The sequence below is a fragment of the Novosphingobium sp. GW835-FHT14H07 genome, assembly GCF_058793515.1.
Map to the genome: position 1 here is coordinate 1 of NZ_JBXAFX010000029.1, position 50,135 is coordinate 50,135.

Sequence of the window (50,135 nt, forward strand, 5' to 3'; positions counted from 1 at the left end):
TCACAATGAGATGAAGGGGGTCAATTTTAGACGCCGATCACCCCGCTAAGGGGGTCAATTTTGCACGCCGCTCCACAATGATGTTTGCATATATCACCGCGGGCCGGAATTTTTCGGTACGATGCGGAGCCCACGAGGCGAATTCATTATACTGCTTCGCGAGATACTTCGTGTACCGCAGCATATCGCGATCAGCACCGATGGTTCCCGCAAGAGGTGCCATCGTGACACGGGATCGCGGCTGACGGATGCTGACATTGGAGCCAGCGCTGGCAATGACCACGGTGCCCTTGTTGTCGGGGATTGTGATGCGGTCCATCGCATCAAGAAGGCGCTTTGCTGAAAACCTGTCCGCTGTGTTCTCTGCACGGCCAGCCAACTGCTCGTGCTCCTGCTTCATCGCGAGGAGCTTCACCACGGAAAATTCAATCGTGTCGGAGTCGATCAGCTTGTGATGCCGACGACATAGCAGGATGAGATTCTCGTAACCGTGGCGTTCAGCGTCGCTTTGTTCGGGATCATAGCGTTCACCGCCTGGCTTGCTGGCGCGTATATGGCAGATTTCGCCCATGTTGATGCCCGCCATCCCTGGGCTGTCTTCGATGATGGGCGCAGTACAGCCGGAAAACGCACAGCGATTGCCTGACATGGCGTAGAGGCGTTGAATGGCCCGGATCGAAGGCTTCGGCATTGGCCTTGCTCGCTATTCAAATCTCGATGGGGACCTCGACCAGTACGGGGACCAATGCGGAAATTGGCGTGTGAAGGTCGACTTCAACGCCCGGCGTCTCAAGGCTGATCACCAACGCGTAGCGCGCCTCTTGGCCATATCTTCCGAGCGATTTGCGCTCGCGCCACCATCCCGAGATCGGATGGACATATAGAGCATTGCGGGCGGCAAGTTCGACGGCAGGCCCCTCCCAGATGTCGACATGCAGCGAACCCGACGATATCTGCTTTTCGCCAAATAGCCAGCCGTCGTTCGTTTCATTGACCGCGCGCGGAGCGTCTTTGTCGTATCCTTCGGCATTGTTGCGGCGATTGAAGTTCCCAATCGTCTCACGTGAGCGCTTGAGATCGAAACGCAGGCCGAACGACTGATAGCGTGCCGGGTCCAGATTGGTGGCAAAGCTGGGGTTGGGTTCCACGAAATAGGAGAGGGCAACTTTCAATCTCACCCGAGTGTTGTCGAGCGCCTCAAGCACGTCCTGGGGCCAGGGAAGCTGATAGATATGCGACTCGTTGAATCGCACGCTCCCGCCTTCCATCCGGAACGGACGTATCGTGTTTTGTGCAACCAGGGCGAGATCATCGATGGCCGACGCCATCGCACGGCCCAGATCGGGGATACCGTAACCGAACCGCCTGAGGCAGTGGGCCTTTTCTCGCTTTGTCGCGCACTGCGCGACGAGTTGATCCATGTGCCCGGTCCAACGGGCACTATGCACCATCAGCGCGCGGATCGTTTCCGGCCAGTAATGCGGGTAGGCAGCAGTCAGCTGAGCCGCCATCCGGGCCGCCTGAGCGGTTGCGGCACTTGTCGCCCAGAATGCGTCCAGCGGCTTCTGGGCGACGAGGCGGGAGGCCGTAAGGAGGGAAAGGGAATCGAGTCCCGCTACCGCTTCTGCACCGCACGGGCTGAGCGCCCTGTTCCCAGCCTCGAAGACGAGTTCGGGTTTGAACGGAGATTGGCTGGTGTCCCAGAGGAAGGATGTCCGGCTGTAAGGACTGGCGGCACCAACCGGTGCCACCGTGGTCCAACCGTCGTAGCCTGCCTCGCCGATCCCGGTCTTGTCCGTATATCCGCCGATCGTGAGGGCATTCCACGCCTGGGAAGGGTCTTCTGCCGGGAAAGCATCAGCATCTGCGATTTCGGCGGCAATGGAATTGTCGGGAATATTGCCAGCAGAGAGCAGTATCAGCCGCCGAGGCGACGGATTTTCAGCATCGTCCGATTCCGCTCCGGCCGCCGCCTGGTCGATGGCCGCGCTCCACGCCGTCGCATCTGATCCGCTGCGCCCCTCGTTGGTTACCGCCATGCAGAAAACACGGTCACGATCCGGATTGTTGATCTCCGCGAGCAGAATGGCGCTCTGGGTGATCGGTCCGTAGGAATGGGGATCATTGTCCGGCACGCCGGGAGGGGGCAGAATCTTGACCGATTCCAGGCGGTGGATGAGCTCAATTGGCAGATTGCTCGCGAGCGGACCGACAAGATCCCCATGCAAGGCAAGACCGGCCATGCCGGTCCCATGGCCAGCGCCGTGTTCGTGATCGTCCCCGCCCCAGGCCGTGTCGATCGCCATCAGATCTTCTGGCGACAGAGCGGGTTCTATCAGGGGATGCGCCCGATTGACCCCAGTGTCGAGCAGGCAGACCGCCGGCGCGTCATTGCCGGGCCAGGTTACACGCTCTGCGAGATCATCGATAAAAGCCGGAACGTCGTCCTTCAGGTCCCGGGTAAACACCAACGGGCTGTCGCTCGCGCGACGCAGCTCCGAAATGCCTGCGGTTGCGAACAGCAACATCTCGATTGATGCGCGCCGTCCGTATGCCGGGATCACCGTCGTCTCCGGAAAACGCAGAAAGGTGTCGGGGTTGCCGACATGCAGCCCCAACACCGCGGCGCTGCCCAGAACTCTGTCGATGCGATCGTTGAAGCACCAGAGCGCCCACCACATCTGCGCCTGGGGATCTTCCGGCAATGCCTCGGGAGCATCGCGCCAGAAACTTTGCAGGCGAGCCGCGCGAATGTGCTCGATCGGTTCGACCCGGGTCTTCTTGGGCGGCGATCCCTTTTCGCTCAGTTCCCCGTTTGTGTAGTCCTCAAAGACTTGGGAAAAGGCATCGCGCATGTCATCCGGGACAAACAGGGCAATGCGGCGTACGCCGTTTTCGTCGACGATTTCGGCCGCTTGCCGTGTGCCCTCCCTTTGCCGTTCAAGGTTGGTGGCGCCTGCGCTCCGATTGAGTTCGACCTCAATGAAGACGCCGCCAGCAGGCTCGAGGTCTGCAGGCTGTTCAGGCAGACCGCGCTGTCCGGCCTCAGCCTCTGCAAAGGCATTGCCAATTTCCGCGATGAGGCGGAGACCGTGATCCCCGCGAACCCTGTTCAGCGCGCGCTGGCGCGCGTTACTGCCTGGCGATTTGAAAGTACGTCGCTGGGCAAGCGCGGTGATATCGATGTGCGGTCGGTCGTGTTCGCTCACAGGGCTCAGCGCTTCACCGCAAACGCCGTTCGCATAGCCTGGCGCTCAGTGAGCTTGGCGACGACCTCCTGGGTTGTCGTCTGCTTCCTCTGCTCGAGGATCGCGGTCTTGACGACTTCATCCGCAGCGCGGGCGACTTCGGCCTGGCTCAGCCCGTGCGCCGCCTGCTCGATCGCAGCCCATCCAGCGCGCTGGAACTTGAGGGGTTTGAGGTTGGCCTTGATCACCGCGCGAATCTGCGCGGCGGTCGGCATCTCAAATTCTAGCACGTCATCGAACCGGCGTAGAAGCGCTCGGTCCAGAAGCTCCGGATGGTTGGTGGCAGCGATGATTGGGCTGTCCGTCGAGGTCTTTTCCTCCATGAACTGGAGGAAACTGTTGAGCACCCGGCGCATTTCAGCGACGTCGTTGGTCGCGGTGCGATGACCGCCGACAGCGTCGAATTCATCGAATAGGTAGACCCCGCGCCGACGACGGGTTTCATCGAAAACCAGACGCAGCTTTGCGGCGGTCTCGCCCATATAGCGGGTGATCAGTGTTTCGAGCCGAATGATGAAGAGCGGAAGCTTCAGCTCACCGGCGATCGCCTCGGCCGTCATGGTTTTGCCCGATCCCGGAGGGCCAACGAACAGCAGGCTGCGTGAAGGAACCTTGCCATGTTCGCGCAGCCAATCACGCTTGCGTTGCTGCAGCAGCATGCCATTGAGCCGTTCGCACACGGACGCACTCAGGATCACGTCCTGAAGATCAACCACAGGATCGCGGTAGTCGAGCAGTCCTTCGAGATCGCCGCGCGGGGCAGCAAAAGATACGGGAATAGATGCCTTGACCCCGCCCGCGCCGCGGGCGGCATCGACTGCGGAACGGAGTTCATTCGCAGTGTCACGGTGCCCTTGACGGGCTTCCGAAGCGGCAACTTGCAAGGCAATAGAATAGAACTGGGCGTCGTCGCCTTCGGCGCGACTGCGTAACATCGCCAGTATTTGCTTGGCGTTTGACATCTATTCTACTTTCCATCCCCTCGCGTCGGAGACCTGTTGCGCCGCCAGCGATACGTCATGCTTCCTGAAATTTGAAGCGCCATTGTTACCCCAAGGGCATACGATCATCCGGGCTGGCTCAGACCGCAGCTGCGACATTGCGATCGCCCGTCGAAGCCGCCCCATTTTACCGGGCTGCGTGAGGCAACCACCAGCGGTTTTGCGCGAGGCGAGCCTGCACAGGTTGGAGCGCTACCGGCGCAGCTCCCAGAGAGCAAATTAGGATAAAACTTTCGCCGAGCATTCTCCGGGAATTCAATCGGATTTCTACCTGCGGGCAGCGCCCGCAGCTTCGGCCTGACGGCCGGGAGGGAAGGGGGGGGGAAGAGGGTGATCGAACAAGGGGTTCGGTCGCAATCGATCCTACCAGGAGAACGTCCATGAACATCGGTGAAATCCGCAAGAACGCCAACGGCCAGCTGATCGGCTCTGTCGAAACGCTCACCATCACCCGCACCATCGGCCTGCGGCCGGTGACCTCCAGCAACCCCCGCGCGCCCCGCTACGAGATCGTCGCGCTCAACGACCAGCGCCGCTGGGTGATCGTCGGCGCGCTCTTCGAACTCTCCTCGAACTCGACCGGCGAGAGCTTCTACCAGGGCAAGATCGACGACCCGTCGATGGCGCAGCCGCTCTACATCGCCGCTTTCCCGCGCGAGGATGGCACCATGGCGATCGCCTGGCAGCGTCCGCGCCGCCGTGACAACCGCCTCGGCACCGCCGAATACGGCGAGAGCGACATGTTCCCGGCCGACGATGCCGGCGGCGACCGTCGCGAAGAACAGGCTGGCGACGGCCTGGGCGACAGCACCGCGACCCCGCCCGCCAAGCGCGGCCGGGCGGGTGCCAAGGACGGCGCCGAACACGATGGCGCGCTGCCGCCGCTCGTCGACGCCTGATCGGCTTGTCCCAACTCCAACCGGCGGGGACCCCAAGCGGGTCCCCGTCCTCGTGCAAAGGCCGCAGATGAGCCCCCCGCGCGGCCTGAGGCGGAACGCCGGCACTGCCCCCCGCCCGGCATTCCGCCTCTTCATTTGCATGGGGATATTCGGAGAACCACAATGCTGACCGACAGCGAACGCTTCGCATTCACCACCCGGCGCCACCACGCCTTTGCCAGCACCGGCAATGCCTATGACGCGGTCCAGTGCGACGAGGCCATCCGCACCGGCGACACGCTGGTTGTGCTCACCGAAGAGGTGGTCGGCGTCGCCATGACCTGGCCGTTTGCGGTGACGCTCGCGCACGGAAATCTACATGCGCTGTCCGCGCCGCGCGAGGCCGAGACGCTCGCGGATCTCGCCCGCTCGCTCCACGTCAGCGCGGCCGACTTCGAACACGCCGCCGAGATCGCCCGGCGTTTCGGATTTCCGCTCGACCCGCAGATCGACGCATTGCTGGCCCGCCCGGTGGGCTGAGCAGGCGCACTTCAGAGCGGCAGGGTCGACTGCTCAGGTGACGGCACACTCGCCGGCGCGTCGACCGCATCAGCGATAACGCGCGCGAGTTCGAGCGCGGCATCCTCGCGCAGGCAGGAGCTCGGGGCCGTGATCCCGACCCGCGCCCAGCCCGGGGCGTCCAGGATCGCATGGGCGACAGCAGACGTATCGATTCGTTCCATGCCATCAAAAGAACATAGAGAGAACATATTTGCAAGGTGGTTGGTGCCGCCGCGCGTCCCGATTGATAGGGCAAGGCGGTCCGCCGAGCATCAGCCCATGTGCAACTTGTACCGCATGACCAAGGCCCCTGCGGAAATCGCCCGTCTGTTCGGCGCGCGCAACAGCGCAGGCGCGAACTTCGCCGCCGAGGTTTACCCGGGCTACCCCGGCCTCGTCGTCGCCGAGGACGAGGCGCGGGTGATGACCTGGGGCTTCCCGCTCGCTTTGAAAGGGAAGCACGGTCAGCCGCTGAAGCCCAAGCCCGTCAACAACGCGCGCGAGGACAAGCTCGGCACTGCATTCTGGCGCCCAAGCTTCGAGCGACGGCGCTGCCTGATCCCCGTCACCGCCTGGGCCGAGGCCGAGGGCCTCAAGGGCCAGATGACCCGGACCTGGTACTCGCTGGCGGGCGAAGACGTCTTTGCAGTCGCCGGGCTGTGGCGCCCGACCGAGGAGTGGGGCGCGGCCTATTCGATGGTGATGGTAGATGGCTGCCCGCAGATGGCCGACGTACACGACCGCATGCCCGTCGTCCTCGCACGAGAAAGCTGGGAGCAGTGGCTCGCGGGCACGCCCGCCGAAGCCTTCGCGCTATGCCAGACCTGTCCCGATGAACTCGCCATCGACCGTACAGCCGCGCGCTGGGGGGCAGGGAGGTCCGCGGCGACGTCAGGCTGAGGGGAGGGGGGCTTCGCCGGTCGGATCAGACCCAAGCGAAAGGACCCGGCCATGGGCGACCGAGCCCCCGTTCACATCACCATCGGCGGCGCACTGCCGCGCGAACATCTCGAAACCTTTGCCGCGCACGCGGCTGACTACGACCTGCGCACAGAGTGGGACGGCGAACCCTTCGATCCCGCGGCGCTTCCGACAAGCGAACCACTCGAGCTCTACGGCACCGAACTCAACGGCGGGCAAATCCCCGAGATCGATGCCTTCTGCGCCGAGCACGGCCTGCCGTTTCGCCGCTGGTCGGGCGGCTGCCTCGGTGCCTATCTCCCCGAAATCGTCCTGTTCGACGGGCAAGGCCCGATGCGCGACTACACGGCGAGCGAAGACGAATACGTCCTCTTCCCCCCGTCGTGGATCAACAGCTTCACGCGGCTGCGCGATCTCAAGCGCGAGATGGCCCGCGCCAAACTGACTATTCCGGCCTTCGGGGTGACCGGAGGGGCGAGCGATGACCGCAGCTGACGCAGCCCTGCTGGCCGCCTCGCGCGAGGCAGTGCTCTCCCGCTTCCCGCTGTCGCGGGTGAGCGAGGCCTTCTTCGACGAGATGCTTGGCGTCCTGCCGCCGGCACACATCGCCGGCGTGCCGGGCTTCTTCGTCTCCGAGGCGGTGTGTGACGACGTCCACGCCCAGTTCGCCCACGCGGGCGGCCGCTTTTACGGCGGCTATGTCGGGCTCAGGGATCGCGAGGGCCTCATCACCCATGCGCGCATCGCGGCCTTCGATGCCGCCCATCCGGACGCGGTGGAACTCGCCTGGTATCCCGACGCCTGCGAGGAGGCCGCGCGATGAGCCGGCACCGGATCCTCGAACTCGGCGCTGGTCCCGCCGATGAGCCCTGCGCGCAGCTCGGGCAATGCGCGGACTTCGCCGCGGCCAACACCCTCGAACTGCTCGCCTACAAGGCCGCGATCATTGCCCTTAACGGCGAGCCGCCGCTGCCGCTCGGCTTTGCGCTGGTCGCCAATGCCCATGATTTCGGGACATACCGGACGCTCTGGCTGGTCTCATCGGAACAGACGTTGCCCGAAGACGGGCAGGCTTGGCTCGACGACCTTGTCGAACCGGCCACCTGGATAGCGGCGGGATTTCCGCAGCCGGTAACTTACGACGGCTCGCGCGCCGTCATGCGCCCATTCCGCGAGGTTATCGCCGCCGCGCTCCAGATCACCCGGGCCAACGCCGACGGCAGCTTCTTCCCCGCTGAGAACGCGGTGCTCCACCGCAACCTGCTCGCCGCCTACGGTCCTGCCACGGTCGCTGCCGCGGACACCGGGTAAGGGGAGGGGGCGGGAACTGGGCGTTCCTTTGAGGGAGTCCCAGCCCATGCCTCGCTTCTATGCCGGGATCGGTGCGCGCACGACGCCGCCCGAAATTCTCAGTCTGATGACCCGGGCTGCCTTCGCGCTAACCAAGCGCGGCTATGTCCTGCGCTCGGGCCACGCGATCGGCGCCGACAGCGCGTTCGAACGCGGGGCTGGCCGCGATGCGCAGATCTTTCTGCCGGCGGCGGCCTGGCGCGGTTCGGTCAGCGAGTTCCATCCCGAGACGCTCGGTGCCGAGCTCTGGGGCATGGCACGCGTGATCGCTGCCGCGCACCATCCGGCCTTTGCCGGGCTTTCGGGCTTCGTCCAGGCGCTCCACACGCGCAACGTGTTCCAGGTGCTAGGGGCGACCCTCGAAAGCCCTGCGGAATTCGTGCTGTGCTGGACCGCCGACGGTGAGGCCTCGGGCGGCACCGGCCAGGCGCTGCGCATCGCGGCCAGTCACGGCGTCCCCGTCTTCAACCTCCAGCGCGAGCGAGAGCGCACCCACGTCGAGCGCCACCTCGTCCTCTGATCCGTTCAATTCCGTGTCTTCCGACCGTTCTATCCTGTGCCTTGGCAGCGGGACGCGTCGGCGCGCGGCAACACGAAAGCCATAGCCCATGTCCTCGATCACGCTCACGCTCGAACTTGCCTGCACCCGTGAAGAAGCCGCGCACTTCGCCGCAGTCGAACTGTTCCTCGCCGAGGTGGTCGAAGACGCCGAGGCCGAGCCCCCGGCCGAACTCGACGCGATCTTCGGCGCCCGGCCACGCGAGACGATCCTCGGCCTTGCCGGGCACCCGCAGTCGCTCGGGATCACCTGCCGTTACGATCGGGACAATGGCGTGATGACGCTCGCCGCGATCGACGGCAAACCGAACCTCGCCGCGCTGCCGGTCCTCCTGCTCTGGCTCTATCCCGACAAGCTGCCCATCGCTTACTCGGTCCACGTGACCGAGCGGCCTGACCTTTCGGTCTGGACCATCGTGGGCCTCAATCGCATCGAGATCACCCAGCACGAGGGCGAAGTCGCGGCGCGGCTCGAAGCCTTGCGGGCAATTGGCGACACGCCCCGGCGTCTCGACCTGCTGCCGACCAAACCGCTGCTCCGATCGGACCACTGAGCCCGCTCAGGCGGCCTGCTGAGCGTCCCAGCTGCGCCGCGGCGGCCGACTGACGCGGGCCGGGAGCGGCTCGCCTTCCTTCCACAGCAGGTGCGCGACGCCTTGCCCGGCGAGCAGCGCTTCCAGGGGTTCCGCCACCTCGTTGTCGCGGTCGTGGATGTGGATGGCGCTGGCTTCCTCGCCGGTGTCCTTGAGCACGAGGCTGGCGATCGGCGTGTCGGTATCGAGATTGACGCGCAGGCCTTTCACGAACCGCCGCTTCTCCGCGACCGCCTTGCCGACGAGATAGCGCTCGTCGCTGGTCTCATAGGGCAGCCACTCGGGCGTCACCGGCATAAGCGCCACCTCGATGAGGTCGAAGGTGCCCTCACGCCGCCGTGCGAACGAGCCGGCGAGAACCAGGTGACCGCACTTGCCGTTCGGTCCATCCTGCGCCTGCCACAGTGCGAGTTCGCCGGCGAACCGCTTGTGAAAGCGCCGGGCCATGTCCTGGTCCATCACGAAGGGCATGTCGCCGACATGGCGCAGGACGATTCTTTCTGCGCCGTGCGCGGGAACGATCTCCTTGATCTCGCCCACGACCACCATCATCTCGTCCCGCGAGGCATAGACCCGGGCAAGCGCCGCGCGGCGGCGGGCCCGGATTTCCTCCTTTTCTTCGACCTTGAAGCTCTCGGGCACGAACAGCACGTGGGGCAGGGCTTCCTGCTTGGCTCGGCAACTTGCCGCCGCCTCGAGCAGTGCGCGGCGCACCACGAACCACGTCCGCTTGCCCGCCATTTTCGGATGCCAGTGGGTGAGCTCCGCCCGGTCCCACAGCACATGGAGCAGCCCGCGCATCGACAGCTTCTGACCCGACGACTTCACCGTCGGCTTGTCATTGGTAAGCGCTGCGGGCGCGAGCCGGGCCGCCCCGCGCGACAGCGGGAAGCCGAGCTTCAGGCTGGTCTCGCCGCTCGCCTCATCGTCGAGCACGGCTGACCCACGCACCTGGCCCATGCCGGTGAGGTAATCAGGGGCGTCGTAGTGATCGCAGGCGGTCGCATGGCGCGCGCCTGAGCCCGGCCAGCGTGCAAGCACGTAGCCATTCTGCCGGTGCGAGATGTAGAGGGGGAGCTGGGTTCCCTTGCGGCATTCGCAAAGGACCGGACTTTTGCGCTCGTAGGCCTCGCGCAGCACGTGCTGAAGTTCATCGCCTTCGGCCACGCTGCGGCCGAGCACACGGTATCGCTGGATCATTGGGGTCTGCTCCAATTTCTCGCGATCGACGCTGCCCGTTCGACCTCTCGCGCATCTCCTTCGTCTGACGCGGCCCCGGATGGGCACGCCGGGCCAGTCTATGCCGGCCTTGCGGGTGCGGCAAGGTTTGCTGTGCCCGCGGGTGGTGTGTGGAAAACCCCGCTTCGGCTTGGCTTGCAGGTGCCGCGCTGGCATCACGGCGCGATGACGGCTTCCGAACAGCAATTTTCCTTGTTCGATCTGGATCTCGACCCGGTGGTCGAGGACCGCAAGAGCGCGACCACGCCCACGGGGCGCTTCAGCAACTTCATCGTCTACGTCGATGAGAGCGGGGATCACGGCATGCAGACCGTCGATCCCAATTACCCGCTGTTCGTCCTCGCATTCTGCGTCTTCTACAAGAAGCACTACAGCGAGAAGGTCGTCCCGGCGCTCGAGAAGTTCAAGTTCAACCATTTCGGCGACGACATTGTGATCTTGCACGAGCGAGAAATTCGCAAGGAAACCGGCCCCTTCAAGTTCGCTAACGAAGCCGAGAAGCTGGGTTTCATCGATGGCCTCAGCGGTATCATCGACAAGTCGAACTTCATCCTGATCAGCTGCGTGATCGACAAGCACCGGCTCGGCGCGCGTGATGTCGAACGCGACAACCCCTATCATCTCGCCCTCGGGTTCTGCCTTGGGACGCTCTACGAGTTCCTCATCGAGAAGAACCAGAACGCCAAGAAGACCCACGTGGTCTTCGAGTGCCGCGGCAAGAAGGAGGACAAGGACCTCGAACTGGAGTTCCGCAGGATCTGCGACGGCGAGAACAAGCTGGGGGCGCCCCTGCCATTCGAGATTGTCTTTGCCGACAAGAAGGCGAACTCGTCCGGGCTCCAGCTCGCAGACCTGGTGGCGAGGCCAATCGGCATGAGTGTGTTGCGGCCGAGCCAGGACAATCGCGCCTTCGAGGTCCTGACCCGCAAGTTCTATTGCGACGGCGGGCGCGAGAATGTCGGCAGCGGCTATGAAAACTGGGGGCTCAAGGTTTTCCCGCCCCAAATAAGCGAAAAGCCCCGATGAAACTCACCGAGGCTATGACGCCGACCGGGAACCCCCAGTCCACTTGTGCTCCCTATATACGCACTCCCGGCCAACTGACAACGGGAACATTGTGCCAACCCGCCCGAGCTGGCGCGTGGCGACCGGGCGCGTGATGGATGACCTCTTCGCTTCGCAGCCCATCGCCGGCGCAACGCTAGCGCGCAGCGACATCGAGCGTCTGATCGGCAGCGCCCCGCGCACACTCGTCGACTGCGACCTCGAGGAGGCCGACCTCTCCGGGCTCGACCTTACCCGCTGGCGCTTCGAACGCTGCAACCTGCGGCGCAGCGATCTGACGGGAGCAAAGCTTGAAGGTACGGTCTGGCAGGGCTGCCGGGGACCGTTCGCCAATTTCTCGGGCGCCAACCTTAGCGAAGCCGAGTTCGTCGGCGGCGACTGGAACAATTGTTCGATGCGCCGCGCGAGCCTGACTTCGAGCCGGTTCACCGGCTCCAAGCTTACCGGCGCCGACTTCACCGAGGCGCGCGCCATGCACATCCACTTCGAGGAAGTGCTGCTGGTCTCTGCCAAGCTGCCCGGCTTCTCGTTCCGCAAGGAGAGCCTGCGCCGGGTCGATCTGTCCGGTGCCGATCTGCGCAAGGGCGACTTCCGCATGACGGTGTTCGAGGATTGTTCGCTGCGCGAGGCGATGGTGGCGGGATCGCGCTTCGACGGCTCTGATCTGCGCGGCGCTGACCTTGGCGGGCTGCGCCTCGTCGATGCCGGGCTGTTTCGCGGGGCGACCATCTCGCGCGAGCAGGCCGGGCAATTGCTGGGCGAATTGGGGCTCAATGTCCGGTAGGTCGCAGGGCCGGGCGGCTCACCGGTCCTGAAGTGCGTCCTGTCCCAGGCTTTCGGTCACGCCTTCGGCAAGACCGAGGCAAAGCGCGGCTTCCTCGCGGGAGAGCGTGACCTCTTCAGCCGCTAAGACACTCAGCTTCGCGCGCAGCACCTCAGTCATCGCGCGCGCCACCTGCAGGGCGCTTGGCATCATCTGAGGATCAGCCATGGTCCGGGATCCTTTCCCTTAGATGGCTCTGCCTGCGGCAGCGGGGCCAGTGCGGCCGGGTTGAAGTGCGTTCATACCGGTTTTGCGGGAGTCTGGCGAGGCGGGGAGGGAAGGGGGCACCCCGGGGCCCGCGTCCCACGCGGGCGCCGCGGCGACCCGCTCTACTCGCTAGGGCGGAGCGTCGGCGCTTTCGCACCGCCGCCCACCCAAGCTCGCCGGCATGGATGCCGGCCCTTCGGGTGACGATCGGGGCCAGTGGAGGAAGCGGCGAGGCTGGTTGGTGCGGGCGGGCGAGGGCGCTAGGCTCTACCCATGCCGATCGCTCTTGCTGCCGCCGCCCTTTGCATGTCGCCTTCTGTTCACGACGGCGACACGATCCGCTGCGGCCGCGAGCGTGTCCGCATCGCCAATATCGATGCACCCGAACTGCCCGATAGTCCCAAGTGCCAGGACCGGAGACGGTCCTACGCCTGGTGTGACTTTGCCGCAGGCGAAGCCTCGCGGGTTGCCCTGACGCGGCTGCTGTCGCGCGGACAGGTGACGATCACGCGACTTGGCACCGCCCCCTATGGACGGACGCTCGCCTCGGTCTCGGTGAACGGCGTGGATGCCGGCGACTATCTGGTCGCGCAAGGCCTCGCGAGGCCTTGGCGCTGAGCGTCCCCATCGAGGGCAGGCGATCCATGCTCGCCTGCGGCCGCCTTCTTGCGCATCTGACGAATAGCCTTGCCGTAGCGCATGGCACTGGACGGGAGGGGCTGGGCCCGGCCCCGTGTGACCGTGCGTCACTGACCAGTATGGAGCGGGGGCCGAGGAAGGCAATGCCCGCTGCGCGGGCGCTGGCGGGTGGGAGCAGGTCCTGCCGAAATGGCCGAGGCTGACGGATCTGATCTTTGCGGGGATCCGCTGAGCCTGACTTGACGAAACCGCCCTTCGTTTGCCGATGAACCCTGCAGGGCCAGTCCCTGGCTGCAACCCAAAAGCAGCGGACCGTGAAGCCCTTCGGGCTTGCCGCACCACTCCTCGCTTTTGGGTTTCCCTCACATGCGTTCGGTGCGGGCCCGGGCCTTTGGCCCTGCCTGTGATGTTCATCGGCGGGCGGTTCCGCCGAGTTCAAGCCACGGAGAATACCCCATGAAGAACCTCGTTATCCTGATCGGCCGCATCGCCGCCGCTCCCGAAACCCGCCACGCCGGCGAGACCGCGATCACTTCGTTCACCCTCGTCACCGATCGCCCCAAGCTGGTCGATGGCAAGACGGTCAAGAACGAGGCCGGCTACACCGAAACCCTCGCCGAATTCCACCGCGTCACCGCTTTCAACGGCCTCGGCACCTCGGTCGCCAAGCACAAGAAGAAGGGCGACCTGGTCGAGGTGCAGGGCCGCCTCCACTACTCCAAGTGGACCGACCGGGAGGGCGTCGAACGCTACGCGGTCGAGATTGTCGCCGAGGAAGTCCTCTTCCTCTAAACCCGAGCCCGGGAGGCGGCGCTGCCGCCTCCCATTGGGCCAAGGCCAGCCCCCCATCGTTCATGTAGTCGCTGCGACGGGCGAAACACCGATTGCGAAAAAGGCAATGCGCGGCGTCTATTTCGCACTTGCAGCATGGAGGGCGCGAACCCATATGAGGGATGCCTTTCAGGCATCCTCTCCCAAAACTTCCCAAGGGGCCGGCGCAAGCTGGCCCTATTTTTTTGCCTGCCGGGTCTGCGCTTGTGCCCCTCCGGGCATGCCATTTGTGACACTTTGCCCTTAGGCGGAGTGTCATGTTGCGCTGCGCCCGTGACATGCGCGGAGGGCGGGTCATCGAGCATGGCTGCACGATCACTAACGTGGTCGCGGGGGAAGGCAGCACGCTCGGCCGCGCAAGTCAGATGGCGCCTCCGGGCGAAGTGTCACGGGCGACAAACGACAGGGCAAGGCACAAAGGGGATTCACAGGATTCACCTTTTGTGCTCAATACTGTTCGATGGAACGAGCCCAAGAAATCACTGGTGTCGGTGGGATCTACGCGGTCCTGGTCGAAGCCTCGAACCGCCCCCGCTACGCGTTTCTTGTCCTCCAGCTGGTCGCCGAGATTGCCGACGGGCGAGGGCAAGCCGGACCCTTCGTGGCGCTAGGCGGTGTGCCGGTGCTTCTGCGCGAATGGCTCTGCTCCCAGCTCTTGCCGATGAGCGAACAGCCCGCACGGCGGGCGGCGCTGCGCGCGCGCGTGGCCGCTGCGCTGAAGCACGAACTGACCGGTGACGCTGTTCGTGATGCGGTGCGCATCGAGGCCGCGGTCGAGGAGCAGGTCCAGGCGGTTGGCCGCGCCAATGTCAGCCGCGCGATTTCCGATCTGGTCCGCGCCGGGCTGATGAGCCGGCACTATGCGGGCTACGCCACCAACCACAAGAACCGCGGCGGCGGACGCCATGCGGTCTATGTGATCAAGCCGGCTGTGCTTGCGCTGCTGCGCAAGCCCGCGCCGCTGCGGCGTCAGGGCCCGGGCGCTGCCAATCCCCAGGGCGAACTCTTCGCGGCCTGAACCTTCGCACTTCGAGCATCAGGTCAGGCCTGGCGCACCCCGGCGATGCTCCTATGGCGTGGTGGCGAACTATCGCCTAGGAACCCACGATCCGTGGATTGGAAAGGTCTCGCCCGCATGGAAAACGAAGCACTGCTGGATCATGTCGCCGATATCGTGTCTGCCCATGTCAGCAACAATTCGATCGCGGCCGCGGACCTGCCGGGCCTGATCCAGGCGGTCTACGCTTCGCTTGCCGCGCTTGGACGGGCGCCGGAACCGGCTCAAGAGGAGCTGAAACCCGCCGTCTCGGTGCGTGCCTCGGTCAAGCCCGACGCAGTCACCTGCCTCGAATGCGGTGAGAAGATGAAGATGCTCAAGCGCCATCTTGGGACCGAGCATGGCCTGACGCCCGCCGAGTACCGGGCGCGCTGGAGCCTGCCTGCCGATTACCCGATGGTCGCGCCCGACTATGCCGCCAAACGCAAGGAGCTTGCGGTCAGGATCGGCCTTGGCCGCAGGCCCGGCCAGAGCCCGAAGGCTGTGGCCAAAGTTGCACCGGAAGCTGCGGCCGAGGCAGCACCCAAGGCGAAGCCCACGGCCGCAGCGGCCCCGGCAAAGCGCAAGAAGCTCGGCGTCGCCTTCGGCTAGCGCCTTGCCGCGACCCGGGGGCCGACCTTGACATTTACCGCTTTATGCCGCATATTATGCCCCATAATTCGGCAAATGGTGAGGCAAATGGCAAGCGCGGCATTCCTGAGCGAAGTCACCGGCGAGAAGGGCGTCTCGCCTGACCGGCTGTCGGCGGCCTTGCACATCACCAAGTCGGAACTGGCTCTCGCGGCCGGACTGTCGCGCGATGCGGTCTCCAAGGCTGCCCGCAGCCAGAGCGTGGTAACGCAGGCGCGGCTGCGCGAGGTGAGCGAAATCATCAACCGCGTCATCCCATGGGCGGGCAGTGAGCTCGCTGCCTATGCGTGGTATCGCTCGCAGCCGCTGCCTTCGTTCGGCGACGCCACGGCTGAAGAGCTCGTCCGCCAGGGTCTCGGCGAGAAGGTCCGCGCCTATCTCGGCCGGATCGCCGCTGGCGGCTTTGCCTGATCGTCAGACACCCTCAAGGTGGCACTTGCCTTCAGCAGGTTCGACGGTCTCGTCTACCGCGCGCATCATCCGGCCTGGGCCTACGATCCCGAATCCGGCGAAGGCGCGAAACTCCATGGCGGACGGTTCAACCGCATCGGCACGGCCTGCTTCTACGCGGCGCTGAGCCTCGAGACGGCCTGGCTCGAAGCCCAGCAGGGTTTCGCCTTCAAGGCGCAGCCGCTGACCATCTGCAGCTACCGCGCCGAGATTGCCGATGTGCTCGACCTCACCGATCCCACGGTGCGCGATCACGCCGACGTCACCCTCACGCAGCTGGGCTGCGCGTGGGAGCGGCTTGCCGGTGACCGCAAGTCTGTTCCGACCTGGGAGCTTGCCGACCGGCTGATCGCGGCAGGTTGCGCGGGCGTCATCGTTCCGAGCTTTGCCTCGCGTGCGACGCCTGACGATCGCAATCTCGTGCTGTGGTCGTGGAGCCGCGAAGCGCCGCATCGCCTGGTCGTGATCGATGACGAGCAGCGCTTGCCGCGTGATCAATCATCGTGGCAGGATCACCCAAAGTCGACCTAAGCCATTGATAACATTTAACATAAGCTATATTATCAAACTAAGCAATCGTGCCAAGAGGCGCTATTCGTGACACGTTTGCGATTTTGTGGCATATGTTCTCTAAATTGGCTCACACGCAAGCTTCGCGACGCGTTCGCCACATCAGGAGCAGTGCCATGACGGTGCAAGTGACGATCACGCCAAACGGTCGGATGAGCCTGCCGGCCGAGATCCGCAAGCGGCTCGGCCTAGCCGGCGGCGGCGCGTTGCTAGTCGAAGAAACCGAGGACGGCGTGATCCTGCGCACCGTGGCGCAGTCGATCGCGCACGCGCAGGCGCTTGCCAAGAAGTACACCGGCGACAAGGCAGAGGCTTCGGTCGATGCCTTTCTTGGCCGCCGCCGCGCGGAATCGGGCGAATGAGCGAAGTCGTACTCGACGCCTCCGCGCTGCTTGCCCTGCTCCGGGACGAGCCCGGCGCGGGCAAGGTCGCCGATGCGATCGGTGCCTCGCGCATGTCGAGCGTGAACTACGCCGAGGTCGTCAGCCATTTCATCCATGCGGGCATGCCCGCCGAACAAGTCGGCGCCATGCTGCGGCCCCTGCCGATGGCGATCGTCGAGGCCGACCAGGCGCTCGCCACCATCGCCGGGCGCCTGCGCGCCGCGACCGCCGATGCCGGCCTGTCGCTCGGCGACCGCTTCTGCCTGGCGCTCGCGCGCCGGGACGGTCTTCCGGCGCTGACCGCCGACAAGCAGTGGCGCACCGTCGCGGACGCAGCCGGTGTCGCCGTCACCGTGATCCGCTGATCGCCATGACTATTGCCCGTGACTGGTCAGCCCGCCGCGAGGGCTGGACCCCGCAGAGCGAGGACGCGCGGGACGATGGCGACATCGACTATGCGCGCGTGATCCACTCGGCCTCGTTCCGGCGGCTGCAGGGCAAGACCCAGATCCTCAACCTCGGTGACAGCGATTTCTATCGCACCCGCCTCACCCATTCGCTCGAGGTTGCGCAGATCGCTGGCGGCATCGCCCGCCAGCTCGAGAAGTCCTTCCCCCATCATCCGGCGACCCCGCTGCTGCCCGATCGCGGCACGATCCACTCGATCGGGTGCACCCACGATTTCGGGCACCCGCCCTTCGGGCATGGCGGCGAAATCGCGCTCAACTACTGCATGCGCGGTGCTGGCGGGTTCGAGGGCAATGGCCAGACCTTGCGCATCCTCGCGCGCCTCGAGAATTTCTCCGCAGGCGCTGGCGCGAACCTGTCGCGCCGGACGATGCTCGGGGTCCTCAAGTACCCGGTCGCCTTCAGCCGGATTGCAAACCCTGGTTTCGCCCCCGCACTGCTAGCTGGTCCCTCGACGATCAAGATCATCGACGGCCGCGCGAGCAAACCGCCGAAATGCTATCTCGATAGCGAACAGGACGTCGTCGACTGGATCCTCCAGCCCCTGTCGCATCCGGACCGCGAGGCCTTCCAGGCCTTCGCGGCGCAGGAGGGCAAGCACGGTAAGCCCCGCCACAAGGCACTCGACTGCTCGATCATGGATGCGGCCGATGACATTGCCTACGGCGTTCATGATCTGGAGGACGCGATCGCACTTGATCTCGTCACGCGCGAGCGCTTCGCGGCCGTGCTCCAGGACAAGTGCCCCTCATTCCTCGACGCGCTCAAGGCCAAGTACCCGGGCGAAAGCGACAACGACGTCTTTGCACAGATGGTCGATGGCCTGTTCGGCGGCCCCGCTTCGCGCAAGCGCTTCATCGGGCGCCTCGTCCACCACTTCCTGACCGCGGTCGAGTTCGTCGAGCGCCCCGAGTTCGCCGAGCCATTCCTGCGTTGGAGTGTGCGGGTCGCCTCCCCCCAGCGCGAGTTCCTCGACGTCTTGCAGGGCTTTGTCGTCGACGAGGTCATTACCTCGCCTGCCGTCCAGCATCTCGAGTTCAAGGGCCAGGGAATGGTGGTCGCCGTTTTCGAGGCAATGCAGGCCGATCCGTCCCGCCTGCTCCCCCGCGAAGAGCTCGTGAAGTACGAAGCTGGGGGCGGCGACCTTCGGGTCATCTGCGACTTCGTCGCCGCGATGACCGACACGCATCTCCTCAAGACCTACGAGCGCCTGTTTTCACCGCGCATGGGATCGGTGTTCGACAGGCTCTGAGTGGAAAAGGGCTAAGTGTGTTTTGCGGTTAACCCCGAACGCCCAAATGGGGTTCGGGGGCAAAACCGTAATCTCTCTCTCATCTCGGTGGCTGAGCGAAATCAGCATCGCCATAGTATGACGCCTGGGAGATTGGCGGCCGTCAAGGATCGCGGGTGCCCCCCGATTTTGGCCTGCTGCGGCTAGCGCCTTGCGATCAAAAATCGGCTCCCCCCACGCCCGCTATTCGCGGCGGCAGCGCGTGCGCGCCGCCGTCCCTGACTGCCTGACTCCGGCGTCCTTCAAGGCACATCTTTCATCAGCGTGATGAGAGAAAATTCCTTTTGGAGGTTATCATGACGGACCGTTTCTCGAACTTTGCTGACCTTGCCGAACACTATGCGCGCGAAATCGCGACGCCTGACTACGCCCGGGCATTCATGGAGCAGACCGAACTGGCGAAGCTCTCGATCGAACATGAGCCGAGCGCTGCCGAAATGCCCGAACCGGAAGTTGCGCAGGCGGCGATCGAGATGATGCTGGCAACGGTCTTCGACCTGTTCCGCGACACCCGGATGGAGGACTTCGCCGGCGAAGTCGCCTGGGGCGTGGCCAACAGCTTCCATGTCGTCGCCAAGCGCCTCGACGACCGCGAGGACGCAATGGCGAACCGCCTCCAGGAAAAGCTGCGCGAATACGATCCGAGCGAAGTCTATGCGACCGATCTCGAGGACCTGACCATGCAGGCCCGCAGCCTTGCCGAATGCCGCGATGCGATGGAGTGCATGCGCGACCATGCCGCGCGGATCTACCTTGTCGAGACCGGCCGCCCATTCTCGCCGGTGCGGGGCTCGCGGGTCTCGTCCAAGACCAATGCCTCGATGATCGAAGCGCGCGACTATCTCGCGGCACAGAAAGCGCAGCGGCGCGAGCAGTTTGCCCCATCGGGTCCGGTCGTGGTGTTCTCGGGCGGACAGCAGTTCACCGACATTGCGCTGGTTGAAGACTATCTCGACGCGATCCATGCCCGGGTCCCGTCGATGGCGCTGGCAACGACCGCCCAGAACAAGGGCGCGGACGTGATCGCGGCAGCCTGGGCATCGCGCCACAATGTGCCGGTGATCCTGTGCAAGCCCGATACTTCGCGGGGACCTTCCGCACCCTATCAGCGCAACGCCCGCATGCTCGCCTTCAAGCCTGTCGAGGCCGTGGTGTGCAGCGGCGGCGGCATCCAGGCGAACCTTGCTGACCGCCTCCGCGAAGCACGCATTCCCCTCCACATTGTGCGCGACGTTTCGGTTCAGAACGAGGCCCCGGCGGCGCGGACCAAAGCCGCAGCGCAAGCTGAGCGGCCTGCGATGAAGCGCACGGCATGTGGCACCGTCAATGGCGATGACCTCCCGCCATTCTGAGCGGCACCAGCTGCGATTGCATCAACCAGAAGGGTGTCCGGCCTCACCGCCGGATGCCCTTCTTTTTTGTCGACCCGGACGCACACTGTCATGGCCCGGCTCGCTCGCATCTTGCCCCCGCCAGTAATGGCCTGACGGCCTGCTGGAAGGGGCGCGAAGGCTTCGCATCGGCCGGGCAAGCGGTACCCGCGCGTGGACCACCGGGGTGCTCCCCAACAGGGTTAAACACTCTCGCAGACTTCCAAGCATGATGGCCGCCATTGGCCCGCGTCAAGAAGGGCGGTTCCCCCAATTTTTACGCCTGAAGAAGGCAAAAAAATCGGCTCCCCCTCCCCCGCTTCGCGGCGGGCCGCGGGCGGCCCGTTCCTGACCCGGTCCAAGCTCGGCCATCCCGAAGGTGACCTCTTCAATTGCTTTGACAGGAGGCTCACATGAACGCTCTTACCAAGACCCTCGACATCCCGGCTTTCGACCCCATCAGCTATGACGCAGCATTGCGCGCCGCAACGATCCGGGCCCAGCACAGCTTTTTCGACCAGCACGTTATCGAGGACGAATTCGGCTGCTTTCTCGCCATCGACGAGGGCGACTACAACGCCCTGCCCCAGGACCTGATCGACCGGATCGTCCATTCCGTCCCGGGCATGATGGCTGACGACTTCGACGAAGCGAACATCGCCCGCGCCGCAAGCTTCATGAGCGTGGTGATGGATCCCGAATGGGACGCGGATTGCCCGTTCTGACATGATCATCGACCGCAGCGCCGGAGGGCACCGACAAGGTGCTCTCCGGCCCCCTTTTTTGCGTGCCAGATAAAGCACAGCCGGGGCATCGAGCCCCGGCTGTGCTGGCCTCTGTCGAGGCCGGTTTCAGCTTGCCCGCAGGCGCTTTTCCGCTTCGTCCAGACCGAGCTTTCCGAGAGCGGCGAAGAATGCTTCGACCCTCTCGAACGGCGCCTTGCCGAGAACCGATTTGTGCATCAACTCGACACTCGCCGCCCGCTCGCTTTCGCGCAGTCTCGTCTCGCGCGCTTCCAGCGCCTGACGTTCCTTTGCGATTGCCTGTCGTTCCGCTTCAAGGCTTCCTTTCCTGGCCATGATGATACCTCGTGGGTTGGTGCTGAAACCTCCCGTGCCGAAGATTCCAAGCAGAGCCTGCAGTGGCAAGCCTTTTGCCACCAGACCTGAAAATAAATCGTGCCTACCGCCCTGAAATCAGCGGTACTCATTGGCTTAAAGACAGGTGGTCAAAGCCCGAATCCATGCGCCAGAAAGACCAGCAATCACCCACCAGACACAAGGCAGCGGATTAAGGGGAAGAGTTGCACACCCTACACGGCAGGGCCGTAGGGAAAATGGCGGAAATGCGTGTGTGTACAGAGTGGGCCTTTGGTAATACATCGTATTACAGCATCGCGACCCGCCGCCAACATGCCGGAATTGCGCGATTTCAGAGGTATTACAATGTAATACGCCAGTTGCTCCCCAACCGCTTTCTTGCCAAGGGCCCCCCGATGCCTTAAAACGTTTCTCGCGCAATCTCCACCAGGCCCTTTCGAAGGGCGTGGTGATGACTGAAACAGTTCTGATTACCCTCCGGCTTCCACAGCCGCTGGCCGATGCGGCGCAGGCCGCCGCAACCGCGCAAAACGTCTCCCGATCGAACCTCCTGCGAATCGCGCTCGAGCAATTCCTGGGCGTCATGTCGGGCACCAGCGAGGCGGATCGCCGCCGGCAGTTCTCGGCCGAGTATCTGTTCCTGGTCGCCGACCTCATCGTGCAGCGCCAGTACCCCGATGCCCATACCGCGCTGATCACCGAAGCCGAACGCCGGATGGAGGCGCTCTGTGCCGCGTCCTGACACCTGGTCGGACCGCGCGCGGCCGGGCAAGCTGCAGCACCATTCCGCGCGCGGGAACATGCCGCGCAATGCCGGCGATTTCACCCGCGGCTCGCAGCTCATCACCCACGAATTCATGATGTGGTTCGCCTCCGCAAAGATGCCGCTGCTGGTGTGGTTCTTCACCTTCTGCATCGCGCTTTCGATCGTCCTTGCGCTGCTGCTGCATGAACACGAAGTGCAGATGATCCTGATGCGGGTCTACGCCGCTGGATGGACCTTCATGGAATTCTCGCACGCCAAGATTCTCAACCTCACCCTCCCCTCCGGCGAAGTCGTCCGGGCTCCTGTTGGCATGGTCGCCTCGCACCCCGATGTGGTCGTCGCCTGGAACAAGCTGATGCGGGCAATCTGGGGCTCGCTGTTTATCTCGCTCTTCGTCGCCGTGCCGATCGCGGTGTGGTTCGTCGACTTCTCCAAGCGGCGCGGAAAGTCGATCCTCGAGGAGCGGCACCAGCGCGGCGCCATGCTGGTCGATGCCGCCGAACTTGCCGATGTCATCAACGCCCATAACCGCGACATGCTCGGCGCAGAGATCGCCGAGCGCCTGCCTGGCAAGAGCTTCGACGAGGTCATGAAAATGGGCCTCGAGACGCGCAAGGTGGCGGGCATCCATCACGTCTATTCGATCGCGGGCGTGCCCTTCCCCTGGCGGACCGAGCAGGCCCATACGATCATGATCGGCTCGACCGGCACGGGCAAGACAACGCAGATGCGGGCACTCATCGCGCAGATGCGCGCGCGGCGCGACCGGGCCGTCGTGTTCGATCTCACCGGGGCCTATGTCGAGGCGTTCTACAACCCCCAAACCGACACCATCCTCAACCCGATGGACGAGCGCTGTCCATCCTGGTCGGTGTTCGCCGAGGCGACGAACCACGCCGATTTCACCGGCATCGCCGCTGCTCTGCTGCCTGCCGATGGCGGAGGCGCCGAGCCGTTCTGGATGCTGGCTGCACGCACGCTGTTCGTCGAGACTTGCATCAAGCTGATCAAGCTTGGCGAGGCGACCAACGAGGCGCTCGCGAGCCGCCTGATGATGGCCGACCTAAAGGAGGTTCACAAACTTCTCGAGCACACCGTCGCCGACCCGCTGACCGCGCCCGAAGCCGCCAAGATGGCAGAATCCATTCGCGCCGTCTTCAACACCAACGCACAGGCACTGCGCTTCCTTCCCGAGGGCAAGGAGCGCTTCTCGATCTCCGACTGGATCCGCGCGGAGAACAAGCCCGGTTCGATCCTGTTCATCACCTCCTCGCACAACGAACTGGTGCTCAACCGGGCGCTGCTGTCGCTCTGGATGAACCTTGCGGTCCACACCCTGATGCGTCTGCCGCGCACCCGCGATCTTCGCACCTGGTTCTTCTTCGACGAGGTCCACGCGCTCCACCGCCTGCCGGCGATCGAGGACGGGCTGCAGACCGCGCGCGGCTTTGGCGGTGCCTTCGTGCTCGGCATCCATTCGTTCGCCAAGCTGGCCGAGACCTACGGCAAGGAAGGCGCGCAGAACCTTGCCTCGCTCGCGCGGACCAAGCTCGTTCTCGCCGCAGCCGACCGCGACACCGCCGAGCACTGCTCGGACTACATCGGGCACCGTGAAGTCAGGATGATGGATGAGGCCTACAGCTACGGCTATTCCAACATCCGCGACGCCGCGACGATCACCCCGCGATCCGAAGTGCAGCCTTTGGTGCTCCCCGATGACATCATGAAGCTGCCCTCGCTGCGCGGCTTCCTGGTGTTCCCCGAAGGCTTCGATGCCGCGCGGATCAAGCTTACCTACAAGGACTATCCCAAGGTTGCCGAAGGCTATGTCCTGCGCGCGCATGTCGAGCCGATCGAGTTTGCGCGCGATGCCGACGATGACGCGGAAGGCGAAGCCGGCGGACGCGAAAACAAAGATGAAATTGAACTCTTCCCTGCACCCGCGATCGACGACGAACCGGCAAAGCCCTGTCCCGCTCCCCGACAGGAAGAGCTGAACTTTGCCGCCGCGCAGGCCGAGCCCACGGCAGCGCCGCAATCCAGCCTCGGGCGCTCGATGATCGCCAGCGCCGAGATCGTGAAGAGCGCGTCAACTGCGCGCGCCAACGAGCCCGAAACCGCATCCAAAGCCCCCCGCAGTGCGGCCCTTAAGCTCCCCGCCCAGCGGGCCACGCAGGCTGCGCGCGAGCTTGCCGAAGCGATCGACCGCGAGGCCGCGGACGGACGGGGGAAGGAACCGTCGCGAGAGCCTGAGCTCGATACCCCCTCCCCTGACGGCGGCATGGAGATGTAGGCCATGCACTCCATCGCATCCGTCAGGTCGTCAAGCGGCGCAGCCGACTATTTCGCGAACGACAACTACTACACGGCCGATGAACACGCGGAAGCCGGGGTCTGGGGCGGCGAGGGTGCGCGCGCGCTCGGACTTGAGGGCCAGGTCGAGCGCGATCAGTTCGCGGCGATTTTGAATGGGCGGCTGCCCGACGGCGAGATGGTGGGTCAGGTCGAGGGGCGTCGTCTGGGTCTCGACCTTACCTTCTCGATGCCCAAGTCCGCTTCGATCCTCGCACTGGTGAGCGGCGACAAGCGCATCCTCGATGCGCACCTCGCCGCCGTAAAATCGACGATGTCTCAGCTCGTCGAAAAGCAGTTTGCCGAGAGCCGCAATTACGACCGCTCGCGCAGCGGCGAACCCCAAAAGACCGGCAATCTCGTCTATGCGCTGTTCGCCCACGATACGAGCCGCGCCCTCGATCCGCAGGGCCATATCCATGCCGTCGTCGCCAACCTGACTCGCGATCCGAAGGGCACCTGGAAGGCGCTGTGGAACGGCGAGATCTGGAAGAACAACACCACGATCGGCCAGTTCTACCATGCCGCCTTCCGCGCCCAGTTGCAGAAGCTTGGCTACGAAACCGAGGCGGCGGGCAAGCATGGCTCGTTCGAGATCAAGGGCGTGCCACGCGAGGTCATCAAGGAGTTCAGCCAACGCCGCGAAGACATCCTGACCAAAGTCGAGGAACTGGGCATCGCCTCCCCGCAGGGACAGGACCGGGTGACGGTCAACACCCGCGACCCCAAGCTCGCCGTTGAGGATCGGCAGGCACTCGTCCAGACTTGGCACGATCGCTCGGCGGCATTGGGATTCGACGGCAAGGCGCTCATCGGCGAGGCAAGGGCCCGCGCCGAGGTGCAGGCACGTCCAACGTTCCGCGAAACCGCGAGCGCAGCGCTTGGCGAAGTATCAACCCGGATCGGCGCTGCGCTGCGCACGCCGAGCCCGCTGGCGGTGAGCGGCGCATCGGCCCTGTTCCTGCCCGCCAGCACGATCAAGGCACAGCACGCGACGGCGTCGGCCATCCGCCACCTGTCGGAACGCGAAGCGGCGTTCTCGCCGCAGGCGATCCTCAGCGCCGCGCTGGGCTTCCAGATCAAGAGTCTCGAAGGAGGCGCCGTCGTCGAACGGATCGGCGAACTCATTCGCGATGGTCACCTGATCCCGGGCAGGTCGGAGCGGCTCGACGGCCACTTCGACCTGGTGACGACGCCGGCCGCGCTCGCGATGGAGCAACAGATTCTGGACCGCATCGATGCCGGGGCCGGAAAGGGCCGCGCGTTCATGCCGCCCGAGCAGGCCATGGCGCGGCTGCAGGAGGCGGCGCGCGAGCTTGGGCAGGCCCGCGCCGGGGTCGATACCTGGCAGCTCAACGAGGGACAGCTCGCAGCCGGCGTCGCGATCCTCTCCGGCACCGATCGCTTTCTCAATGTCCAGGGCGTGGCGGGCGCGGGCAAGTCGACGTTGCTGGGCGCGCTTGACAAGGTCCTGAGTGATGATGGCGTCAGGCTCGTTGGGCTCGCCTTCCAGAACAAGATGGTCGCGGACCTGCGCGGTGGGGGCGGCCAGGGCATGTCGGCCGAGCAGATGCGCGAGGCGGGGATCGAGGCCTACACGATCGCGAAGTTCCTCAGCACCTACGGCAGGGCTGCGGCCGCGGGATCGGGTGAGCGCTTCGAAGCCGCCAAGGCGGCGCTCGCCAACACGGTCATCATCACCGACGAAAGCTCGATGGTCTCCTCGCGCGACATGCTGCGACTGACCGCGCTCGCCGAGCAACTCGATCTCGCCAAGGCACCCTTCATGGGCGACCGCCAGCAATTGTCGGCCATCGAACAGGGCAAGATGTTCGCCGTCAGCCAGGCCGCGGGGCAAGCAACCGTGCGGATGGACGAGAACATCCGCCAGAAGAACTCGCCCCTGCTGCTGGCGGTCGCCGGGCTCTCGAACGAAGGCCATGCCAGCCTGGCGCTCGACCTTCTTGCCGCTCACGGCCGGGTGATCGAAGCAGGGCCCGACCATGTGGCTCGTGCAGCCGACATATGGCTGTCGCTCAGCCCCGATAAGCGCGAGGCGACCGCGATCTTCACCGCCGGGCGCGATGACCGCGCCGAGATCAATGCGCGGGTCCAGGTGGGGCTGCTCAAGGAGGGCGCCCTTACCGGGCCGGGTGTCACGCTCACTACTCTGCAGAGCGCCAACACCACGCGCGAGGAACTGCGCTTTGCCTCAACTTATCGGGTGGGCCAGGTGTTCGACGCGCGGATGGACGTGCGCGAACTGGGGCTGAAGCGCGGGGAGTACGAGGTCTGCGAGATCCGCAAGGACGGCAAGGTCGTGCTCGAGGCCGGGGGACGGCGCAAGGCCATCGATCCTGACCGGCTAGACCCCGATCATCGCTTCGACCGGATCGGGCTCTACGAGCAGAGAGAGCTCAAGATTCATGACGGCGAGACCGTGTTCTGGCGCGACCAGGATGGGGCCCGCGACATCGCCAAGTCGACCTATGCGACCGTCCTCGAGGCCCGGCCTAAAGGTGTGCGGGTCGAGCTTGCCGACAAGAGGCAACTGGTGCTCGCACCGGGCGATCCGATGCTACGCCGGCTCGACCTTGGCTATGCGCTCAATGCCCACATGGCACAGGGCATGACCAAGCCTGAGGCGATAGAGGTCATTTCCTCGTCGCAGCGTAATCTGGCGACCCAGCGCACGCAGAACGTGCTCAATACCCGTGCAACCGAGGACATGATGGTCGTCACCAACAACCTCGAAAGCCTCAAGCAGCAGCTCGACCGGACGCCTGGGAACAAGACCTCCGCGCTCGAGGTGGCCGGCAAAGTCGAGGTCGAACCCCGCCACGACAATCCGGTCGATGCCCGGGAGTTGCCCGAGCTCAGGATGAGCGCAGAGCTCAAGGCGAAGCTGGATGCTTTGCTGGGGCCCGCAAGCGAACCGCAAGTGCGGCAGCTGCCAGTGCCCGAAAAGTCCTTGGGACTCGATCTGTGAAGTTGTCCCAGTGCATGGGCAGCCTTTCGCACTTCGGCGTTCAGACGAGCTTTGTCGAGGCGTTGAATGACAATGCCGGTTGCCCTTGCATTGCTCATGGATCGTCGCTTCCGAGCCATGATCTGCGGGGACAGCGCGCGCTTTCGCTTCCTGCCCGTAAGGGCAAGACGGCGCGGTCCGGGTTGCCTCCCACCGGGCCGCGCCAATCCTTCACCCAGACACTACTGGGAAGAAAGCGGCTCGGCAGGCTAAGGACGAGCATGTCGTCCGGTCTGCGGGCGGCTGCCTTCCGACCAGATTGCGCCATCCATGACCTACGACGCCATCCCGCCCCCGTGTCTCCAGGTACCACGACGGCACTACCGCACCGGGAGCGCGTGGGCCGATATTGCCGGACGAAGACAGGCTGTGCTGGCGGCTTGGGTTTGTCGACGAATGAGCGGTGGAGGTCAGCGGGCGGGGCCGGGTGTGAGGACGTATTGTCGATGTCGACCGGATCGAGGTCGAATATGTCGAGATGCAGTTGGGTCTGAGTAGCCCGGGTCAGCTTTCGGTAAGTGTCTCACTTGCCTTCAGCAGGGCATTCCAATCCTCGGGCGGGTTGCCCTTGTCGAGCATAGCCCTGAAGACGGCATAGGCGTCGTTCTTCGCGCCATAGGTGCGAAGCGTGTCACTATCGTTGACCCATGCGAAGATGATGATCTTTGCGGATGTCGAATAGCGGAAAAACAGGCGGAATCGCCCATTTCCGAACTTCGCCCGGAACCAGTGCTTGCGGGACGGGCCCAGCGTCCCGCCCTGTCGGAATTCGGGGCGGGCTGGATCGACGGGGATTACCTCAAACATCAACTTGCGAAGCGCCGTGAGGAGCTTCGCGTTGGCAGTCGATGCGTATCCGCTGGGATCCTTCGCACGGGCGCGTTCGACAGCAAGCGTCAGCTTCTCCAGTTGGTCGAGGAAAAGCGGATGGGTGTAGAGTGCCCATCCATTTAAGGTCATTCCTTCAAGCATTGGGTGCTTGCTCAAAGGTCAACGTCGCCATCAATTGCCTCATCGAGATCGACCGGAACATGGGCAGTCAGCGAAGTGATGCGTGCAGCCAATTCCGGGCCAAGGGCCTTCACCGCTTCGGGATGGCGTTTAAGATCGGCTGCCAGAAAGCTCAGGAAACTGTCGATTGCCGGATCCTCGTCGATATCGGCACGGCACACGGTCACCCCCGCATCGCTCACCCGAAAGGCAATGCGGCCGCCATAATCGACACCCAGCGCCTGACGCACAGCCTTGGGTATCGTGGTTTGTCCTTTAGCGGTAATGGTGCTGATTTCCTCGAGTGAGATCGCCATGATGCTCTCCATTCTTGAGGGAAAGGTAAGGAAAAATTCTTACCCCGTCAAGGTTCATACCAAGATCCACCCGCCTCTCCGTTGTCCATTAGCCGCATTTTATCAGAGAATATCCGCCATAATCTCTGCATCATTGTCCATAACGGCCTTATGCGAAATGATTGACGCTTCACGCTAACCAGCGTGAAGGTTCAGAAAGGGCGCAGAGCTTTCCTTTTTCCTGGCAAATCATTGAAAATCCTGCGAGAATCCGATATGATCTTGCCAGTGCAAGGAGCGCCACCATGGACCACAATCGTTATGGCCTTGATGGCCAACCCTTGTATCCCCGCCCGGGTCACTTCGATCACGTAACTGGCCAACCGATCCCGACTTTTCGGGGAGGGGGTAGTTCGGGGAACTACCCCTCGCCTCTTCCCTTGGCGGTGATCATGGCCATGCTGGGAGCTTTCCTCGCTTATATGTCGAATTTGTTCGGCTGAAGCTATCCACGCCGCTTGGCAACGTGCAGGTGATCGCGAGCAGGGCTATCCGGAAACCTTTCGAAGTCGACGGCATAATTGGGACCCAGGCGCTCGCGCACGCGCTCCGCCCACTGTTCTCCCTGTTGATCTGAAATGTTGTTTCCGCGGAAGTCGAGCGCGCGATTGTCATAGTGCGCCGAGCCGGAGGCATGCTGGGTGCTGTCATTCCCCGAGGTTACCACCGGGCGCGGCAAGCCGAGCGCCCTTGCCTCGTCCGCCACCACGCCCATCGCAGGGGCGAGGTCGCTATCCATTTGGCCGAGCCGCGCGCCGGCCTTGACGCCCATACCGAGTTCCCTGGCCAGCCTGGCACCATCAACTAGGCCGTCGAGAGCCGCAAGCAGCGTTCCTCCTTGGACGGGTGAAGTCACGAGGGGCGGAGTGCAATCGACAGGCGGAAGCGATGCTGCTTGCGGCATGCCGAGATCGGCATGGCTGCCGAGCTCGCCCTGCCCGGCGACCGCCGCGACGTCACCCAGTTCGTCGATCCGACGGTCCCTGAGGTCGCTCATCAGGTCATCCATAACGTAGCTGATCGCCTGGTCGCGCCGTGCCATGTCGCGGTAACCGAGCCGGGGATTGGCAATGTCTGGAAGGTGCCACTCGGGGTGCTCACGCTGCAGCGCCTCGTATCGATCCTGGATCAGGTTCGACAGGTCGCTCGAGACCTGGAACCCGTGGCTTTCCGCATAGCTTGCTTCGTTCATCATACGGCTGCCGATCTCGCGGTAGCGCGCGGCGGCGGCACGGCGTTCCTGGGCTTCGGAGACCCACCAGTCGGAGCCCTCACTGTTGGTCCGGCTCTGGCTGGCATCGGTGTAGTCGGAGCTTTGGCTGAACGTGCCTAAAGACTGGACGTCGCCGCTGTTGCCGCTGACGACGACGCGGCTGCTGACATCCTCGGACTTGTCGGTGCCGCGGGTGACCTGGTTCGTTGCTGACTGCTCGGTGTTTACGCTCGCGCTGTCGCCGGTCTCCTTGCGGCCGGATAAGGCAGCAGAGGCTGAAGCGGAGACGCCGCTCCCGTTGGCGCCGTCCAGCGGGGTCCCGATTGTCCCGGTGCCCGTAACAGATGCGCTAGTACCAAAGGTCCTGGTCGAGAAATTTCCGCTCGAACGGCTATTACCCTGTCGCAGGATCAGATCGTCGTTGGTTACTTCGCGGGTCGACTTGCCGGCCGAGCCTTCGACCATGACACTGCCGCCGACATTGTGGGTGTCGGATGCGCGCGATCCGCGTTCGCTGCGGCTTCCGGTCACTTGGCTGCTGGCGGCAACCGCACTGCCAAAGGTCCCGTGCGTGCTGCTCCACGTCGCCGAGGTGCCGTTCTCGATCCGGTCGGCCTCATTGAGGTACCACTGGCCCTGATTGCGCAAATCGCTGGCATAGCCCCGCGTCATCGAGGCCTTGAACGGCAACTGCGAGATTGCTCCGCTGGTGTCGATCACCCGCGCGCCGCTGCCATAGGCATGAACCATCGCGCCGTCGTCGCTTCTGACGCCCATGTGGCTAGCACCCGCAGCCAGATTGGGGGCCTGGTTCCACTGCGCCGTCTGGCGGTTGTTGGCGTTGAAGTTGCCATGGCTGACATCGCCGAACGCATAGTTGCCGGTGGTCCGTTCGGCGGCGGCTGCATCCGCTGCTCCCTGAGCAGGTGTCAGCATCGAACCCATGCTGTGCGCGACCGACAAAGTCCCGCGCATGACCATCAAGGCAAGGACCGGTACCGACATCATCAGGAACCCGGCCATAGTTGCAATGTCCTGGTTCACCCCGGCAATGCCGGACCAGTTGCCAAGCGTCACGCCGCTTCCGGCAAGCGCGCGTGACTGTGCAGCAAGGCGGTCCATGACGAAGCTGTGGAGCAGGACATAAACAGGTCCCCATGCAGCGAGGTAAAAGAACCCCGCGAAGTAGCCCTTGAGTGTCGCAATGCCCGTGCGAGGAAACAGCAGCAGGGGGAAGACCACCGGAAACAGGGCGTAGAACACGACCGTCAACACGACATTGAGGACCGGGATCCAGATGAGACCCTGCTCTGCAGCCGTGGTCATTGCATTGCGGGCTTGAATATCGGCGCGCTGCAGCGCGAAAGCATCGGAATCGACGTTCCCAAAATCCAGCTGCGCGGCCTCGAACGCATCGACCATGCTCTTCTGGCGCAGGATCTGATTTCGTGAAGCCGAGGTGCCGGTCAGCAGCTGCGAGATTACCGGCAAGTCCGCTGCGAGTTTGCTACTGGCTGCGGCCGATGCGAGCTTGGGATACAGCGTGCGCGCAAACGGGATGGCCGCCGCGTCGATCTGTCCGTTCCACTGTGCGTTGAGGGTTTGCCAGGCCTGTGCGCAGGTCTTGCCCTCAATGTCGGTTGCGCCCCCGGTATCGGTCAGGAACTTCATGCCGCGATTGGTCGCGGCATTCACGCCGAACTCGGCCCAGAGGTCGCTGGACTCACTGAGGACCTTGAGACTGCGAGTGCCCAGGAGGATGTCGTAGTAGGCGCACTGCTTGAGAAAGCCGTCGAGATTGGCGCGGAAGACCGGATCCCGGATCTCGAACGCACGTGTCCTGTCCCACAGCCGGGCGCCATAGACAAAGCCGCTGGTCGAGTAGTTGAGCGCCGAAGGCATCACGAAGACCGTTTCGGCCGTGCGGGTGAAGTAGTCGCTAATCTGGCTGGTGAACGAGGCCATCATGCCGAGACCGATCGGCACGTTGGCAACGTTGGCAGGACCAAGGCTGGGATTGATGCGATCGGTGACCTTGACCGTCACGGTTGGCACCATCAGCACGAGGTAGATCATCGTCGACTGGATGAACCAGCGCAGCCACACCCGCCAATCGAGGTCCATCGCGGTGATCAAAAGGGCATAGGTCAGCCCCATGACCATGCAGACACTGAGCAGCGAACGAAAACCGCCCGATCCCGTCCAAGCCGCTACCGCGTTGAAGGTGTTGACGAGAAACTCCCCGCCACCGACCGTGAAGACTTCGAGCATGTGCCACGCTCCCCGTGCTGTGACCTTTCCCGCTGCTACTGGACCTGGGTCCCGAGCGACCGCGAGAAGCGCAAGGCTGCGGCCATTTGCGGCGAGAGCTGACTGCGCAGGGTCTTCTCGAGCATCTGCGTGCGCTGGATCAGGGCGAAGGTCTGGTCGAAGCGCTGCGAGGTGCGCGCCGCGATGCCGAGGAAGTTGCGGCGGGTTTCGTAAAGGCCCTCACGCCATTCGCGCAAACTGTCCGCATCGGCGCCATTGAAGTCCGAGCGGGCGTTCACGGCCATGTCAATGAAGCGCATGGTCATGGTGGTGACAAGGTCGACCGCCACGATCTCGGAAAGGTCGTTCAATTCCTGAGCCGAAATGCCGAACTCGGCTGCGGCACTCACCGTGATGATCTTGTAGACGGGCACGCTCGCCATGCCGAGCAGCTGGATCTCGGCAGGTGTGAGCGCAGCGCCCGGGTCGCGGACCTTGCGGGCCATGCTTTCTATGAGGGTGCGCACGCGCGCCTTGATCGCCGCATTGGGGCCGATTACCATTTGGACCTCGGACGGGTGCATGCATGCAGCACTGTCGCTGCCGCAGGTGAGGACCTTATGCGGGCTCGATGCTGTGCCATCGAGCATCGCGCTGATCAGGGCAGCATCGGCAGGACCAATGAACTGGACCCGCGGCTTGCCCTCGTTTCCTGCGGGATCGTAGATGACCGTGCCGACCAGCGTCATCAGGAACTCGCGAAACTGCGTGTCGAAGCCGCCGTATTTGCGGGAGAGCGCCTTCCAGGTGTAGTTGTTGGGCATGCCGGCGAGCTCGCCCATTGCGGGATCGGAGTTTGCGGCCTTGAGGCTCTCGCGCTGTCCGCCGTTGTTGCATTGCTGGCGCGCACGTGCCCAGTCGGCGACCGCGCCCTGGCTGTTGGCGATCGCTTCGCAGACCACCGAGGACGCGGTGTCGCTGGCCGGCCACAGGCCGCCAACGAGCGCCTGCGCGGTCTCGCAGCTGGCAATGTTCATCTGGTTCATTTGCTGAACCTTTTGCGCAAGCTCATCCATGACCTTGCCGATTTCAGGCGAGATCGTGTCGATCGCGAGCTTGAAGGCAAAGCCCAGAGCATTGTTGGCGGTGGCTTTCATCATGGCGACGAGCTCTGCGGTGTTGATGAAGGAGAAGGAGCCCGAGAACAGGTCGATGCCGCCACAGCCGGCGCGGGCATGAGGCAACTGGAGATTGAAGGGCTGAATGCTCTTTTGCGGAAAGCGCGACCACACCGAACCCATCGAGTAGTAGCCTGCGGACTGTCCGCGATAGGCGCTGGGGCCAGTGACATTGGCGGCAGCGCCCATCTCGCTCATGAAGCTCGACATCTCGCCTTCGACCCCGGCGCTCGCGGGCATTGGCGTTCCGAGAAGGAGGGCACTGCCTGCAATGATGCCGGTCAGGCACCTGCCCCGGGCCCGATGCTGGGAGAACCGGTCATTCATCAGAAATCGCTCCCGCTCTTGACCGTGGTCAGCTGGAACACGCGGTCGAGAATCTCGTCCTGGCTTAAGATGCCGTAGCCGATCGGCATGGGGCGCCGGGTCACACTGTCAAACAGGACCAGGGCGGGCACTTGCCGGTCGCTGCCGAGGCCGAGCCGCTCGTACTGCCCGCTGTCGACGATGTAGTCATGGAATGTGGCCGAGGGGCCACCGTCCATCGAGACTGCCAGCACAGGCAAGGCATAGCGATCGCTTACAGCCTTGAGGATCGGGGCGAAGATGTCGCAGGCCCCGCAACTCGAAGCAAAGAAGTAGAAAACGCCGTAGCGGCGACCAAGTTCGGCCATGACATGATCGCGATCGGTCTTGCGCTGGTCGATCCAGGCACGCTTGCCGAGCGTCGAGACCGGCCGCTGCAAGGTGTAGTCGAGCCCGGGGTCCTGCCACAGCGCACGCTGCCAGACATCGGCAAAGATCGAAGAGCGATCAAGCTGCGCGCGCTGGAAGCGGATGTAGGAGGTGACGTTCTCGGGGCTAGGATCAAGGATCGCCCTCGCCTTGAGCTCCTCGAGCTCGGCACCGATGGCGGCAAGCGTTGCCTTGGGCGTGGTCCTGGTTGGTGCAGGTGCAGGCTTGCCCTCCGGCGGATCGCAGTAGAACCAGGTGCCGAGCTGCCGCTCGGTGCAATAGAGCGCATCCGGGGCGCGGTGGATCTCGATTTCGCTGCTCTCGCTGGGCGCTGCATGAACTTGGGAGGCGAGTCCGAGAGCCATCGCCAGGCCGGCCGCACCAAGAGGCCGAAGGGTTGTTGTCGACGTCGGCATGGCGTGCTCCTTTCGTGTCACTCGCTAACGGGTTATGGCTGGGCCTGGCCGTAGCACTGGCCAATGCGGTTCTGGACTTCGACCAGCATCGCGGCCTCCTCGGGGAGGCGCGCGGCTTCGGTGAAGTCGGCGTAGATCTCGGAAAAGTTCATGACTGACAGGTCGAGCTGCTGGAACTCGAAGACAGTGAAGCCTTCGCAGCTTTCACTCTTCGGCCGCCCCCAAGGCTTGCGGAGTTGCACCCGGCCCTGCTCCTGCAGGATCCGGGTCAGCTTCGAGGCAAAGCAGCAGTAGGCGTCGCGCTTGGTCACGCAGACGCCAAGCACCTTGGAGGAACAATAGGTCCCGACCTTGTGGCACAGGCCGGCATCGTCCTTCTTGTCGAGTTGCTGTTCGGCGGCGCTGCACAGCCACGGCGTCAAGATCGGGGCGCCCTTGCCAGTGCAGCAGTTGGAAATGCCGAAGATCTTCTTGGCACAAGTCTCGCGGCTGCCCTTGAACAGCGACAGGTCATTCTCGCTGAATTCGGCATTGGCCTGCCCCAGGGCATGGAGCCCGACCAGTGCATCCTTGAACTCGTCCGATGCCTCGCGCTCGACCGTCTCGCATTCGCCATCAAGGCAATAGATGTCGCCCGAGCAGAGGTATTGCTGAGGTTCGATGACTGAACCCGGAACCGGGCAGGAATAGCTGCGCTCGGTGACCTTGCAGGAACCACCCGGATCGGGCGGATCGTCGAGACAAGTCTCGCCGGTCTGTCGGCACCCGGGCGTGGCTTCGATCGCGCCGCAGTCGTTGTTGCCACCAGTGGCCTGGCTGCACACAGAGGTGCGTGTCTTTTCCCAGCAGGCTTGCCGCACCGGAATGCCGGCGATGACCCGGGTTTCGTCGGGCACGCTGCAGATCTCGTTGGTTAACGTGCAGTTTTCCGGATCAGCAGTGCAGGGACTGGTGGTCCATTGCGCGGTGAACCACCGCGTGTCGCTGCGCTCGGGCTGGAGGCCAGGCACCAGGGCGGTGCAAGCGTAGACCTCCTCCTTGGGCGCCGTCTCCATACAGCGCAACTTGCCACCGTTGATCGGATCACCTGCAAAGTCCCAGGATAGGCAGAGGTCGCGCTCGACGAGACCAGCGGATAGGGGATTTGTGCGCGTGCACGAGGATGTGCCGAGATCTGGCGTACATTGCCGCAAGCCCGTAACGTATCCGAGTGGTGCCCCGGTCGCTGGATCGACACTCAGAGCCTGGGCAAGCCCTGCGCGATTGCAGCGATAGACGTGACCACTCGCTTCAAAGGCGCCGGCAGGTGGTGGCGCGGTCGTTGTGCCCACAAGGAAAGCGTCCGGATCGGAAACGGCCGCGTCGCAAGTATAGGAGGTGACGGTGAGGCCGTACTCGGGGACTGGCGTGGTGCCAGTGTTGCGACACTGTCCCGCACCCACCAGTGCTCCGCAGCCGTCGTACGTGGGCGAGGAGACGCAGACATACTGATAGTCGACGGGTTCCCAAGGCTTGACCTCGAGCGTGGTCTTGCAGCTCTGTTCTTGCTCGACGATGCTTTCGCCGATGTTGCAGGTCATCTCGACGCTGCCGGGCGCACTCGATCCCGCCGGCAGAGGTGTACAGGCCCCGGCGCTCCCGCCGGTCTCCATGCCCTCAACAAAGCGGGTCGGGTCCTTGGCAATGGCGGCGGCGCGTGCCAGCTCCTCGCGCTTGACCTCGATACGCGGGCGCGACGTGGAATTGGCCGTGCGCCAGGCTTCGCTTTGGCTGGCCGCGACGGCACCGTCCGTGGCCAAGGCATCGGCATGGTCGTAGTAGCGGGTCGCTTGCGGATAGTTCGGGGCGTAGCCTGGGATCTGTGCCGCTGCGCCCGGAGCCGCAATCAGGCCCTGATAGCTCTGCCGCAATGCGCTGCCCAATTGTCGCGCCTCTGCCTTTGCCTGGTCAGCGGAGATCGGCCCTGGCGCTGATGCCGGGGGTGGACCCGCCTCCGGCATCGCGGGCGTGGACGCGCTTGGCAGCGCCGGCAGAGCTTCGATCACATCGTCAGGTGGCGGGATATGGACCTGCGCAGCAGCGTTCGCCGCGACAGCGACATGGCCTAGCGCGGCCAGACCGGCGAACAGAGCCGGGCCCTTCATTGCCCGCGCCCTTTCTCCAACTTGTCCAGCGCAATCCGCGCGACTGCCGCCCCAGGTTCATCGGCGGCAGCAAAGCTCTCGAGCGCATAAGCGAGACTGACATTGCCGGTCATACGTGCATGGGCCGGCACCGCGATGGTACAATCGAGACCGTCACAGAGCTCATAACCGCCTTCTGCCACGACGAAGGTGGGCGCGGCATCTATGCGGAAGGCGCGGAACAGCCGCGGATCGATCGCGATGTGCGCCTCTTCCTGCTCGCTTGTGACAACGCGCATCAAGCCTTGGGCAAAAGCCTTGACGCTGTTGTTCGGAAAGCCCCTGAAGACAACGATACCCCCTGCCTGCGTGGTATCGCGCACCAGGTGCTGGAGCGAGGCTTGCGGCATCGACAGGCTGGCAAAGACGAGCAGCAAGGGCCCCTCGCCCATCGGTACTCTCGCGTTTGCGGCAGCACCATCAAGGATCGCGTCGAAATCAACCGCGCCAGCTGGAGCGCGGGCGCTAAGCGCCTCCTGCCCGCGTGCGGAGTTCTGTTGCGTGTCAGCGCGGACCTGCTCTGCCGCACCACTCTGCGCCTCGGCTTTTTTCAGCGCCATCGCGACAAGCGCTTCAAGCTCGTCAGTGCTGGCGCTGTTCCTTGCGCGAATGGCTCCGAGATCAAGCCCGTCAATGCTCTGCGCTGTCACTCCCGATACGGCAGCAAGCATCGCAAGTCCGAAAAGACGCGGTGCAAGGCGAGCCGTGAGCGGCAGCGTGCTGCGTTCGAGAGGGACGCGCTGCGATTTCATAAAGCGCAACAGTTGCGTTTGCGCCAGACGAGGTAGCCGAAATCCTCGCCTTTGACCGGATAGCTCTTGCCGGTCTGCGGGTTGATCGTGGTGGCACCGAGCGGTGCGCAGGCGTAGCGGCCTTTCACCGTTGCCGTGGGATTGGTCATCTGCAGGCGGTACTGCTGCTTGCGCATGACCGGCATCAGGTACTTCGAACACAGGGCCCTGGACCCCATCGTACCCCAGGCAAGACCGCTGCGGTGCATCTTGTAGAGCATCCGCGTGGCAACGAGGCGCGAGGCCTGAACCGGGGTGACATGTGCAGCGACATGACCGTTCAAGGGATACATGCTCCCGTTGCATCCGGCGCACCAGAACAACTGGTCGATCGGCAGCTTCGCGGTCGATGCGACGCAGTCCGCAGCGCAAGACGCCGTGGCAACAGGATTGGCAAAGAGAGCGACCTCGGGATTGAGGATCGAGGTCAGTGCGGAATCCTGCCAGAGCGGATCGAGCTCTGTGACATAGGCGATGTCGAAGGTCGTCTGCTCGAAACACAGGAAGTCGGTCAAGATCTCCATCCAGTAGAGCAGCGGGTAGACGTAGTAGTGCGCCTGCCACTGCGAACTGTTCTGCGCCTTCCCGCCGACCTGGCTTGCGCCCTGGACATGGCCGCCGCCGATGTCGAAACCGGGGTCGAGGCGGATGCCGCCCAGGTTCGGGAAGCACCACGGCTTGTTGGTGACATCGACCAGCCTCGCCGGCTCCCAGAAGCCGATCGAAATCCCGATGCGCGGGATCGGGCTGCCACAGGCGCAAAGCGGAAACGAAGGATTCCTCGGGTCGGGCCGTGAGCCTTTCCAGATGGCCAGACCGCCGACCGAGAGTGGAAACAGGCAGGACCAGCAGACATCGGTGATCGGATTGACGAAGCTGCCATGGCACGGGGCGCCCGCCGCCTTGGCCGGGCTCGTAATCCCCAGGTGGAACGCCAACGAGAGCAGGACGGTGCGAAGACCACGGTTCATGACACCGGGCTCTGCCGGGTTGTCGTGTCGGGAATTGGTATCTCGGCCACCTGAAGCTGCCCGCTGGCTGCAGTGACGACCGCAGGCGTGTGGCGGATGCCGAAGCGGGCAACCAGGGCACCGCGCTGGTCGAACCAGAAGCGGCGCTGGAAGGGCTTCATCGCATCGAAGGGCGAACCGGCAACGAAAATGACCTTGGCTTCGTTCGGCTTCCAGTGACGCGTGGCCCAGTCGAGCTCCGCCGTTCGGCGGCCATCGACGAAGACCAGCTTCGTTGGCAGCGGGACAAGATCCAGCGGATTGACCCGCGTGCCCTTAGCGGCAATGCGTTCGCCATTGGCGCCGATCACGTCCTGCTGGAGCACGAAGGAGGGATCGAACAGCCATTCGCGGCGCTCCTGCGCGGGGCTCAGGCCCGCCACGAGCGCCGGTCGGCGCACGCTCGCGATCGCTGTGTCTCGCATGCGGGCCTGCAGCTGCGCGAAGCCGCCCATTGCCTCGAGCGACTGCAACCGCGCGGCAATGACGGTCAGCATGTCGGATTCGATGATCGGAAAGGTCTCGCCCATCCTGCCATGATCTATTGCGGCAGCGGGCACAGATCCCGCGACAAAGCCTCCGACCACAATGCCCGCCATGCCTGCAATGCCCGCAACAAGACGGGCCGCACCGGGAATGCCCCTCGTGCGTCGGTCCCACGGCGTGCTCGTCCGGCGCGTCATAAGGCCGCGTCGCCCGAGCCGATGATCTGGCGCTCGCAGACAAAGCCGATCTCGGCATAGCGGCTGTCAAAGCCGTCCTTGTGCGCAGTGCCCGCATAGAAGCAGCCTGGAGGCACAATGCCGGTTGGGCCCGGCGTCAGCGCTTCGCCACGCGTCGTCCGCGCCTTGAGCCGGGCAACTGGCCTGCCGTTGACGAGGACGGTCTCGCCCCGCCGGGTGACAACGTCACCTGGCATGCCCAGCGCGCGCTTGGCAAACGGAGCCGACTCTCGCCCGAAATGGGCGCGGATCAAGGGAATGTCGGGCGGCGCAAAGACGATCAGGTCACCGCGCTGTGGCATCCTTCCCTTGTCGATAAAGAAGGCCCACTCCGGCATCGAACGGGTGGTGTTGATCAGGATCGCATGATCGTCGCGCCAGTCCGCAAGCGCCGATCCTGTCATGAGCGTCAGGCCCAAGGCGCCAATGGCGAGCCAGCGCCGACTTGCGCGCGAGCATTCAGTGGGCTTCGGCATCACCAGCCTCCCTGACGGCAGCGCTGCCGCGGACTGCGCTTGCGGGATTGGGCGCCATGACCTGGCGCATTGCGTCGATGACGGGGCTGTTGGTGGCGGTCCTGGAGACCGGCGACGGCACCGTGGCGTAGACTTCCCGGCGTACTGCCATCGTCACATCGGGAACGTTGCCGGCCAGAACGGCCTCGCCGACCAGCACGACCTGCCCGCGCGCACCTCGCGCTTCGAGATTCCGCTGCACGGCACCCATGAAGGCCTTCGTTTCGGCGGTCACCACATCGGGCGGCGACGGCGATCTCGCTTGGGCTGCGACATATTCGCCGATGATCGAGGACAATTGCACACGCACCAGCGTCGGCGCTGTCGGGGTGCTGAGCAGTTCACGCGTGACCCAGGCGCCCCACAGTCCGGCTACGACTATAGACCCGATCAGTCCGACCAGCTTCCAGTCGACCGAGCGGCGTCGCGCGTTGGCGGCGATTGTCGTCGAAGGCGCTGGTGGAGTGTCTGTTTCGAACAGAGGTCCGGGGCTGACCTCCCCGGTAGAGCGGTGGTCAACCATGGAACCTCTCCTTGGAAGGTGTTTGCGCGCGCTCTGAATGCCAACGCGGCAGCGATCCGGCGCGCAGCACCGCGAGCCCCAGGAACAGGACCGCGCTCGCAATCCAGAACTGGTCGCGCAAATGCGCCTGGCGGGTGGCCTCGGCCGCAAGATAGCGGCTCGCGAAATTGTCGAGGTGCAGCAACGTGCCGGTCAGGGTGAAATCGCCAAGCACGATGAACAGCCCAAGCCAGATAGCGCCGATGCAGCAGATGTTGATGAGCAGCCACCCGGCGAGGCAAAGGCCCATGTGGCAGGTGTCCTGGACCTGCACGGAAGATGGCACCAAGCGCGCCAAGGCAGGATAGCGGATCATGCCCCGCACTCCGCCGAGATTGCGGGTTCCGCGCGATCCGGGAAGGCCACGTGTTCGATTGCATCGGCGAGCGGCATGCCTTGCCCAACGAGCCTCTCGATCGCCGAGAAGACCTTGGGGCTCGAAGAGTAAAGCGTTGCTGAATAGGGATCGAGCACCAGACGGCCGACCGCCAGGGTCTCGGGTCCCTTGATCAGGACGTCGGAGTATTCCGTGCCATTGCGTTTCAGGGAGCGGATCAGCGCCTCGGTGTGCCGGTCCATCTCGAAGCGCTGGTGCCGGGCAAGATCGTTGACCGTCTCTTCCTTCTGCTGGAGCACCACCGACCAGTCGCTGTTCTCGAGCGCGGCCAGCGAGCCTTCCGACTTGTAGAAGTCGTTGAGGGATTGCGTTGCGGTGACCAGCGCTCCGCCGTACTTGCGGCAGGTGCGCGCATACGTCTCGATCGCCTGGCCCATCTGTCCGCCACCGAGCAATTGCCAGGCTTCGTCGATCATCGTCAGCTTGGGGATCGAGCGGTCGAGATCGCGCATGACGCGCAAGGTCAGGAACATCAGCGCGGTCAGCGCGACCGAGCGCAGCTCGGGTTTGGATGACAGGTCCGACAACTCGAAAACGGTGAGATCTGCCGTCAGGTCAATCGAGCAGGATCCGGCAAAGAACCGTCCGTAAGTACCGCCCGACAGGAACGGCGACATGGCATCTGCGAGATCACTGGCAAATGGCGAGGGGCTGGCGCGCAGGGCAGCGGCGATCGCATCGATCGTGCCTGCGCGCTTGTGCTCGCTCCACACCCGGCTGACAGCAGAATCGATCAAACCGCGCTCGGTATCGGACAGGCGGTCCTGCTGGCGCGCCATCTGCCCGACGATGGACTTCAGCATGGCAAGGCACTCGACTTCGTAGTCCTCGCCATCGGCATCGCTCTCGAGCGCCCGCGCATCGATCATGTCGAAGGGATTGAGCGAGAAGCCCGACGACAGCCGAAACTCGACGAATGCGCCGCCGAAGGCCTTGGCCATGTGCTCGAACGAGCGCCCATCGTCGATCACAATGACCTTGGCACCGGCTCCGGCAAGTGCAGCGCAAATGTCCTGGAGGAAGACCGACTTGCCCGAGCCTGACTTCCCGAACACCGCGACATTGTGATTGCCGGCTGCATTCTGGAACGGCGACCAGAAGAAGGGTTGGCCGCGCCGTCCCACCAGAAGCATATGCGGGATCGGACCGCCGGTATGCTCGCCCTGGAGCGGCGCGATCGCTGCTGCGGTATTGCTCAACATCGTGCGCAGCCGCTTCATGCGCCTGAGATCGCCCGACAGGCCATTGGAAAGCGTGAGCGGCATGGCCGCCAGCAGAGCCATGGTCTGCAGGTAGCGCTCTTCGACGAGGTCCCAGCCTGCCGCCTTGTAGACCGACTTGAGTAGGCGTTCGTTGGCATCGCCCTTGCCGAGCGGCGAGAGTGCGCCGACGGCATAGTAGGCTTGGACTAGCTTGCGCCCCTCGCGCAGTTCCGCCTGGACCTGCTGCCACTCGTCGCGCTGCTGCGCCAGTTGCGGCAGGAAACGCGCGGAACGGGAGTCGGCAAGGCTGGTAGTGCGCAGCACCTTGAAACCGGCCCGCGAAGCCGTTGCCTCCTCATCGGACAGGACGAACCCCAGGACCGTGAGCACGTTGCAGCCGAATCGCAACTTGTCGTTGAGCACGTCGCCAATCAGCTTCTGGACGTCCCATGGCGCCCATTGCCGCGGCATTTGCCGGACCGAGAAGAAGCGCCAGTCGAAGGCTTCGGGTTCGCTGGTAGATTGCGGCGCTTGCCTCGACGTTGGCTCACTTGCCCGTCCTTCGCGGCTGACCTTGAGCACGATACGGTCGGTAGAGATTTCGGTGATGAGGTCGCCTCGCAGACATTGCTGGTGGATGGGGTCGAGTGGAGAATAGAGGTCTTCGCTCTCGGCATTGTCTATGCCCGGAACGAGGAGATCGTTCAGAAACGCGATCAACTCGGCAGGGGCAATGTCGCGGTAGGGAATGCTCAGTGCCTGCAAGGTCCCGCCGAGGCTTTCGCGAACGCTCGCAAGGTCCGTTGCAGTCAGCGAAGACCCCAGCGATGCGCCGATGCTGACGAGAACGCGATGCTGGCGCAGGCAAAACGGGGCATCACGCGACAGCGAGGTCCAGGACGCGTTTCGCAGATAATGGGCGCGATGCTGTGCCGCGCGGCCATAGACGCCTTTAGCGAGCACCCTTGGCATGACCCAGTCGGCAATGCGCACGCCGGCCGCAGGGCTCTGCCAATGGATGATCTGCACTTCGCAGCCTGCCGGCAAACCGTCTGAAAGGAACTGAGTGAGAATCTCGCCGGTGCGCTCGTCCGCCCCGACCATCGGCGCAAGTTCGAGAATGAAGCCCATGCTCGCCGTATTGATGAACAGCCGGGTCTCGGGGTCGTAACTGCGATAGGGCAGCCAGTCCGAGAGCATCGGCACACCGGTTGATTGCGGCGCAACATCAGCCCGCACACCGTCGCCGAAGACGAGATCGAGAAAACGGTTCCATGCGCTGGTCGACATGGCGATCAATCCCCTCCGGGCGCTGAGAAAGTTGCAGGCGGATTTGCGGCTGAGGGCATCCCGGACGTCGCAGGGCCAGGCGAGGCAGTTTCTGACGTGTGTTCCGGCGCAGACTTCGGTGTAGCCCCTTGAGGCGATGCCGCTGTTTGCACCTGCACTTTGGGTTGAACCGGCTTCGCGGTTGCCGAGAGGCGTTCCGCAACCTGGGCCCGGATAGCATCGATCGTGAGAGGGCTGATGGGCGGCGGGGACTGCGGGCTCGCTGGTCCTCCGCTCTTGCCCACCGTCGGCGCCGTGAGAGATTCGTCCGATATGGATGCTTCTGACGGGTCAGGTGCTGGAGAGGCGGGTAAGGCCTCACCCTGGCTCGGGTCCGTTCCGGCTACGGGCGCCAGAGAACCGTCGGTCAGTTCGATCCAGCCGCCCCGATCGACAACGGTGTGGACTACGCGGGCTTCATGCAGGTTGCCTGCATCATCGACATAGGCGGGGAAGACCAGGCGCAAGGTCCGGGCATCACGGTGGAACAGGTTATCGCTTACACGAGCCGCCCCTGCAGACCGACCTGACGCCGAACGGCTTCGTGCCGACGGAAACGCTCCCGCCCTCGCCTCGGCTCTTCTCACGATGACCGGACTGTGTGACCCAAGAGGCTCGGGCCGGGCACTTTGGATCAAGGCCAGCGCCTGGTCATCAATCAACGTGGATGGCGCGCAAGTCCCGCCTGGTGCGCTGCAGATGAAGTTCCCCTTGACGTTATCGCCAAGCAGCACGCCGCACGATGACAGGGCCGCGCTGGATAGCAGGACCATGACCGAGCGGGCGCTGGGAATGGACTGGAACACGCAAAGCATGTGCAATTGGAGGCTCATGATCGGCCTCCCTTGATCCAGTTCTCGAGAAACGCCCGTGAGCGGACACCCTCGATCACCGCACCATCGCTGCGAACCAGGACGGGGGTTCCGGCGATGCCCTGTTCCCGTGCGAAGCGCTCATTTGCATCGAGCGCCGAGGTATCGCAGGGCTTGGCCCGCTCGATCGCCATTCCGGCATAGGCGGCCTTGATCGCCCGGGCCCGATCGCGAGCGCAGAACACCTGGTTCGCGAGCGCTCGGCTGCCAAGAATCGAGATGGGCCGCTCAATGACCCGTACGCTCATGGCTTCGAGCGTCTGCGAAAGGGCGCGGCAGTAGCCACAGCGGAAATCGCTGAAGACAGTGACGGTCGGGCCTGCAGGGTTGCCCCAGACAATGCCGCCAGCGGCGGGCAGTCCGGCAAGGGACATTGTCCGGGGCGCCCCGCTCGCGGCCTGAGTGGGGTCGCCGCGTTCGGGATTGGGGTCATCGGATGCTAAGCTGGCCTCATGCTCACTGCCCTTGGCGGCGGCCCCGAGCAGAAGATCTGGATTCACTTCCAGTAGCCGCGCTGCTGTCAGGTCCCGGTGCGTTTCCATGTCGTAGACCCGGCCGACCAGCAGATATCGACCAGAGCGATCGACATAGAACAGCTGCGATCCTGCGGTCACTTCGCACAGGCCATCGACCAGAGTGCAGTTGACCTTGGTGACGGGCGTACGCGGCAGGCGTTGCCTGAGGGCATGCGTTACCCGCATCTCAAGGTCCGCCGTCTGCCTTATGCCCGGCGAGCCAGCCTCGGCCCAGACCAGCGAAGTGCCACTGCCGACAAGGATTGCGGTGAGCGGCAGCAGGATCCTGGCCGTCCGCGCTGCGATCTTGGTGCGTGCAATTCTGGTCGTGGCGTCTGCGAACATTGGGTGCGGCCTCCTCAGCCCTGGATGAACACGCCTTCGAGAAACACGATTTCGACATCGATGCCGGTCGGCATCTCGATCACGGGCTGGTACTGCTCGGCCCGTTCGATCAGGTACTTCGAGACCATGTCGCCAGAAGTCGCGACGCCCTCGCCGATCCCGCCCTGCAGGATGTCTCCGGGGCCGAGCTTCTGCCGTTCGCCATTGACATTGACCGTACTGCCGGTGAGCAAAGAGGTGCTGTTGGCAGCAAAGCCTCGGCCAAAGCCTCCGGCGAGGCCTGCCAGGAACGCCTGGCCGACGAGCGCACCTTCGCGGCTCACCACGCGGCCGCGCACGCCGGTCTTGCCGCCGAACGCGATGAAACCCTTGACGTCCGAAACTGCATAGCGACCGGCCTTTTGCGGGCAGGTCATGCGTTGAAGTTTGACATAGACCTTTTCCGAGGAGAGGTCGCCGCGCGCCGCGCCATTGACCAGGCAGCCGCTGATCTCCGTCTTGAGGAGGCGCCCCCTGTCATAGACCGAGCGTGCAGGGCCAGTGATACGCAGGACAACCGGGAGTGGATCGGTCTCGCTGCGCACTCCTGCATTGGCATCGACGCCGACGATGACGCGCGCGACGGCGATCGAATTGGGCGGCAGATAGTTGGCACTGTCGGTGTAGACGGTGTTGCCCTTGGGCACCGGAGATCCCGTTCCTGCGGCGCCTTCTCCGAATGAAATCAGGCTGACCTCGCTCTTGCGCAGCGAGCCGAACCCGGCGGCTGCGGCCGCCGCTTCGCCCGCTGGCGTCGTCCCACTCTGGGTAAACGAGGAAGCGTCAGGCCCGTACAGGTTTCCAGGAGCTGCCGGCGCAGTTACCGGCGACTGGCGAGCCGCATCGAGCGCCGCGCGTAGCTGATCGTTCTCTGCCTGGTAGGCGGAAAGGATCCGCTGCGTGTCCGCTGAAACGGCACCGCCACTTTCCCCTGCCGAACCGGACAGTTGTTGTTCCAGCTGGTCTGCGCGCTCGGCGCGCGCACCAAGCGTGCGCAGTTCTGTTTCGATCCCGGCAATCTGCGCCTCGGATTGCGCCCGCCATTCCTTCTCGGCCATGTTGGTGTTGACCATCTCGTCGACCGAGACACCGGAGGCCAATGCATCTGGCGAGACGCCTTCTGCGGCATCATCACCCGAAAAGATGTAGAGCGATCCTGCCACCAGCGCCAAGAAGCCGACGCCGGCAAAGCGTATGCTTTGCTTGCGCCGCTCCGCCTCATTGATGGCATTGGCATCGCCCAGTGGGGAGACATCGCCTTGCGGTGTGTCGACAGTTGCGCCGCCATCGAGCACGCGCTGCTTCTTTCGAAAGATCTCGGCGAGCTTCATTATCGTGCTCTCGCTTTCTGGATGAGATAGACGGCCGAAACGGCGTTTGGTGCGAGCTCCTTGACCGGTGCCATGAAGGCGACGGCGCCGCGGGCTGACAGGACCTGCTCGTCGAGCGTGATCGGCTCGCGCGCCGTGTTGCGGACCCGCAGGATAAGGCCACGCAGATCCTCGCCCTGGTATTGCCCGATCTGCTGCACTTCGAGCTTGCCGATCCGCACGGGCGCCAGCACCGCGGCGACCTGCTCGAAGCCTTCGATCGCCTCGCTGCGGTACATTGCCTGAACAAGCCGTGTCGCTGTCTCCTCGGGAGATGTGGGTCGCAAAGCTTGTCGTTCGTGTTGCGCCCGGATCGCGCTATTGGTGACGAAGAGCTGTTCGGCCTCCTCACCCCTCACCTCGCAGACGAACTTGTAGACGTAACCCTTGCGAGTGGTGCCGAAGAATGAAAGCTTCGACTTCCCATAGCCGTCGGGAACGGAGAGGTAGATGTCGCCACGCGTGGGTTCGTTAACGATCTTGAAGTCGTCGTCGGCGTTCCCGGTCGAGATCTTCGAGACCGAAGCGAACTGGTCACCAGCAAGACTGATCCGCGTGAGGTCCCTGGCTGAAGCGATACATCCAACCGTGCCATTGTCTGCCGCCAGCACGGACTGGTCGGCCAAAGCCGGGCTTCCTGCCATGCACATGCAGATCGACAGAATCGCAAACAAACGTGCGAGGAAGGTGGCTCTGGACGGCGGGCGCTGCGGCGTGCGGGTGGCCGCAGCGTAGTGAGCGGTAATTGAGTGCGTGGGAGGCGCGCGCATCATGCGTCCTCGCCTTGCTTCTGCTCGGGTTGTACCTGACCGAAGGCAACCAGGCGCAGCGACACCCCGCTGTAGCTCCAGACGAACCGGAAAGTCCGCGCCTCCGCGCTCACTTCCTTCGAGCCGGCCACAGTGTGTAAGGTTCCGTTGACCTCGCTGGTGAGGCTCGCGGGATCGACCGTGAGCTTCTCCATCGTGAAATACTGCGAGACGCTCGAGCCGCTCTGGTCGGTCACGACCTTCAGAAGTTCCGCCTTCATGCGCCCGTGTGCCTTGGAGTCGGTCAGGGCCAGCACCGCGTCCATCCAGTACTGGAGATTGGACGGCGAGCGATTGAGCATCAGCAGGGCCGCGTCACGCGTCACCAGTTCGAGATAATCGCGACTGACTTCGCCCGAAGTGATTGTCAGCGGACGCGACAGGACGGGCTGGAGGATGACCTCGCGGTTTTGTCCCGCTGTCGTAAGGGCTAGCAGCAGCGTTGCTGCGAACAGGGCGAGCGAGCTTGCGGCAAGCAGGTTGCGCTGTTTGAGCAGGCGCTGCTGCTGCTGGTGGGTTATCGCGAGATCCATGGTTCGCGGCCTCATCCTGCCATGATGCGAAGATGTGAGGGTGGCGTGGCCTTGAGGCCGATAAAGGTGCCCGGCAGATGCCAGTAGGCCGTGTGAACAATCCAGGACATCGCCCTACCCGCCTTCAACTTGCGCAATCCCCACCAGGCCAGCACGCTCATCAAGAGCCCGATCAGAATATGTTGAGACAGGATCCCCCAGGCGAAGGGAACGATCAGGCCAAGGAACTCGTCGAGAGTCCAAAATCCGATCAGTTCCGGATCGTCGAGGTGCTGAGGCACGATGTATCTGTGCATGGTCACGTCGCCACCCTCCGGATGTAGCTGACACGTCCCGAGGGATTGGTGAGCTACAGCCGATCAAAGTTCAGATCGTCGCGGTGATCGCGGCGGTCACGATCGGCACGCCGGTGCCCACGCCCACGCCCACGCCGACAGGTATCGCGATCTGTGCGAGGCTGAAACGCCCGGCGGCGAGGCCGACGACCCCGCCAGCAAGGCTGAGGACTGTAATGATCTTGCCGCCCGAGCCTTGAAGGAAGCCGGTGAACTTTGTCAGCGCGGTGCTGAAAGTCTGGTCTGTGCCAGCCATTGCCATCTCGCTTCCGAGACCTGCGGCAATGGCTAAAATCGCCGCGCCTTGAAAAAGGGCTTTGCCCCTTCCTTTCCAACTGCTTGTCATTGGTCCTGGCTCCATTCGTGAAAGGTCGCCGCATTTTCTGCGGGTGGCTTCAGGGAGCGACCGCTGTGGCCTTGAGGCAATGGGCTAGGCGCTGGCTGGCAGGAGAATTCCACGGAGTGGGGACGCGCTGCGTGCGGCATTGCACGACTCGGGGACTGTGATTGCGGCTGTGGGGAATAGGATTCCCGAGATCGGGGATCGTAGGACCAACTTTGGACGATGCTGATCCCGTTTCCTGGCACCACTTTGCCAAGGGGCGAGTCGCGCTTTGCGCGCACCGTGCGGAAGGGTTTGGCATTCATTTCAGAGAGATAGGTCGATTATAATGTTGACCGTTAAAGCGCCGATGTGATGCCATGCGGTGAAAGGGGAACTTCGATGCTGCATGGGGCAATCACGCCGGAAACGGTCTTCAATCCGATTTTTGCCCAAAGGAATGCAAACGGTGCCGCAACAGAGCAATGCAGATACAAGCGTCTGATCAATGGTGAACTCGCCCGGCAGTCCATTCCCTTGGCGCATATGGCAGACAAGCTCGGACTGCTGCGGTCCAAGCTACACAAGGTCCTTCGGCAGGGCGCTTTTCTGAGCGAGGACCTTCGCGATCAGCTATTCGAGGAATTGCGGATAGACCACACTCGAGCGACTATCGCAGTGTCCATGCTCAAAAATGAGGCGGCCTATCACGATCAGGCGGTATTCCTGGCAGCAGAAGCACTGAAAGGTTTGTACTGCGAAGCAGCGTTGGCAAGACGAGGTGCAATCCAGGTCAATCTGAGGCCGGCGATCATCCATACCGCCTTGGGCAGAGCCTATGAGATGTTGCTGACACATCAGGAACGCGTTCTGGAGGCAAACCGGACGTTGTTGAGCTGAGTCAGTCCGGAGGATGTGTTCGGTAATGCACCATCGCCAGGTTCCAGGCATCTGCGAAAGCGCCAGTAAAGCCGGTCCCGCCGCAAACCCGGACATTCGCGCTTCAGATCGACGCTATCGATTCCCGCCATTCGTTCATCGGTGCGTTTGAGCGATGTTAAACTTGGCGTGGGGCACTTCGATCAATGCTCATCCACCTGAAAATGAACGATTCTTCCACAATTCCAGTTGCTCAAGACGGTCGCGCCGACGACCATCCAAGCGATTGAATGGCGCGCAAGTAACCGATCCGCACCGCCTTTCATCTGCTTCGATCCATCTATATCGAGGCCGATTGAAACAGCGCCTACAGACGATCCTGTTCACCGTAGGCTTTAGCGGATCCCTGCACGCCGTCGAAGCATTATGCCGCCCACACCGATCACCCGCATCGCGATCGGTGTGGGCGGCCTACACATGACGTGCGTGATGATGACGCCATGCGCTGTGGCCACCGAACCTTGCGTAACAGGCGGATGGGTTCACCAGTTGAAGCGCAGCGATCCCATGATGGTCCGCGCCGCGCCGTAGTAGCAGCTATTGTTGAACGGACAGGCTGAGACATAGGTCTTGTCGAACAGGTTGGCGGCATTGACTGCCACACTCCAGCCGCTGAGTACCTCGGACGCCTTGCCCAGATCATAGCCCACGACAGCGTCTACCAACATGAAGTCTTTCGTGGTGAAGCGTTCGAACGTCGCGAGGCCGTTGATCACGGCATAAGTCGTCGTGCCATCCGATCCCCCGACATACTGTCAAACGGCGTTCAAAAGGGACCCCCGATCGGCGTCGAAGAGGGACCCCCTTTTCAGATAATATGATGCTGGT

Annotated in this window: 52 protein-coding genes; 25 read left to right on the forward strand and 27 right to left on the reverse strand. The window is 63.8% G+C overall.

All coding sequences use genetic code 11. The annotated features are described in order from the left end of the window. Positions 1–37: 37 nt before the first annotated feature. The 3 genes from AC1Q5P_RS18355 to AC1Q5P_RS18365 all read right to left on the reverse strand — a co-directional run bounded on the left by AC1Q5P_RS18355 (position 38) and on the right by AC1Q5P_RS18365 (position 4,183). On the reverse strand, positions 38–691 hold the full coding sequence (locus AC1Q5P_RS18355; RefSeq protein ID WP_492519711.1) for an HNH endonuclease: 654 nt from the start codon (positions 689–691) through the stop codon (positions 38–40). Between the two features lie 16 nt (positions 692–707). After that, positions 708–2,855, reverse strand: a complete 2,148-nt coding sequence (locus tag AC1Q5P_RS18360) for a S8 family peptidase (protein WP_492519712.1) — start codon at positions 2,853–2,855, stop codon at positions 708–710. A gap of 359 nt (positions 2,856–3,214) precedes the next feature. Then, positions 3,215–4,183 (reverse strand): AAA family ATPase, encoded by a 969-nt coding sequence (locus AC1Q5P_RS18365; RefSeq protein ID WP_238532675.1) that lies wholly within the window; start codon positions 4,181–4,183, stop codon positions 3,215–3,217. Positions 4,184–4,629: 446 nt separating this feature from the next. Here AC1Q5P_RS18365 and AC1Q5P_RS18370 point away from each other — a divergent pair, with 446 nt between their 5' ends. Beyond that, the gene (locus AC1Q5P_RS18370; protein ID WP_492519713.1) at positions 4,630–5,148 is read left to right on the forward strand and encodes a DUF736 domain-containing protein; all 519 of its coding nucleotides are present in this window, start codon (positions 4,630–4,632) and stop codon (positions 5,146–5,148) included. A 162-nt stretch (positions 5,149–5,310) separates the two neighbouring features. Further along, on the forward strand, positions 5,311–5,667 hold the full coding sequence (locus AC1Q5P_RS18375) for a hypothetical protein (protein WP_492519714.1): 357 nt from the start codon (positions 5,311–5,313) through the stop codon (positions 5,665–5,667). Positions 5,668–5,678: 11 nt separating this feature from the next. Here the strand turns inward: AC1Q5P_RS18375 and AC1Q5P_RS18380 are convergent, their stop codons facing one another. After that, entirely contained in the window at positions 5,679–5,870 is a 192-nt protein-coding gene (locus AC1Q5P_RS18380) for a DUF6771 family protein (RefSeq protein WP_037486461.1), read from the reverse strand. 97 nt (positions 5,871–5,967) lie between these two features. Here AC1Q5P_RS18380 and AC1Q5P_RS18385 point away from each other — a divergent pair, with 97 nt between their 5' ends. The 6 genes from AC1Q5P_RS18385 (at position 5,968) to AC1Q5P_RS18410 (ending at position 9,071) form a co-directional block, all read left to right on the forward strand. Continuing rightward, complete coding sequence (locus tag AC1Q5P_RS18385) at positions 5,968–6,588, forward strand: SOS response-associated peptidase (protein ID WP_492519715.1); 621 nt, start codon at positions 5,968–5,970, stop codon at positions 6,586–6,588. A 51-nt stretch (positions 6,589–6,639) separates the two neighbouring features. Further along, a complete protein-coding gene (locus AC1Q5P_RS18390) occupies positions 6,640–7,104 on the forward strand; it encodes a hypothetical protein (RefSeq protein ID WP_492519716.1) in 465 nt (154 codons plus the stop codon). Beyond that, positions 7,091–7,432, forward strand: a complete 342-nt coding sequence (locus AC1Q5P_RS18395) for a hypothetical protein (protein ID WP_492519717.1) — start codon at positions 7,091–7,093, stop codon at positions 7,430–7,432. Before AC1Q5P_RS18390 ends, AC1Q5P_RS18395 begins: the two co-directional genes overlap by 14 nt. After that, positions 7,429–7,920 (forward strand): hypothetical protein, encoded by a 492-nt coding sequence (locus tag AC1Q5P_RS18400; protein ID WP_492519718.1) that lies wholly within the window; start codon positions 7,429–7,431, stop codon positions 7,918–7,920. Before AC1Q5P_RS18395 ends, AC1Q5P_RS18400 begins: the two co-directional genes overlap by 4 nt. A 46-nt stretch (positions 7,921–7,966) precedes the next feature. Then, on the forward strand, positions 7,967–8,479 hold the full coding sequence (locus tag AC1Q5P_RS18405) for a hypothetical protein (protein ID WP_492519719.1): 513 nt from the start codon (positions 7,967–7,969) through the stop codon (positions 8,477–8,479). 88 nt (positions 8,480–8,567) lie between these two features. Beyond that, positions 8,568–9,071, forward strand: coding sequence for a hypothetical protein (locus AC1Q5P_RS18410; RefSeq protein WP_492519720.1), 504 nt, complete (start codon positions 8,568–8,570; stop codon positions 9,069–9,071). A 6-nt stretch (positions 9,072–9,077) separates the two neighbouring features. Here AC1Q5P_RS18410 and AC1Q5P_RS18415 read toward each other — a convergent pair whose 3' ends face one another. Beyond that, positions 9,078–10,310 carry a DUF1173 domain-containing protein gene (locus AC1Q5P_RS18415; RefSeq protein WP_492519721.1) on the reverse strand — a complete coding sequence of 411 codons (1,233 nt, stop codon included), beginning with the start codon at positions 10,308–10,310 and terminating at the stop codon, positions 9,078–9,080. Between AC1Q5P_RS18415 and AC1Q5P_RS18420 the strand changes: the two genes are divergently transcribed. Beyond that, positions 10,251–11,375, forward strand: a complete 1,125-nt coding sequence (locus AC1Q5P_RS18420; protein WP_492519722.1) for a DUF3800 domain-containing protein — start codon at positions 10,251–10,253, stop codon at positions 11,373–11,375. The genes AC1Q5P_RS18415 and AC1Q5P_RS18420 overlap by 60 nt on opposite strands. 133 nt (positions 11,376–11,508) lie before the next feature. Next, the gene (locus AC1Q5P_RS18425; protein WP_492519723.1) at positions 11,509–12,198 is read left to right on the forward strand and encodes a pentapeptide repeat-containing protein; all 690 of its coding nucleotides are present in this window, start codon (positions 11,509–11,511) and stop codon (positions 12,196–12,198) included. A gap of 18 nt (positions 12,199–12,216) precedes the next feature. Here the strand turns inward: AC1Q5P_RS18425 and AC1Q5P_RS18430 are convergent, their stop codons facing one another. Beyond that, positions 12,217–12,405, reverse strand: coding sequence for a hypothetical protein (locus tag AC1Q5P_RS18430; protein WP_139384056.1), 189 nt, complete (start codon positions 12,403–12,405; stop codon positions 12,217–12,219). 312 nt (positions 12,406–12,717) lie between these two features. Between AC1Q5P_RS18430 and AC1Q5P_RS18435 the strand changes: the two genes are divergently transcribed. The 11 genes from AC1Q5P_RS18435 to AC1Q5P_RS18485 all read left to right on the forward strand — a co-directional run bounded on the left by AC1Q5P_RS18435 (position 12,718) and on the right by AC1Q5P_RS18485 (position 20,858). Next, the gene (locus AC1Q5P_RS18435; RefSeq protein WP_039336869.1) at positions 12,718–13,062 is read left to right on the forward strand and encodes a thermonuclease family protein; all 345 of its coding nucleotides are present in this window, start codon (positions 12,718–12,720) and stop codon (positions 13,060–13,062) included. 477 nt (positions 13,063–13,539) lie between these two features. Beyond that, complete coding sequence (locus AC1Q5P_RS18440; protein ID WP_006949404.1) at positions 13,540–13,875, forward strand: single-stranded DNA-binding protein; 336 nt, start codon at positions 13,540–13,542, stop codon at positions 13,873–13,875. 499 nt (positions 13,876–14,374) lie between these two features. After that, the gene (locus AC1Q5P_RS18445) at positions 14,375–14,932 is read left to right on the forward strand and encodes a hypothetical protein (RefSeq protein ID WP_079731397.1); all 558 of its coding nucleotides are present in this window, start codon (positions 14,375–14,377) and stop codon (positions 14,930–14,932) included. Positions 14,933–15,049: 117 nt separating this feature from the next. After that, complete coding sequence (locus AC1Q5P_RS18450) at positions 15,050–15,562, forward strand: Ros/MucR family transcriptional regulator (RefSeq protein WP_079731396.1); 513 nt, start codon at positions 15,050–15,052, stop codon at positions 15,560–15,562. An 87-nt stretch (positions 15,563–15,649) separates the two neighbouring features. After that, positions 15,650–16,012 carry an antitoxin Xre/MbcA/ParS toxin-binding domain-containing protein gene (locus AC1Q5P_RS18455; RefSeq protein ID WP_006949410.1) on the forward strand — a complete coding sequence of 121 codons (363 nt, stop codon included), beginning with the start codon at positions 15,650–15,652 and terminating at the stop codon, positions 16,010–16,012. Positions 16,013–16,030: 18 nt separating this feature from the next. Beyond that, positions 16,031–16,582, forward strand: coding sequence for an RES family NAD+ phosphorylase (locus AC1Q5P_RS18460; RefSeq protein ID WP_079731395.1), 552 nt, complete (start codon positions 16,031–16,033; stop codon positions 16,580–16,582). Between the two features lie 155 nt (positions 16,583–16,737). Beyond that, positions 16,738–16,983 carry an AbrB/MazE/SpoVT family DNA-binding domain-containing protein gene (locus tag AC1Q5P_RS18465; RefSeq protein ID WP_118075687.1) on the forward strand — a complete coding sequence of 82 codons (246 nt, stop codon included), beginning with the start codon at positions 16,738–16,740 and terminating at the stop codon, positions 16,981–16,983. Next, entirely contained in the window at positions 16,980–17,369 is a 390-nt protein-coding gene (locus AC1Q5P_RS18470; RefSeq protein WP_492519724.1) for a type II toxin-antitoxin system VapC family toxin, read from the forward strand. The genes AC1Q5P_RS18465 and AC1Q5P_RS18470 overlap by 4 nt, the downstream gene beginning before the upstream one ends. A 5-nt stretch (positions 17,370–17,374) precedes the next feature. Further along, complete coding sequence (locus AC1Q5P_RS18475) at positions 17,375–18,724, forward strand: anti-phage deoxyguanosine triphosphatase (protein WP_492519725.1); 1,350 nt, start codon at positions 17,375–17,377, stop codon at positions 18,722–18,724. 335 nt (positions 18,725–19,059) lie between these two features. Continuing rightward, entirely contained in the window at positions 19,060–20,115 is a 1,056-nt protein-coding gene (locus AC1Q5P_RS18480; RefSeq protein ID WP_492519726.1) for a DUF2493 domain-containing protein, read from the forward strand. Between the two features lie 431 nt (positions 20,116–20,546). Continuing rightward, positions 20,547–20,858: a hypothetical protein gene (locus tag AC1Q5P_RS18485; RefSeq protein WP_022676684.1), complete on the forward strand. Its 312-nt coding sequence runs from the start codon at positions 20,547–20,549 to the stop codon at positions 20,856–20,858. A gap of 126 nt (positions 20,859–20,984) precedes the next feature. On the opposite strand, the gene AC1Q5P_RS18490 is transcribed toward AC1Q5P_RS18485, so the two are convergent. Then, a complete protein-coding gene (locus AC1Q5P_RS18490; RefSeq protein WP_022676683.1) occupies positions 20,985–21,212 on the reverse strand; it encodes a hypothetical protein in 228 nt (75 codons plus the stop codon). Between the two features lie 472 nt (positions 21,213–21,684). Here AC1Q5P_RS18490 and AC1Q5P_RS18495 point away from each other — a divergent pair, with 472 nt between their 5' ends. Genes AC1Q5P_RS18495 through mobF form a run of 3 tightly spaced genes read left to right on the forward strand, consistent with a single transcriptional unit; the run spans position 21,685 to position 27,340 of the window. Further along, positions 21,685–21,975, forward strand: coding sequence for a CopG family transcriptional regulator (locus AC1Q5P_RS18495; RefSeq protein WP_492519727.1), 291 nt, complete (start codon positions 21,685–21,687; stop codon positions 21,973–21,975). Continuing rightward, on the forward strand, positions 21,962–24,292 hold the full coding sequence (locus AC1Q5P_RS18500; RefSeq protein ID WP_492519728.1) for a type IV secretion system DNA-binding domain-containing protein: 2,331 nt from the start codon (positions 21,962–21,964) through the stop codon (positions 24,290–24,292). Before AC1Q5P_RS18495 ends, AC1Q5P_RS18500 begins: the two co-directional genes overlap by 14 nt. 3 nt (positions 24,293–24,295) lie before the next feature. Further along, a complete protein-coding gene (gene mobF, locus AC1Q5P_RS18505) occupies positions 24,296–27,340 on the forward strand; it encodes a MobF family relaxase (RefSeq protein WP_492519729.1) in 3,045 nt (1,014 codons plus the stop codon). A gap of 543 nt (positions 27,341–27,883) precedes the next feature. On the opposite strand, the gene AC1Q5P_RS18510 is transcribed toward mobF, so the two are convergent. The 19 genes from AC1Q5P_RS18510 to AC1Q5P_RS18600 form a co-directional block, all read right to left on the reverse strand. Then, a complete protein-coding gene (locus tag AC1Q5P_RS18510; RefSeq protein WP_197423605.1) occupies positions 27,884–28,339 on the reverse strand; it encodes a type II toxin-antitoxin system YhaV family toxin in 456 nt (151 codons plus the stop codon). Positions 28,340–28,362: 23 nt separating this feature from the next. Continuing rightward, positions 28,363–28,686, reverse strand: coding sequence for a type II toxin-antitoxin system PrlF family antitoxin (locus AC1Q5P_RS18515; protein WP_062342803.1), 324 nt, complete (start codon positions 28,684–28,686; stop codon positions 28,363–28,365). Between the two features lie 484 nt (positions 28,687–29,170). Beyond that, complete coding sequence (locus tag AC1Q5P_RS18520) at positions 29,171–32,209, reverse strand: conjugal transfer protein TraG N-terminal domain-containing protein (protein WP_492519730.1); 3,039 nt, start codon at positions 32,207–32,209, stop codon at positions 29,171–29,173. Positions 32,210–32,244: 35 nt separating this feature from the next. Beyond that, positions 32,245–33,693, reverse strand: coding sequence for a conjugal transfer protein TraH (locus AC1Q5P_RS18525; protein WP_492519731.1), 1,449 nt, complete (start codon positions 33,691–33,693; stop codon positions 32,245–32,247). Beyond that, entirely contained in the window at positions 33,693–34,517 is an 825-nt protein-coding gene (traF, locus tag AC1Q5P_RS18530; RefSeq protein WP_492519732.1) for a conjugal transfer protein TraF, read from the reverse strand. The genes AC1Q5P_RS18525 and traF overlap by 1 nt, the downstream gene beginning before the upstream one ends. A gap of 32 nt (positions 34,518–34,549) precedes the next feature. After that, the gene (locus tag AC1Q5P_RS18535) at positions 34,550–36,661 is read right to left on the reverse strand and encodes a conjugal transfer protein TraN (RefSeq protein ID WP_492519733.1); all 2,112 of its coding nucleotides are present in this window, start codon (positions 36,659–36,661) and stop codon (positions 34,550–34,552) included. Continuing rightward, complete coding sequence (gene trbC / locus AC1Q5P_RS18540; protein ID WP_492519734.1) at positions 36,658–37,452, reverse strand: type-F conjugative transfer system pilin assembly protein TrbC; 795 nt, start codon at positions 37,450–37,452, stop codon at positions 36,658–36,660. The genes AC1Q5P_RS18535 and trbC overlap by 4 nt, the downstream gene beginning before the upstream one ends. Beyond that, positions 37,449–38,462: a conjugal transfer pilus assembly protein TraU gene (traU, locus tag AC1Q5P_RS18545; protein ID WP_492519735.1), complete on the reverse strand. Its 1,014-nt coding sequence runs from the start codon at positions 38,460–38,462 to the stop codon at positions 37,449–37,451. Before traU ends, trbC begins: the two co-directional genes overlap by 4 nt. Next, complete coding sequence (gene traW / locus AC1Q5P_RS18550; RefSeq protein ID WP_492519736.1) at positions 38,459–39,184, reverse strand: type-F conjugative transfer system protein TraW; 726 nt, start codon at positions 39,182–39,184, stop codon at positions 38,459–38,461. The genes traU and traW overlap by 4 nt, the downstream gene beginning before the upstream one ends. Next, positions 39,181–39,699, reverse strand: a complete 519-nt coding sequence (locus AC1Q5P_RS18555) for a S26 family signal peptidase (RefSeq protein ID WP_492519737.1) — start codon at positions 39,697–39,699, stop codon at positions 39,181–39,183. Before AC1Q5P_RS18555 ends, traW begins: the two co-directional genes overlap by 4 nt. Continuing rightward, positions 39,683–40,261, reverse strand: coding sequence for a TrbI F-type domain-containing protein (locus AC1Q5P_RS18560; RefSeq protein WP_492519738.1), 579 nt, complete (start codon positions 40,259–40,261; stop codon positions 39,683–39,685). The genes AC1Q5P_RS18555 and AC1Q5P_RS18560 overlap by 17 nt, the downstream gene beginning before the upstream one ends. Beyond that, positions 40,254–40,616, reverse strand: a complete 363-nt coding sequence (locus tag AC1Q5P_RS18565) for a hypothetical protein (protein WP_492519739.1) — start codon at positions 40,614–40,616, stop codon at positions 40,254–40,256. Before AC1Q5P_RS18565 ends, AC1Q5P_RS18560 begins: the two co-directional genes overlap by 8 nt. Next, positions 40,613–43,189, reverse strand: coding sequence for a type IV secretion system protein TraC (gene traC, locus AC1Q5P_RS18570; RefSeq protein ID WP_492519740.1), 2,577 nt, complete (start codon positions 43,187–43,189; stop codon positions 40,613–40,615). The genes AC1Q5P_RS18565 and traC overlap by 4 nt, the downstream gene beginning before the upstream one ends. An 868-nt stretch (positions 43,190–44,057) precedes the next feature. Continuing rightward, a complete protein-coding gene (locus AC1Q5P_RS18575; protein ID WP_492519741.1) occupies positions 44,058–44,960 on the reverse strand; it encodes a DsbC family protein in 903 nt (300 codons plus the stop codon). Positions 44,961–44,974: 14 nt separating this feature from the next. Continuing rightward, positions 44,975–46,330 (reverse strand): TraB/TrbI/VirB10 family type IV secretion system protein, encoded by a 1,356-nt coding sequence (locus tag AC1Q5P_RS18580; protein WP_492519742.1) that lies wholly within the window; start codon positions 46,328–46,330, stop codon positions 44,975–44,977. After that, a complete protein-coding gene (locus AC1Q5P_RS18585; RefSeq protein WP_492519743.1) occupies positions 46,330–47,013 on the reverse strand; it encodes a type-F conjugative transfer system secretin TraK in 684 nt (227 codons plus the stop codon). Before AC1Q5P_RS18585 ends, AC1Q5P_RS18580 begins: the two co-directional genes overlap by 1 nt. Positions 47,014–47,138: 125 nt before the next feature. Beyond that, the gene (locus AC1Q5P_RS18590; protein WP_492519744.1) at positions 47,139–47,711 is read right to left on the reverse strand and encodes a type IV conjugative transfer system protein TraE; all 573 of its coding nucleotides are present in this window, start codon (positions 47,709–47,711) and stop codon (positions 47,139–47,141) included. An 11-nt stretch (positions 47,712–47,722) separates the two neighbouring features. Further along, positions 47,723–48,007 (reverse strand): type IV conjugative transfer system protein TraL, encoded by a 285-nt coding sequence (gene traL / locus AC1Q5P_RS18595; RefSeq protein ID WP_492519747.1) that lies wholly within the window; start codon positions 48,005–48,007, stop codon positions 47,723–47,725. A 70-nt stretch (positions 48,008–48,077) separates the two neighbouring features. Continuing rightward, positions 48,078–48,392, reverse strand: a complete 315-nt coding sequence (locus AC1Q5P_RS18600; protein ID WP_062342773.1) for a hypothetical protein — start codon at positions 48,390–48,392, stop codon at positions 48,078–48,080. 378 nt (positions 48,393–48,770) lie between these two features. Here AC1Q5P_RS18600 and AC1Q5P_RS18605 point away from each other — a divergent pair, with 378 nt between their 5' ends. Further along, on the forward strand, positions 48,771–49,268 hold the full coding sequence (locus AC1Q5P_RS18605) for a hypothetical protein (RefSeq protein WP_492519745.1): 498 nt from the start codon (positions 48,771–48,773) through the stop codon (positions 49,266–49,268). A gap of 521 nt (positions 49,269–49,789) precedes the next feature. On the opposite strand, the gene AC1Q5P_RS18610 is transcribed toward AC1Q5P_RS18605, so the two are convergent. Next, complete coding sequence (locus AC1Q5P_RS18610; protein WP_492519746.1) at positions 49,790–50,023, reverse strand: hypothetical protein; 234 nt, start codon at positions 50,021–50,023, stop codon at positions 49,790–49,792. Positions 50,024–50,135 lie beyond the last annotated feature (112 nt).

Bases quoted from the DNA above. Each gene is read 5' to 3' on its own strand.
- traU (WP_492519735.1), bottom strand. From the start codon at position 38,462: ATGAACCGTGGTCTTCGCACCGTCCTGCTCTCGTTGGCGTTCCACCTG.
- traW (WP_492519736.1), bottom strand. From the start codon at position 39,184: ATGACGCGCCGGACGAGCACGCCGTGGGACCGACGCACGAGGGGCATT.
- AC1Q5P_RS18360 (WP_492519712.1), bottom strand. From the start codon at position 2,855: ATGCGCGATGCCTTTTCCCAAGTCTTTGAGGACTACACAAACGGGGAA.
- AC1Q5P_RS18465 (WP_118075687.1), top strand. From the start codon at position 16,738: ATGACGGTGCAAGTGACGATCACGCCAAACGGTCGGATGAGCCTGCCG.
- AC1Q5P_RS18440 (WP_006949404.1), top strand. From the start codon at position 13,540: ATGAAGAACCTCGTTATCCTGATCGGCCGCATCGCCGCCGCTCCCGAA.
- AC1Q5P_RS18565 (WP_492519739.1), bottom strand. From the start codon at position 40,616: ATGATCCGCTATCCTGCCTTGGCGCGCTTGGTGCCATCTTCCGTGCAG.
- AC1Q5P_RS18495 (WP_492519727.1), top strand. From the start codon at position 21,685: ATGACTGAAACAGTTCTGATTACCCTCCGGCTTCCACAGCCGCTGGCC.
- AC1Q5P_RS18390 (WP_492519716.1), top strand. From the start codon at position 6,640: ATGGGCGACCGAGCCCCCGTTCACATCACCATCGGCGGCGCACTGCCG.
- traC (WP_492519740.1), bottom strand. From the start codon at position 43,189: ATGTCGACCAGCGCATGGAACCGTTTTCTCGATCTCGTCTTCGGCGAC.
- AC1Q5P_RS18365 (WP_238532675.1), bottom strand. From the start codon at position 4,183: ATGTTACGCAGTCGCGCCGAAGGCGACGACGCCCAGTTCTATTCTATT.
- AC1Q5P_RS18380 (WP_037486461.1), bottom strand. From the start codon at position 5,870: ATGGAACGAATCGATACGTCTGCTGTCGCCCATGCGATCCTGGACGCC.
- AC1Q5P_RS18490 (WP_022676683.1), bottom strand. From the start codon at position 21,212: ATGGCCAGGAAAGGAAGCCTTGAAGCGGAACGACAGGCAATCGCAAAG.
- AC1Q5P_RS18560 (WP_492519738.1), bottom strand. From the start codon at position 40,261: ATGGTTGACCACCGCTCTACCGGGGAGGTCAGCCCCGGACCTCTGTTC.
- traF (WP_492519732.1), bottom strand. From the start codon at position 34,517: ATGCCGACGTCGACAACAACCCTTCGGCCTCTTGGTGCGGCCGGCCTG.
- AC1Q5P_RS18535 (WP_492519733.1), bottom strand. From the start codon at position 36,661: ATGAAGGGCCCGGCTCTGTTCGCCGGTCTGGCCGCGCTAGGCCATGTC.
- AC1Q5P_RS18590 (WP_492519744.1), bottom strand. From the start codon at position 47,711: ATGGATCTCGCGATAACCCACCAGCAGCAGCAGCGCCTGCTCAAACAG.
- AC1Q5P_RS18400 (WP_492519718.1), top strand. From the start codon at position 7,429: ATGAGCCGGCACCGGATCCTCGAACTCGGCGCTGGTCCCGCCGATGAG.
- AC1Q5P_RS18480 (WP_492519726.1), top strand. From the start codon at position 19,060: ATGACGGACCGTTTCTCGAACTTTGCTGACCTTGCCGAACACTATGCG.
- mobF (WP_492519729.1), top strand. From the start codon at position 24,296: ATGCACTCCATCGCATCCGTCAGGTCGTCAAGCGGCGCAGCCGACTAT.
- AC1Q5P_RS18580 (WP_492519742.1), bottom strand. From the start codon at position 46,330: ATGAAGCTCGCCGAGATCTTTCGAAAGAAGCAGCGCGTGCTCGATGGC.
- AC1Q5P_RS18600 (WP_062342773.1), bottom strand. From the start codon at position 48,392: ATGACAAGCAGTTGGAAAGGAAGGGGCAAAGCCCTTTTTCAAGGCGCG.
- AC1Q5P_RS18605 (WP_492519745.1), top strand. From the start codon at position 48,771: ATGCTGCATGGGGCAATCACGCCGGAAACGGTCTTCAATCCGATTTTT.
- AC1Q5P_RS18385 (WP_492519715.1), top strand. From the start codon at position 5,968: ATGTGCAACTTGTACCGCATGACCAAGGCCCCTGCGGAAATCGCCCGT.
- AC1Q5P_RS18405 (WP_492519719.1), top strand. From the start codon at position 7,967: ATGCCTCGCTTCTATGCCGGGATCGGTGCGCGCACGACGCCGCCCGAA.
- AC1Q5P_RS18515 (WP_062342803.1), bottom strand. From the start codon at position 28,686: ATGGCGATCTCACTCGAGGAAATCAGCACCATTACCGCTAAAGGACAA.
- AC1Q5P_RS18525 (WP_492519731.1), bottom strand. From the start codon at position 33,693: ATGAATGACCGGTTCTCCCAGCATCGGGCCCGGGGCAGGTGCCTGACC.
- AC1Q5P_RS18425 (WP_492519723.1), top strand. From the start codon at position 11,509: ATGGATGACCTCTTCGCTTCGCAGCCCATCGCCGGCGCAACGCTAGCG.
- AC1Q5P_RS18450 (WP_079731396.1), top strand. From the start codon at position 15,050: ATGGAAAACGAAGCACTGCTGGATCATGTCGCCGATATCGTGTCTGCC.
- AC1Q5P_RS18520 (WP_492519730.1), bottom strand. From the start codon at position 32,209: ATGCTCGAAGTCTTCACGGTCGGTGGCGGGGAGTTTCTCGTCAACACC.
- AC1Q5P_RS18510 (WP_197423605.1), bottom strand. From the start codon at position 28,339: ATGACCTTAAATGGATGGGCACTCTACACCCATCCGCTTTTCCTCGAC.
- traL (WP_492519747.1), bottom strand. From the start codon at position 48,007: ATGCACAGATACATCGTGCCTCAGCACCTCGACGATCCGGAACTGATC.
- AC1Q5P_RS18410 (WP_492519720.1), top strand. From the start codon at position 8,568: ATGTCCTCGATCACGCTCACGCTCGAACTTGCCTGCACCCGTGAAGAA.
- AC1Q5P_RS18415 (WP_492519721.1), bottom strand. From the start codon at position 10,310: ATGATCCAGCGATACCGTGTGCTCGGCCGCAGCGTGGCCGAAGGCGAT.
- AC1Q5P_RS18395 (WP_492519717.1), top strand. From the start codon at position 7,091: ATGACCGCAGCTGACGCAGCCCTGCTGGCCGCCTCGCGCGAGGCAGTG.
- AC1Q5P_RS18370 (WP_492519713.1), top strand. From the start codon at position 4,630: ATGAACATCGGTGAAATCCGCAAGAACGCCAACGGCCAGCTGATCGGC.
- AC1Q5P_RS18575 (WP_492519741.1), bottom strand. From the start codon at position 44,960: ATGTTCGCAGACGCCACGACCAGAATTGCACGCACCAAGATCGCAGCG.
- AC1Q5P_RS18475 (WP_492519725.1), top strand. From the start codon at position 17,375: ATGACTATTGCCCGTGACTGGTCAGCCCGCCGCGAGGGCTGGACCCCG.
- AC1Q5P_RS18355 (WP_492519711.1), bottom strand. From the start codon at position 691: ATGCCGAAGCCTTCGATCCGGGCCATTCAACGCCTCTACGCCATGTCA.
- trbC (WP_492519734.1), bottom strand. From the start codon at position 37,452: ATGAAATCGCAGCGCGTCCCTCTCGAACGCAGCACGCTGCCGCTCACG.
- AC1Q5P_RS18485 (WP_022676684.1), top strand. From the start codon at position 20,547: ATGAACGCTCTTACCAAGACCCTCGACATCCCGGCTTTCGACCCCATC.
- AC1Q5P_RS18555 (WP_492519737.1), bottom strand. From the start codon at position 39,699: ATGCCGAAGCCCACTGAATGCTCGCGCGCAAGTCGGCGCTGGCTCGCC.
- AC1Q5P_RS18455 (WP_006949410.1), top strand. From the start codon at position 15,650: ATGGCAAGCGCGGCATTCCTGAGCGAAGTCACCGGCGAGAAGGGCGTC.
- AC1Q5P_RS18445 (WP_079731397.1), top strand. From the start codon at position 14,375: ATGGAACGAGCCCAAGAAATCACTGGTGTCGGTGGGATCTACGCGGTC.
- AC1Q5P_RS18430 (WP_139384056.1), bottom strand. From the start codon at position 12,405: ATGGCTGATCCTCAGATGATGCCAAGCGCCCTGCAGGTGGCGCGCGCG.
- AC1Q5P_RS18435 (WP_039336869.1), top strand. From the start codon at position 12,718: ATGCCGATCGCTCTTGCTGCCGCCGCCCTTTGCATGTCGCCTTCTGTT.
- AC1Q5P_RS18470 (WP_492519724.1), top strand. From the start codon at position 16,980: ATGAGCGAAGTCGTACTCGACGCCTCCGCGCTGCTTGCCCTGCTCCGG.
- AC1Q5P_RS18585 (WP_492519743.1), bottom strand. From the start codon at position 47,013: ATGGCAGGAAGCCCGGCTTTGGCCGACCAGTCCGTGCTGGCGGCAGAC.
- AC1Q5P_RS18375 (WP_492519714.1), top strand. From the start codon at position 5,311: ATGCTGACCGACAGCGAACGCTTCGCATTCACCACCCGGCGCCACCAC.